Origin of the sequence: Serratia sp. CY27727 (assembly GCF_052169275.1) — a bacterium.
GTDB classification, from domain to species: domain Bacteria; phylum Pseudomonadota; class Gammaproteobacteria; order Enterobacterales; family Enterobacteriaceae; genus Serratia; species Serratia sarumanii.
Genome location: NZ_JBJNLB010000013.1, coordinates 1 through 54,517, shown reverse-complemented (window position 1 = coordinate 54,517; position 54,517 = coordinate 1). Strand labels below are relative to the sequence as shown.

At 58.8% G+C, this 54,517-nt stretch carries 59 protein-coding genes and 1 pseudogene (1 of these 60 cut by a window edge); 26 read left to right on the top strand and 34 right to left on the bottom strand.

Features of this window, described 5'->3' with window-relative positions:
* From ACJ8HB_RS22310 to ACJ8HB_RS22300, 3 genes are all read right to left on the bottom strand, one after another.
* Positions 1–10: the start of an RNA polymerase sigma factor gene (locus ACJ8HB_RS22310; RefSeq protein ID WP_033653296.1), read on the bottom strand. The gene continues 491 nt to the left of window position 1, outside the view; only the first 10 of its 501 coding nucleotides appear in the window; it begins with the start codon at positions 8–10; the stop codon falls past the left edge of the window.
* A gap of 144 nt (positions 11–154) precedes the next feature.
* Positions 155–355 (bottom strand): YaiA family protein, encoded by a 201-nt coding sequence (locus ACJ8HB_RS22305; protein WP_004940491.1) that lies wholly within the window; start codon positions 353–355, stop codon positions 155–157.
* A gap of 47 nt (positions 356–402) precedes the next feature.
* Positions 403–807: a nuclear transport factor 2 family protein gene (locus ACJ8HB_RS22300; RefSeq protein WP_033637262.1), complete on the bottom strand. Its 405-nt coding sequence runs from the start codon at positions 805–807 to the stop codon at positions 403–405.
* 96 nt (positions 808–903) lie between these two features.
* Here ACJ8HB_RS22300 and ACJ8HB_RS22295 point away from each other — a divergent pair, with 96 nt between their 5' ends.
* Positions 904–1,647, top strand: coding sequence for a helix-turn-helix domain-containing protein (locus tag ACJ8HB_RS22295; RefSeq protein WP_033637261.1), 744 nt, complete (start codon positions 904–906; stop codon positions 1,645–1,647).
* 36 nt (positions 1,648–1,683) lie between these two features.
* Here ACJ8HB_RS22295 and aroL read toward each other — a convergent pair whose 3' ends face one another.
* The 4 genes from aroL to ACJ8HB_RS22275 form a co-directional block, all read right to left on the bottom strand.
* Positions 1,684–2,208 (bottom strand): shikimate kinase AroL, encoded by a 525-nt coding sequence (gene aroL / locus ACJ8HB_RS22290; protein WP_033637260.1) that lies wholly within the window; start codon positions 2,206–2,208, stop codon positions 1,684–1,686.
* Positions 2,209–2,317: 109 nt separating this feature from the next.
* Positions 2,318–2,836: a GNAT family N-acetyltransferase gene (locus ACJ8HB_RS22285; protein WP_047569079.1), complete on the bottom strand. Its 519-nt coding sequence runs from the start codon at positions 2,834–2,836 to the stop codon at positions 2,318–2,320.
* A gap of 53 nt (positions 2,837–2,889) precedes the next feature.
* Positions 2,890–5,013: a TonB-dependent siderophore receptor gene (locus tag ACJ8HB_RS22280; RefSeq protein WP_047569082.1), complete on the bottom strand. Its 2,124-nt coding sequence runs from the start codon at positions 5,011–5,013 to the stop codon at positions 2,890–2,892.
* Positions 5,006–6,121 (bottom strand): ABC transporter substrate-binding protein, encoded by a 1,116-nt coding sequence (locus ACJ8HB_RS22275; protein ID WP_047569084.1) that lies wholly within the window; start codon positions 6,119–6,121, stop codon positions 5,006–5,008. Before ACJ8HB_RS22275 ends, ACJ8HB_RS22280 begins: the two co-directional genes overlap by 8 nt.
* Before the next feature lie 216 nt (positions 6,122–6,337).
* On the opposite strand from ACJ8HB_RS22275, the gene ACJ8HB_RS22270 reads away from it, so the two are divergent.
* Entirely contained in the window at positions 6,338–6,799 is a 462-nt protein-coding gene (locus tag ACJ8HB_RS22270) for a GNAT family N-acetyltransferase (RefSeq protein ID WP_033637256.1), read from the top strand.
* On the opposite strand, the gene ACJ8HB_RS22265 is transcribed toward ACJ8HB_RS22270, so the two are convergent.
* From ACJ8HB_RS22265 to ACJ8HB_RS22255, 3 genes are all read right to left on the bottom strand, one after another.
* Positions 6,800–7,357, bottom strand: a complete 558-nt coding sequence (locus tag ACJ8HB_RS22265; RefSeq protein WP_047569086.1) for a class I SAM-dependent methyltransferase — start codon at positions 7,355–7,357, stop codon at positions 6,800–6,802. It abuts the gene before it with no gap.
* Between the two features lie 243 nt (positions 7,358–7,600).
* Positions 7,601–7,885, bottom strand: a complete 285-nt coding sequence (locus ACJ8HB_RS22260; protein ID WP_033647361.1) for a YdgH/BhsA/McbA-like domain containing protein — start codon at positions 7,883–7,885, stop codon at positions 7,601–7,603.
* Positions 7,886–8,256: 371 nt separating this feature from the next.
* Positions 8,257–9,618 carry an esterase-like activity of phytase family protein gene (locus ACJ8HB_RS22255; protein WP_043146679.1) on the bottom strand — a complete coding sequence of 454 codons (1,362 nt, stop codon included), beginning with the start codon at positions 9,616–9,618 and terminating at the stop codon, positions 8,257–8,259.
* Positions 9,619–10,044: 426 nt separating this feature from the next.
* Here ACJ8HB_RS22255 and aqpZ point away from each other — a divergent pair, with 426 nt between their 5' ends.
* Positions 10,045–10,740, top strand: coding sequence for an aquaporin Z (gene aqpZ / locus ACJ8HB_RS22250; protein WP_025301712.1), 696 nt, complete (start codon positions 10,045–10,047; stop codon positions 10,738–10,740).
* A 57-nt stretch (positions 10,741–10,797) separates the two neighbouring features.
* Here the strand turns inward: aqpZ and ACJ8HB_RS22245 are convergent, their stop codons facing one another.
* Positions 10,798–11,568, bottom strand: a complete 771-nt coding sequence (locus ACJ8HB_RS22245) for a class I SAM-dependent methyltransferase (protein ID WP_033647366.1) — start codon at positions 11,566–11,568, stop codon at positions 10,798–10,800.
* Between the two features lie 117 nt (positions 11,569–11,685).
* Here ACJ8HB_RS22245 and ACJ8HB_RS22240 point away from each other — a divergent pair, with 117 nt between their 5' ends.
* The 3 genes from ACJ8HB_RS22240 (at position 11,686) to ACJ8HB_RS22230 (ending at position 13,987) form a co-directional block, all read left to right on the top strand.
* Positions 11,686–12,471 carry a helix-turn-helix transcriptional regulator gene (locus tag ACJ8HB_RS22240; RefSeq protein WP_047569090.1) on the top strand — a complete coding sequence of 262 codons (786 nt, stop codon included), beginning with the start codon at positions 11,686–11,688 and terminating at the stop codon, positions 12,469–12,471.
* 124 nt (positions 12,472–12,595) lie between these two features.
* Positions 12,596–13,342, top strand: a complete 747-nt coding sequence (locus tag ACJ8HB_RS22235; RefSeq protein WP_033637249.1) for a DUF2076 domain-containing protein — start codon at positions 12,596–12,598, stop codon at positions 13,340–13,342.
* A 96-nt stretch (positions 13,343–13,438) separates the two neighbouring features.
* Positions 13,439–13,987, top strand: a complete 549-nt coding sequence (locus tag ACJ8HB_RS22230) for a GNAT family N-acetyltransferase (RefSeq protein ID WP_047569093.1) — start codon at positions 13,439–13,441, stop codon at positions 13,985–13,987.
* Here the strand turns inward: ACJ8HB_RS22230 and ACJ8HB_RS22225 are convergent.
* The 6 genes from ACJ8HB_RS22225 to ACJ8HB_RS22200 form a co-directional block, all read right to left on the bottom strand.
* Positions 13,978–14,229: a hypothetical protein gene (locus ACJ8HB_RS22225; protein WP_033637247.1), complete on the bottom strand. Its 252-nt coding sequence runs from the start codon at positions 14,227–14,229 to the stop codon at positions 13,978–13,980. The genes ACJ8HB_RS22230 and ACJ8HB_RS22225 overlap by 10 nt on opposite strands.
* Positions 14,230–14,315: 86 nt before the next feature.
* A complete protein-coding gene (locus ACJ8HB_RS22220) occupies positions 14,316–14,768 on the bottom strand; it encodes a thiol-disulfide oxidoreductase DCC family protein (RefSeq protein WP_041033568.1) in 453 nt (150 codons plus the stop codon).
* A 73-nt stretch (positions 14,769–14,841) separates the two neighbouring features.
* On the bottom strand, positions 14,842–15,171 hold the full coding sequence (locus ACJ8HB_RS22215) for a hypothetical protein (RefSeq protein WP_033647375.1): 330 nt from the start codon (positions 15,169–15,171) through the stop codon (positions 14,842–14,844).
* A 231-nt stretch (positions 15,172–15,402) separates the two neighbouring features.
* Positions 15,403–16,578, bottom strand: a complete 1,176-nt coding sequence (locus ACJ8HB_RS22210; RefSeq protein ID WP_033653307.1) for a type I restriction endonuclease — start codon at positions 16,576–16,578, stop codon at positions 15,403–15,405.
* A gap of 306 nt (positions 16,579–16,884) precedes the next feature.
* Positions 16,885–17,511, bottom strand: coding sequence for an isochorismate family cysteine hydrolase YcaC (gene ycaC, locus ACJ8HB_RS22205; RefSeq protein WP_033653308.1), 627 nt, complete (start codon positions 17,509–17,511; stop codon positions 16,885–16,887).
* A 118-nt stretch (positions 17,512–17,629) separates the two neighbouring features.
* A complete protein-coding gene (locus ACJ8HB_RS22200; protein WP_047569096.1) occupies positions 17,630–18,511 on the bottom strand; it encodes a pirin family protein in 882 nt (293 codons plus the stop codon).
* Between the two features lie 125 nt (positions 18,512–18,636).
* Between ACJ8HB_RS22200 and ACJ8HB_RS22195 the strand changes: the two genes are divergently transcribed.
* Entirely contained in the window at positions 18,637–19,545 is a 909-nt protein-coding gene (locus ACJ8HB_RS22195; protein ID WP_033637243.1) for a LysR family transcriptional regulator, read from the top strand.
* Here the strand turns inward: ACJ8HB_RS22195 and ACJ8HB_RS22190 are convergent, their stop codons facing one another.
* The gene (locus ACJ8HB_RS22190; protein WP_033647378.1) at positions 19,546–19,929 is read right to left on the bottom strand and encodes a VOC family protein; all 384 of its coding nucleotides are present in this window, start codon (positions 19,927–19,929) and stop codon (positions 19,546–19,548) included.
* Positions 19,930–19,931: 2 nt separating this feature from the next.
* Positions 19,932–20,714: a DeoR/GlpR family DNA-binding transcription regulator gene (locus tag ACJ8HB_RS22185; RefSeq protein WP_047569099.1), complete on the bottom strand. Its 783-nt coding sequence runs from the start codon at positions 20,712–20,714 to the stop codon at positions 19,932–19,934.
* Positions 20,715–20,747: 33 nt separating this feature from the next.
* On the opposite strand from ACJ8HB_RS22185, the gene ACJ8HB_RS22180 reads away from it, so the two are divergent.
* Positions 20,748–21,038: a hypothetical protein gene (locus ACJ8HB_RS22180; protein ID WP_223307171.1), complete on the top strand. Its 291-nt coding sequence runs from the start codon at positions 20,748–20,750 to the stop codon at positions 21,036–21,038.
* The gene (locus ACJ8HB_RS22175) at positions 20,980–21,504 is read left to right on the top strand and encodes a hypothetical protein (RefSeq protein ID WP_223307172.1); all 525 of its coding nucleotides are present in this window, start codon (positions 20,980–20,982) and stop codon (positions 21,502–21,504) included. The genes ACJ8HB_RS22180 and ACJ8HB_RS22175 overlap by 59 nt, the downstream gene beginning before the upstream one ends.
* Positions 21,505–21,539: 35 nt before the next feature.
* Here ACJ8HB_RS22175 and ACJ8HB_RS22170 read toward each other — a convergent pair whose 3' ends face one another.
* From ACJ8HB_RS22170 to ACJ8HB_RS22155, 4 genes are all read right to left on the bottom strand, one after another.
* Positions 21,540–21,803 (bottom strand): putative hemolysin, encoded by a 264-nt coding sequence (locus ACJ8HB_RS22170; protein ID WP_004940597.1) that lies wholly within the window; start codon positions 21,801–21,803, stop codon positions 21,540–21,542.
* 50 nt (positions 21,804–21,853) lie between these two features.
* Positions 21,854–22,342: a DUF2501 domain-containing protein gene (locus ACJ8HB_RS22165; protein ID WP_015376789.1), complete on the bottom strand. Its 489-nt coding sequence runs from the start codon at positions 22,340–22,342 to the stop codon at positions 21,854–21,856.
* Between the two features lie 126 nt (positions 22,343–22,468).
* Positions 22,469–23,059 carry a lipid IV(A) palmitoyltransferase PagP gene (pagP, locus tag ACJ8HB_RS22160; RefSeq protein WP_047569101.1) on the bottom strand — a complete coding sequence of 197 codons (591 nt, stop codon included), beginning with the start codon at positions 23,057–23,059 and terminating at the stop codon, positions 22,469–22,471.
* A gap of 207 nt (positions 23,060–23,266) precedes the next feature.
* Entirely contained in the window at positions 23,267–23,695 is a 429-nt protein-coding gene (locus ACJ8HB_RS22155; protein WP_047569104.1) for a universal stress protein, read from the bottom strand.
* A gap of 675 nt (positions 23,696–24,370) precedes the next feature.
* On the opposite strand from ACJ8HB_RS22155, the gene ACJ8HB_RS22150 reads away from it, so the two are divergent.
* Complete coding sequence (locus ACJ8HB_RS22150; protein WP_047569106.1) at positions 24,371–26,050, top strand: alpha-keto acid decarboxylase family protein; 1,680 nt, start codon at positions 24,371–24,373, stop codon at positions 26,048–26,050.
* Positions 26,051–26,103: 53 nt separating this feature from the next.
* Here ACJ8HB_RS22150 and ACJ8HB_RS22145 read toward each other — a convergent pair whose 3' ends face one another.
* A complete protein-coding gene (locus tag ACJ8HB_RS22145; RefSeq protein WP_049235153.1) occupies positions 26,104–27,207 on the bottom strand; it encodes a DUF1615 domain-containing protein in 1,104 nt (367 codons plus the stop codon).
* Positions 27,208–27,384: 177 nt separating this feature from the next.
* Between ACJ8HB_RS22145 and tehB the strand changes: the two genes are divergently transcribed.
* Positions 27,385–28,248, top strand: coding sequence for an SAM-dependent methyltransferase TehB (tehB, locus tag ACJ8HB_RS22140; protein ID WP_047569108.1), 864 nt, complete (start codon positions 27,385–27,387; stop codon positions 28,246–28,248).
* Here tehB and ACJ8HB_RS22135 read toward each other — a convergent pair.
* Positions 28,243–28,965: a 2OG-Fe(II) oxygenase gene (locus ACJ8HB_RS22135; protein ID WP_047569111.1), complete on the bottom strand. Its 723-nt coding sequence runs from the start codon at positions 28,963–28,965 to the stop codon at positions 28,243–28,245. The two genes, tehB and ACJ8HB_RS22135, sit on opposite strands and share 6 nt — an antisense overlap.
* Positions 28,962–30,017 carry a bifunctional DNA-binding transcriptional regulator/O6-methylguanine-DNA methyltransferase Ada gene (ada, locus tag ACJ8HB_RS22130; protein ID WP_047569114.1) on the bottom strand — a complete coding sequence of 352 codons (1,056 nt, stop codon included), beginning with the start codon at positions 30,015–30,017 and terminating at the stop codon, positions 28,962–28,964. The genes ACJ8HB_RS22135 and ada overlap by 4 nt, the downstream gene beginning before the upstream one ends.
* Positions 30,018–30,254: 237 nt before the next feature.
* Between ada and leuE the strand changes: the two genes are divergently transcribed.
* Together leuE and ACJ8HB_RS22120 are read left to right on the top strand one after the other, a co-directional pair.
* Positions 30,255–30,893: a leucine efflux protein LeuE gene (gene leuE / locus ACJ8HB_RS22125; protein ID WP_016928933.1), complete on the top strand. Its 639-nt coding sequence runs from the start codon at positions 30,255–30,257 to the stop codon at positions 30,891–30,893.
* 159 nt (positions 30,894–31,052) lie between these two features.
* Positions 31,053–32,552, top strand: coding sequence for an aldehyde dehydrogenase family protein (locus tag ACJ8HB_RS22120; RefSeq protein ID WP_094860169.1), 1,500 nt, complete (start codon positions 31,053–31,055; stop codon positions 32,550–32,552).
* Between the two features lie 33 nt (positions 32,553–32,585).
* Here the strand turns inward: ACJ8HB_RS22120 and feaR are convergent, their stop codons facing one another.
* From feaR to ACJ8HB_RS22105, 3 genes are all read right to left on the bottom strand, one after another.
* A complete protein-coding gene (gene feaR, locus ACJ8HB_RS22115) occupies positions 32,586–33,485 on the bottom strand; it encodes a transcriptional regulator FeaR (protein WP_094860170.1) in 900 nt (299 codons plus the stop codon).
* A gap of 139 nt (positions 33,486–33,624) precedes the next feature.
* Positions 33,625–34,266 carry a DsbA family protein gene (locus ACJ8HB_RS22110; RefSeq protein ID WP_041033539.1) on the bottom strand — a complete coding sequence of 214 codons (642 nt, stop codon included), beginning with the start codon at positions 34,264–34,266 and terminating at the stop codon, positions 33,625–33,627.
* Positions 34,267–34,373: 107 nt separating this feature from the next.
* Positions 34,374–34,778 (bottom strand): Exc2 family lipoprotein, encoded by a 405-nt coding sequence (locus ACJ8HB_RS22105; protein WP_041033536.1) that lies wholly within the window; start codon positions 34,776–34,778, stop codon positions 34,374–34,376.
* Positions 34,779–34,971: 193 nt separating this feature from the next.
* Here ACJ8HB_RS22105 and ACJ8HB_RS22100 point away from each other — a divergent pair, with 193 nt between their 5' ends.
* Positions 34,972–35,220 carry a hypothetical protein gene (locus ACJ8HB_RS22100; RefSeq protein ID WP_019454278.1) on the top strand — a complete coding sequence of 83 codons (249 nt, stop codon included), beginning with the start codon at positions 34,972–34,974 and terminating at the stop codon, positions 35,218–35,220.
* Here ACJ8HB_RS22100 and ACJ8HB_RS22095 read toward each other — a convergent pair.
* On the bottom strand, positions 35,217–35,984 hold the full coding sequence (locus ACJ8HB_RS22095; RefSeq protein ID WP_047569123.1) for an NAD(P)H-dependent oxidoreductase: 768 nt from the start codon (positions 35,982–35,984) through the stop codon (positions 35,217–35,219). The genes ACJ8HB_RS22100 and ACJ8HB_RS22095 overlap by 4 nt on opposite strands.
* A gap of 84 nt (positions 35,985–36,068) precedes the next feature.
* Between ACJ8HB_RS22095 and ACJ8HB_RS22090 the strand changes: the two genes are divergently transcribed.
* From ACJ8HB_RS22090 to ACJ8HB_RS22065, 6 genes are all read left to right on the top strand, one after another.
* Complete coding sequence (locus ACJ8HB_RS22090; protein ID WP_047569126.1) at positions 36,069–36,449, top strand: winged helix-turn-helix transcriptional regulator; 381 nt, start codon at positions 36,069–36,071, stop codon at positions 36,447–36,449.
* 126 nt (positions 36,450–36,575) lie between these two features.
* On the top strand, positions 36,576–38,177 hold the full coding sequence (locus ACJ8HB_RS22085; RefSeq protein WP_047569129.1) for an ABC transporter substrate-binding protein: 1,602 nt from the start codon (positions 36,576–36,578) through the stop codon (positions 38,175–38,177).
* 278 nt (positions 38,178–38,455) lie between these two features.
* Complete coding sequence (gene cybB, locus ACJ8HB_RS22080) at positions 38,456–38,980, top strand: cytochrome b561 (protein ID WP_080298874.1); 525 nt, start codon at positions 38,456–38,458, stop codon at positions 38,978–38,980.
* Positions 38,981–39,033: 53 nt separating this feature from the next.
* Entirely contained in the window at positions 39,034–40,320 is a 1,287-nt protein-coding gene (locus ACJ8HB_RS22075; protein WP_047569133.1) for a hypothetical protein, read from the top strand.
* Positions 40,317–41,492 carry a hypothetical protein gene (locus ACJ8HB_RS22070; RefSeq protein WP_047569135.1) on the top strand — a complete coding sequence of 392 codons (1,176 nt, stop codon included), beginning with the start codon at positions 40,317–40,319 and terminating at the stop codon, positions 41,490–41,492. Before ACJ8HB_RS22075 ends, ACJ8HB_RS22070 begins: the two co-directional genes overlap by 4 nt.
* A 16-nt stretch (positions 41,493–41,508) precedes the next feature.
* Positions 41,509–42,213: a hypothetical protein gene (locus tag ACJ8HB_RS22065; protein WP_047569137.1), complete on the top strand. Its 705-nt coding sequence runs from the start codon at positions 41,509–41,511 to the stop codon at positions 42,211–42,213.
* A 3-nt stretch (positions 42,214–42,216) separates the two neighbouring features.
* On the opposite strand, the gene ACJ8HB_RS22060 is transcribed toward ACJ8HB_RS22065, so the two are convergent.
* Complete coding sequence (locus ACJ8HB_RS22060) at positions 42,217–43,332, bottom strand: hypothetical protein (protein WP_223307173.1); 1,116 nt, start codon at positions 43,330–43,332, stop codon at positions 42,217–42,219.
* A gap of 486 nt (positions 43,333–43,818) precedes the next feature.
* Between ACJ8HB_RS22060 and ACJ8HB_RS22055 the strand changes: the two genes are divergently transcribed.
* Positions 43,819–44,349, top strand: coding sequence for a hypothetical protein (locus tag ACJ8HB_RS22055; RefSeq protein ID WP_047569139.1), 531 nt, complete (start codon positions 43,819–43,821; stop codon positions 44,347–44,349).
* A 50-nt stretch (positions 44,350–44,399) separates the two neighbouring features.
* On the opposite strand, the gene ACJ8HB_RS22050 is transcribed toward ACJ8HB_RS22055, so the two are convergent.
* Both ACJ8HB_RS22050 and ACJ8HB_RS22045 read right to left on the bottom strand, forming a co-directional pair.
* Entirely contained in the window at positions 44,400–44,618 is a 219-nt protein-coding gene (locus tag ACJ8HB_RS22050) for a TM2 domain-containing protein (RefSeq protein ID WP_015376761.1), read from the bottom strand.
* A 615-nt stretch (positions 44,619–45,233) separates the two neighbouring features.
* A complete protein-coding gene (locus tag ACJ8HB_RS22045) occupies positions 45,234–46,118 on the bottom strand; it encodes a LysR family transcriptional regulator (RefSeq protein ID WP_033647407.1) in 885 nt (294 codons plus the stop codon).
* A gap of 187 nt (positions 46,119–46,305) precedes the next feature.
* Between ACJ8HB_RS22045 and ACJ8HB_RS22040 the strand changes: the two genes are divergently transcribed.
* Positions 46,306–47,442, top strand: coding sequence for an alpha/beta hydrolase (locus ACJ8HB_RS22040; protein WP_033647518.1), 1,137 nt, complete (start codon positions 46,306–46,308; stop codon positions 47,440–47,442).
* Positions 47,443–47,582: 140 nt separating this feature from the next.
* The gene (locus ACJ8HB_RS22035) at positions 47,583–48,710 is read left to right on the top strand and encodes an MFS transporter (protein WP_047569141.1); all 1,128 of its coding nucleotides are present in this window, start codon (positions 47,583–47,585) and stop codon (positions 48,708–48,710) included.
* Positions 48,711–49,384: 674 nt separating this feature from the next.
* Here the strand turns inward: ACJ8HB_RS22035 and ACJ8HB_RS22030 are convergent.
* Positions 49,385–49,591 (bottom strand): annotated as a pseudogene (locus ACJ8HB_RS22030) (winged helix-turn-helix domain-containing protein); the annotation flags it as partial.
* A gap of 988 nt (positions 49,592–50,579) precedes the next feature.
* On the opposite strand from ACJ8HB_RS22030, the gene ACJ8HB_RS22025 reads away from it, so the two are divergent.
* From ACJ8HB_RS22025 to pqiB, 3 genes are all read left to right on the top strand, one after another.
* Positions 50,580–51,509, top strand: coding sequence for a VirK/YbjX family protein (locus ACJ8HB_RS22025; protein WP_047569144.1), 930 nt, complete (start codon positions 50,580–50,582; stop codon positions 51,507–51,509).
* A gap of 80 nt (positions 51,510–51,589) precedes the next feature.
* Positions 51,590–52,894 (top strand): membrane integrity-associated transporter subunit PqiA, encoded by a 1,305-nt coding sequence (gene pqiA / locus ACJ8HB_RS22020; RefSeq protein WP_223307174.1) that lies wholly within the window; start codon positions 51,590–51,592, stop codon positions 52,892–52,894.
* A partial coding sequence (gene pqiB / locus ACJ8HB_RS22015; protein ID WP_442521924.1) for an intermembrane transport protein PqiB occupies positions 52,881–54,517 on the top strand: 1,637 nt, incomplete at its 3' end. The genes pqiA and pqiB, both read left to right, overlap by 14 nt.

The window sequence follows — 54,517 nt, the reverse complement described above, 5'->3', positions numbered from 1 at the left end:
AATTGGACATCTCTTTTCCCAGAAGTGAAACACCCAATAGGGGCGATAAAAATCACATAAATGATTATCATTATCAATATTGTTCTGGGAAATATGTGCTAAGGCGGGGATAAACGGGAAACCGGCCTAGCGCCGGTTTCCGCTGGGCTGCAGGTCAGAGCTCTAACGCCTCGTCCTCATAGCGATGCTTGGCGTCGAGCGCTTCCTGCTCGGTTTCATGTTCACTGAGCAGCGTATTCGGCTCAATGTCGTCGGTGCGCACTTCAAAACGGCGCAGATGCAGGTTCGGGTCGCCCCGAAACACCTCTACGACGCGGGCGCTCCGTGGATAAGCAGGTTGATCATTTTCGCGCATGCCGTTCTCCCGTGTGTTTCACACAGTAGCAAGTATAGCAGCCGCCCTCATTCCGACACGCGCGAGCCAAGATCGCGATCGCCGGGCACGCCCGCCAGCAGCTCGGTCAGTTCATCGCAGGCGCAAATGCGGCCCTCACGCACGGTGAAGTGCGCCAGCACCCGCACGCGGCTGCAGGAGCCGTCGCGCTTTTCCACCTCGACCAGATGATGGGTCAGCACCGCCTCGCCCCGCTCCGCCGCCGCGATCACGCTCAGCGTCATGCGGCGAGTTTGCCGCTTCAGCAGCGCCATGTGTTGCTCAAACTGCTCGAAGTTCAGCACCTTGCCATCCACCTGCTGGCGGTAGTCTGCGCTGAAACGGGCGGCGAGCTGCGTTGGCCGGTGCTCCGGGCTGGCGACGACCTGCTGCAGCGTATCGAGCACCAGGTTCAGTGGGGTAAGTTGAGTCATCAGGTTTCTCCGAAATAGGGTGAACGGCGATCCTATCCCGACCAGGCGATGGCATAATAACCACATCAAGACTTTAAATAACGTTAAACGGCCAATATGACGCAGATCCGCAGCCAACGCCTTCAGCATGAAAAAAAGCACCTGACGCCCTGGCACCGGCACGAAGGCGGCCAGATCTATCTCTTGACGCGCGGCATGCTGGCAATGGAGCTCCCGGGCCGGCAATGGGCGATCACCGGCGGTACGCTGGGCTGGCTGCCGCCGGGATGCGCCCATCAGGCGCTGGCCTGCGGCGACGTGGCGGGCTGGAGTCTGTATCTGCCGGTGGAAAGCGTGCCGGAGATGCCGCCGCTGCCGCAGCTGTTTACGGCCTCTGCGCTGTTGCAGGCCCTGGTGGAGCGCATCGCGCAGTTCCCCGCCGGCCCGCTGAGTGCGCCGCAACGGCGGCTGCTGCAGGTGCTGCTGGACGAAATGCACGCGGCAAGCCGCGCGCCGTTACAATTGCCGCTGCCGCAGGACGCCCGGTTGCTGAACATCGCCCGGGCGCTGCTGAACGATCCCGCCAGCCCGCGCAGCCAGCGCGACTGGGCCATTTGGGCCGGGCTCAGCCCGCGCACCCTGAGCCGCCGCTTTCTGCAGGAAACCGGCATCAGCTTCGCGCTGTGGCGCCAGCAGGCGCGGGTATTGCGTTCACTGGAGGGATTATCACGCGGCAAAGCGGTCGGCGAGGTGGCCGACGCCTGTGGCTATGACAACGTCAGCGCCTATATCGCCGCCTTTCGTCGCCGCTTCGGCGTTACGCCCGGGGCGTACTTTGCGCCGGCTCGGCAAACGGAATAGGAAAACGGGCGCCCGGCGCCCGAAGAGAAGAAAGGGTTACTTCACCGTCTCACGCGGCAACACCGCGAGGATTTGTTCCACCACCCGCTGCGGATCGGCGGCGCCGTCTATCACGTAATGCGCGGCGTCCTGATACAGCGCTTCGCGCGCCGCCAGCACCTCGAGCATCTCCTCGGCGATCGGTCTGCCGGTGAGCGTCGGGCGCTGCGCATCTTCCGGGTACTCTTCCAACCGCTGCGCCAACACGCTGGCCGGCGCGCGCAGGTAGATAACGGTGCCATGCTGGCGCATAAACTGGCGGTTCTCCTCCGCCAGGATCGCCCCGCCGCCGGTGGCAACTATAGTTGACGGCTTGGTCACGGTTTGCAACGCGATGGTCTCGCGGCGGCGGAACCCCAGCCAGCCCTCGCGCTCGACCATTTCCGCCACGCTCATCTGCGCCGCCTGCTGCATAAACAGATCGGTATCGACGAACTGATAGCCCAACGCCAACGCCAATGCGCTGCCTACCGTGGTCTTGCCGGCTCCGCGAGCGCCTATCATGAACAGGGTTTGTGTCATTACGGGTTGTCCCTTATGCGGTGACTTGAGTGCATTGCATACCAAAATACCGAGCGGGTGCGATGGCGTGGTGGCAGCATCATACCCTGCCCGCTCTGTATTTCAATATTTACGATAGTGTAAATTCCATGGCACAGCGACTGCCTGCGGCAAAGCCGTGCGCCAGATCCTCATCCAGGTGCCGCCGCAGAGCGGCCGTGAGCCGCGCGTCGTCGAGCGGCCGGAATCCCAGCCGCCGGTAGTAAGGCGCATTCCACGGCACCTCAATGAAGGTGGTGAGCGTCAGGCGGCCCGCGCCCTGCCGTTTGGCCTCTTGCGCCACCGCGCCGATCAGGCGACGGCCGATGCCCTGCCGCTGCCAGGTGCCGGCGACCGACAATTCGGCGATGTGCCAATCTTCCCCCTGAGCCTGCACGGCGATAAAACCGGCGCACTCGCCGTTGTCGCTTTCCGCCAGCCATTCACGGCGCTCGGCGATAAATGCGGCATGCTGCTGCGGGGCCATCACCTCGCCTTCGGCGATAAAGCGCCATTCCGGCTGCTGGCGAAACAGCTGCGCCGCCGAACGTTCAACCGCCATCAAGTGCACAATATCCCGCTGCTGCGCCAAACGAATCTGCAGGCTCATGGGTTCTCCTTAACGTTGGGGCGGTTATTTAAGCAAATTTCACCGCCCGTGGCTTAGAAATCGACACTGCCGCGCAGCACCACCTCACGCGGTTCCCCCACCGCCACGCGCAGGTTGCCGCCGCTGGACGGGTAGTAGGTTTTATCGAACAGGTTCTTCACGTTCAGCTGCCATTTCACCCGATAGCCGTTGATCGGCATGGTATAAGCGGCGAACGCATCGGCAACGGTGTAATTATCCAGGTAGAAGCTGTTGGCGGCGTCACCCGGGCGGCGGCCCACGTAACGCGCGCCGGCGCCGATGCGCACCTCATCGCCGCTGTACAGGCCCGGGCTGCCCAGATTCTGGGTCAGGAACAGCGAGGCGGTGTGGCGCGCCACGTTGGTCATCTCTTTCCCCTTGTTGTCCGGATCGTCCACCACCCGCGCGTCGGTATACGCATAGGAACCGATCAGGCTCAGCGAGTCGGTGAGATTGCCGGCCACGTCCAGCTCCACGCCCTGCGAACGCACGCGCCCGGCGGTGCGCGTCACGGTTTCGCCCTCCACCAGCTCATTGACCATCACGTTGCGCTTGGTGATGTCAAACAGCGCCAGCGTGCCGGTAACGCCGTTCGGCAGCGCCAGCTTGCCGCCGACTTCCCACGACTTGCCCTGCTCCGGCGGCAGCGAACCAATTTGGGTGGCGATGGAGGAGTTCGGCTTGAACGACTCGGTATAGCTGCTGTACAGCGACACATAAGGCGTCAGCTTGTAGACCACCCCGGCGCGCGGCACCAGCTTGCTGTCCGAGCTGTCGGTATTGGTCTGGAACGGCCGCCCCTTGCCGGCATAAACGTCGAAAGCGTCGTAACGCAGCCCGCCCATCACCAGCCATTTATCGGTCAGCTGGATGGAATCCTGCATAAACCAGCCGTAGCTGGTGAGGTTTTCCCGCTGGTCGCTGTCTTTGGCGCTGACCGCGGTTGACGGCGGCATCAGGCCGTATACCGGATGATAGATATTGAAATCGCTGTTCTTTTTACCGCGGATCATGTCGCCGCGGTAGGTACGGTTATCTTCAAAATCGAAGCCGAACAGCATCTGGTGGTTGATGCTGCCCCAGTCCACGTCGCCATTGAGCGTCAGCTGCACCGCGTTGGCGTGGCTGACGGCGTTGGCGGTCGCGTCGGCCTGGCGGCTCAATACGCCGCTCTCCGGGTTCAGCGCCGTGGCGCGCGCCTGGTTGTCGCTGTAGCTGTTGCGGCTGTAGGCGTAGGTCAGTGAGCTTTTCCAACGCTCGTTGAGCGTTTGATCAATCTGCAGGGTAACGCTGTCCTGATCGCCGCGGGTGGCGTTATAGGCTTCGTCGAAACGGCGATCGCGCGGCGTATTCACCGGTTTGCCGGTGCGCGAATCGATAATGGTGCCGCGATCGAACGGCACCAGATATTCCATATGTTCATAGGCCAAGCGCACGGTGGTGTTCTCGCCGTACCACATCAACGACGGCGCGATCACCGTCTGGCGATTGCGGCCAAAGTTGCGCCAGTAATCGGTTTCATCGTGATCGACGATCATGCGATAGGCGAACCCCGACGTGCCGAGCGGCCCGGTAACGTCAAGCTGGCCGCCGCCGCCGTTGAAGCTGCTGCCCCAGCCTTCCACGTGGGTATGCTGCTGCAGCTGGGGCTTTTTGGTGATCATGTTGATCATCCCGCCCGGCTCGCCCATGCCGTACAGCATCGAGGCCGGCCCCTTGAGCACCTCCACCCGCTCGGTGGTCGGCGTGAAATTGCGCGCCTGCACCGAGCGCACGCCGTCGCGCAGAATGGAGCCGTCGCGGTTGTCGCCGAAGCCGCGTTTCATGACCGCGTCCTGGGTGCCGCCCAGCGTGTTGGCCTGGGTAATGCCGCTGACGTTGTACAGCGCTTCGTCCAGGCTGCTGACCGCCTGATCGGTAATCACCTGCTGCGGCACCACGTCGATCGCCTGCGGCACGTTCAGCAGGCTGGTTTCGCTGCGGGTGCCGGTGACGCTGGTCAACGGCTGATAGCTCTGCACGCCGTCGGCGTCTTTGCGGCCAATCACCACCAGGCTTTCTTCTTTCGATGCGGCTTTTTCCGCCGCCCACGTCGGCGATGTCGCGCAGGCCGCCAAAGGCAACGCGCACCACCAGCCGCGCTTGTTGTTATTCATTATCTAACTGACTCCAATAGGTCCCTGAAAAAGGTAACGGCAAAAACTGCTGATACAGCTGTTGGAAGGTCTGCTGCGGGTTAATGTCGGCGAACAGATCCGGGTAAAACGCTTTGGCGAACATCTCGACCAGCACCACGTGGTACGGGCTGAGGTAAAAATTGTGCCAGACGCTCCAGGCGCGATGGTTTTTCACCGCCTGCAGGCTGGCCAGCATTGGCTGTTTGGCGATCAGCCGGCGGAAGCTATCGGCGGCGTCCTGTTGGCTGACCTGCGGCCCGAGGCGCAGATCGGACAGCCGCTTGCCCTGCGGGCCGGCCATGCCGGTCGCGAGGTAAACCTCGGGATTGGCGCTCAGAATGGTTTCCGGGTTCAGTTCGCCATACACCCCTTTGACGCTGGCGTTGGCGATGTTGTCGCCGCCGGCGAAGGTCAGCAGATCGCCGAGGTTGCCGTGCGCGGCGGTAGTGCAGCAGGTGTCGCGCCGCCCCAGATGCAGGTGCAGCATCACTTTGGGCTTCGGTCCCTGATAGCCCGCCAGCCGTTGCCGGATCACCGCCATATGCTGCTGATAAAACGCGATGAACTGCTCGGCGCGCTGCCGGCGATTGAGCACTTCGCCCAGCAGCCGCACGCTCGGCACGGTGTTGTTCAGCAAATCGATGCGCAGATCGACGTAGATCACCGCCACGCCGGCCTTGTTCAGCGCGGAAACCAGCAGATCGTTGTCGCCGTCTTCACGCGCGTAGCGCGCCAGGATCACCAGATCCGGCTTCAGCTGCAGCAGGCTTTCGATGTTAACCTGGCGGAAATTATTGCCGCTGATAATGGGGATCGCGGCGATCTGCGGGAATTTCTGCGTATAGAGCTGCCAGCTTTGCGCGTCGAACCGCGCCAGATCCGCCGGCCAGCCGACGATGCGCTGCGCCGGGTTGCCCGGCTCCAGCAGCGCCAGCGTATACAGCATGCGGCTCTCCCCCACCACGATGCGCTGCGGGTTGTCCGGCACCACGACCTGGCGGCCGGTGATATCGGTCACCGTCTTCGCCTGAGCGGAAAACACGCCAAAGCACAGGGAAAGCAGCAGTAAAATGAGGGAATTGCGCATGATTGAACCGACACGGGGAATAGTGTGCGCATGATAATCACTCTCATTAGCACTTGCAATCCTGCGCCGCAATTGCCAAAAGAAATCCGGGAAACGGCGCCGGGGGCGCGCCGAAACACCGCGAAACCGCTGAAAGAGCGGCTTTAAAAAGTTAAAAAAATGGCGGAAAAGTCGGTTAAATAGAACGGAGAAACAGCAAAAAATCGGGAGATCACCATGACTCAACGCATCATTCCGCTGTCGGAGTGCCCGCAGTTTGCCGATGTGTGCGCCGCCTGGGCCTTCGGCCAGTGGGGCTCACAGCGCGGCGGAACGCTGGAGCGCACCCAGCTGCGCTTCGCCCAATGCAGCCGGCCGAGCGACGATCACCTGACGTTGATGATGATCGATGGCGATCGCCCGGTGGGCATGGCCAGCCTGTGGCCCAGCGACGATCATCAGCGCCAGGATCTCACCCCGTGGCTGGCCGGCGTTTTCGTGCATCCCGATCACCGCCGCAAGGGCATCGCCCACCGTCTGGAAATGGCCATCGTCGAGGCGGCGCGGCAGCGCCATCACTCGGTCTTGCATCTCATCACCGATAAATCGGAAGCGCTGTACGCCGGCTGGGGTTGGCATCCCCTTGAGCGCCGCCGGCAGCATGACGAAGACGTGGTGGTGATGGAGAAAACGCTGTAGCTAACGCGGCGTACAGACATACACCAGCGCCGGCGGGAAGTTGCGCACCACCCGCAGGCGCTTCCAGTGAAAATAGCGCGACAGCAATTTTTCCGACAGGGGACTGTATTGGAACAGCACCAGCGTGCCGTTGCGCGCCAGCAGCCGTTGCCGGGCCTGCTGAAGAATGCGCACGCTGATCCTGACCGGGATCGACAGCAGCGGCAGGCAGGAAAACACCACGTCGTAATCCGTGGCCATCCGGGTTGCCGAATGGGCCATCACCTGCAGCCGCCGATCGTCAATTCCGCGCAGCCGATGCACAAAATGGGGTTGGATCTCGAAAGCCTCCAGCGCCGCATCGGCGCGCATCCGCCCCAGAATGCGTTTGGTCAGTACGCCGTCCGCCGCGCCCAGCTCCGCGATCGACAACGCCCGGGTCCATTCAATCTGGTTCAACATCGCCTGGCACAGCCACGGAGAAGAAGGCGCCAGCGTGCCGACGGTGCGCGGCGAAGCCATAAATTGCTGCAGGTAAGCGAAGTGATTCATCAGTTGCAGCCGGGTCGCATTTAACATTGAGGCCTCCTTGGGTTAAGCCCTCAATGTGAGCCGAATTTCTTAAGTAATCATTAACATGATTCCGAAAGCGGCGGACACAGTTGTAAAAAAATGCAACCTCAGCCGCGGTGGAAAAAGAAAAACGGTCGTAATAATGATCTGAAAATAAGCCGCTATGCCCCCGGCTATTCAGATAATTATTACGACCGTTTATTTTATTGACCGCACTGCCGCGGCCAGAGGGTGAAAAAAAACCAACGCTTAGCGATAAATTTCCGCATTGCCGCGCCAGTTGCTGGAATCCCCGGGGGTATCCAGACCGATAATACGGTAATGGCTGGCGCCGTCCGCCGCGGCTTTTTCTTTCAGGGCGGTGATGGCGTCATGCGGTGAGCCGCTAATGCCGGAAACCGACACTACGCCGACGCTTTGCAGATTGGCGGCCTGCTCGCTGTTGACCTGTTTCACCGACGACAGCGGCGCGGCGAAAGTGGAGAAGGAAGCGGCGGCGATCAATACGGCTGCGATGCTTGGGATAAGTTTCATGATTGACTCCAGGTGTTCTTGTTTATTAGCTCGTTGTCAGTGATGTTAATTATCCGCTAGCCAATGAAAACGGACGTCACGCAACGTAAAGAACATCAATCATTGTGAGGAGAATAAGGAGGAAGTGAGAACGAGTATGTATTTTCAGGCAGGAATGACTTTACAGGCTTCACCTTACCCCTATTTGGTGAACAATTAAAGACAGGACGAAAGAAAGAACGCGCGCCGCCGCTATTTAAGATTTTTTACCCGCCGAGGCGCGCTGAGCTACGCTGATTTTGGCGATGTGGGAGAGCATCTCGCGCGGCAGAACGCCGCAGCGGCACGCGGAAGCCTGAAGCAAAAGGGGGCGCTATCGCCCCCGATATCGGTCACTTCAAGGGGTGCGGCAAGGTGAGCACCCAGAGCTCGCTCAGCGACTCCGGCTGCTCCAGCGGGCGCAATTCGATGCGGGCGTCGGTCTTGTCGCCGTCGAGGCTCAACCGCCCTTCTTTCTCCAGCTGGTAGTCGCCGATTTTCTTGCTCTTTGGCGACGCATCCACCAGCTTGGCCTGCAAGCCGAAATCGTTGTCGTTGATCACCGCCAGCGTGCGATCGTCGATCAGCGCCAACCCTTCGGCTTTCTCCTGGCGCCAGCCCAACTGGCGCAGATCCGCCACTTCCCGTTTCTGCGCCAGCTTCACGCCGCGTTTGGCGAGCTCTTTCGCATCGTCGAACTCCAGCGCTTTCCCCTGGTCGTCAAACGCGCTCAGATCGCTGGCCTGCGCGAGATCCACCAAATAGATCTTGTTGATCATTGTTTTATCTTTATCGCTTCCCTGTTCAATCAACAGGACGCGCTGGTTGTCCAACGCCACCACATCGCCAATCTTGGCGTCTTTGGCTTTTTTATAGCTGTCGATATCGATGGGATAGCCGTACATGGCGGTTTTGCCACTGCGCGGATCGAAGCTCACCAGCCGGATAAACTGCGCCTTGTTTTTACTTTTGCCCTCGACATCCAGCGTGCTCTGCACCGCCGCCAGAATGCGCCCATCCGGCATTCGGGTCAGCCCCTCAAAACCGCGGTTGGGCTGGCGCCACTTCAGGATGTTCGGTAAACCGCTCGCCACCGCCTGCTCGCCGGCCTGCGGCGTTGGGCCGTATTTGGCGAGAATTTTGCCTTTGCCGTCGACATGGATCAGAAACGGGCCGTACTCGTCACACAGCCAATAGCCGCCGTTGCCGTCACCGATGATGCCTTCGGTATCCAACCCGCGGCGATCGCCGGACAGCGGTTGCAGCGCGTCATTCAACGCCACTTCGTTCGTGGAACCAATCAGCTCGCCCGGCAGCGGCAGCCCGCTGATCGGCCCTTTTTCGTCATGCAAGGGCCGCGCATTCTCGGCCACGGCCTTGCCGCCGCCAATACGAATGTCCATCAACAGGGGCACGAATTGCGGATTGGCGAAAATCTTGGCTTCTTGCTTGCCCACCGCAGGGGCATCGGCATTCGGGCCGCGATCGGTCAGCGTCGTCAGCACCAGATCGTCGCCCTGCTTGCTGTTGAACGTCAGCCCTGAGCCGATCCCCACCGGTAGCCCCTGCGGGAAATTCTTGGCGAACGCCCCCTGATACGCGACGCGTTCCCCGCCGGGAAAGCCGACCACATAACGCGCCACCTCAATGTCGGCAGCGTAGGTGAATACAGGAAACAGTGAAGCCAACAGCAGGGAGAGCGATTTTATTTTCATGATTTTTACCCGAGGTTGAATGAAGCGTTATCAGGCAGAAGAAGATATTAATTTAGCATGACACTTAGATGACAACAGGCCATTCGTCAAATGCACAATCGGTAATAAAGTTGGCTGGCAAATAGAAATTAGCAATTAACCTGAGCGTATTGAATGGGGAAAACCGCTGGAAAAAATCGCCCGAAAATAGCGTGCCATTTCGCTTAGGGTAAATTCTTATGGCAAAGATAAAAAAATCGGCAAACGCGCGCCGGCACGGGAAAAAACGGCGTTTTTCTCATAGACAAAATAAAATGCCGAGGATTTAATACCGCCGTTATTCAAGGTGCATTAAGAAAATTCTATAGAATATCTGCATGAACTGAAAAAGCTGTTCTATAGTTTTTAGTGCTAACGCCCGTTAGTCAATTCCGCAGGATGGAATCTATGTCAAAGCGACTTTTTGCCGAATTTTTTGGCACATTTTGGTTGGTGTTTGGTGGTTGTGGTAGCGCAGTATTAGCAGCGGCATTCCCACAGCTGGGTATTGGTTTCCTCGGCGTTGCGCTCGCTTTCGGTCTGACCGTGGTGACGATGGCCTATGCCGTCGGCCATATTTCCGGCGGGCACTTTAACCCGGCGATCACCGTCGGCTTATTCGCCGGCGGCCGTTTCGCGGCGAAAGACGTGATCCCTTACGTGATCGCTCAGGTGATCGGCGGTATCGCCGCAGCGGCGGTGCTGTATTTGATCGCCAGCGGCAAAGCCGGTTTCGACGCCACCGCAGGCGGTTTCGCCTCCAACGGTTACGGCGAACACTCTCCGGGCGGTTACTCTCTGCAATCAGCAATCGTGATTGAGCTGGTGCTGACCGCCTTCTTCCTGATCGTTATTCATGGCGTGACCGACAAACGCGCGCCGGCAGGCTTCGCCCCGCTGGCGATCGGCCTGACGCTGACTCTGATCCACCTGATCAGCATCCCGGTGACCAACACCTCCGTCAACCCGGCGCGCAGCACCGGCGTAGCGATCTTCCAGGGCACCTGGGCGCTGCAGCAGCTGTGGGTCTTCTGGCTGGTGCCGCTGGTCGGCGGCATTATCGGCGGCCTTATCTACCGCTGCCTGCTGGAAGATAAAAAATAAGCGCATCGCAGCCGATAGCGTTTCGCGGGGCAGCCTTCATCGGCTGCCCCGTTGCTTTCAGCCCTTCGTCACTTCAAACATCATGATATCGCTGGTAAAGGTGCCGTCCGGCTGAATGGCGAAATGCGCCGCCACCTCCTGCGACACGCTTTGCTGCAGCGCGCGGATCGCGGTAACGAAATGCGCCGGCGTGCGCATACGCGCCACCCAACTGCCAAACTCCAGCATCAACCGATCCGACGTCACCTCGCGCACCACCAGCCCGGCTTCGGTCAGCAACGTCAGCCACTCGCCCGGCGCATAGTTGCGCACGTGTGAGGTGTCGCGCAGCACTTCCACGGTTTGCAGATAGATATCCAACAGCGGATGCCCCGGCGAGACCACGTCCATAAAGATCGCTCTGCCGCCCGGCTTGAGTACCCGCCTGACCTCACGCAGCGCCTGGCCGACGTCGTGCCAGTGGTGCGCCGAATAGCGGCTGATGACCAGATCGAAGCCGGCGTCCTCAAACGGCAAAGACTCCGCCACGCCCTGCTGCAGCTGAATGTTGTTCAGGCCTTTTTCCGCCGCCGCCTGCTCCACCACCGCCAGCATCTGCGCCGACAGATCGTAGGCCACCACCTGCGCTACCCTGGCCGCCGCCGTGAAGCTGGCATGCCCGGCGCCGCAGCCCAGATCGAGCAGACGCGCGCCGGCATGCGGTTCCAGTAACTGTGCAAGGCGCTGCAAATCCTTGCCCTGCGCGTGTACCGCGCTGGTTAAGTAGGCGTTGGCCTGCTCGCCGAACTGCCGGTCTACCGCGTTTTTATGGCTGTTGCTGATGCTCATGTTTGCTCCCGTTATTATCCGGCTTGCGCCTGTGCCTGAAGACTTTCGGCTACTATAATCAGGCTACTATACGGGTACAATATGAGCAGTTATCCTGGTATAAATAGGTACCACGCTATGTCATCAGAAGCCTTATCCGGGCCAAAGGCCCTCGGCGCATTTCTGCGCGCACACCGCGAACGCATCACGCCGGAAATGCTCGGCCTGCCCAGTTCCTCACGCCGCCGCACCAGCGGCCTGCGGCGCGAAGAGCTGGCGCAAATCAGCGGCATCAGCGCCACCTGGTATACCTGGATCGAACAGGGGCGCGAGGTGTCCATTTCCCCCTTCACGCTGGCGCGCATCGCCAAGGCGCTGCGGCTCGGCCCCGCCGAACGCCACTACCTGTTTACCCTGGCGCGCGTCGCCGACCCCGATCAGGAAACGCACCGCGAAACCGCCAATGACGCGGTGCTGCAAAGCGTGCACCAGATGACGGTGCCCTGTTACCTGCTGGACGTGACCTGGAACGTCGTCGCCTGGAACCCGCAGGCAGCGGCGCTGTTCAGCGGCTGGCTGGATGTGGCCAACAGCCCCAACCTACTGCACTTCATGTTCTTCCACCCGCTGGCGAAAACGCTGGTCAGCGATTGGGAAGAGCGCGCTCGCCGCGTGGTGGCCGAATTCCGCGCCGAAACCAGCCACCATCAAAACACCGAAGAGATGCGCGCCTTCGTGCGCAACATGACGCACAACAGCGCGGACTTTAATCACTGGTGGAAACAGCATGACGTGATGGCGCGCGAAGGCGGCGAGCGCGCGTTCGAGCACCCTCAGCAAGGCGCGCTGCGCTATCGCCAGCTCACCTTCCACCCGGCGGAGCACGGCGGCCTGAAGCTGGTGATGCTGATCCCGCTGCCGTAATTGGTAACAAATTCATAGACAGGTTTACCCGTCATTATTTATTGGTTCATGTAAACGCGCTAGGGTGATTGTTACCGATGACAACGATCATCCAGCACCGTTATTTATCTCCCGAGGTACGCCTATGCAATCCGAAGAACAACGCCTTATCGATGGTCTGTTTGGCCGCCTGAAAGAAGCCGAGACCAAGACGGGCCCACGGGATCTCCAGGCAGAACAGCAAATCAATCAGCATATTCGCGAGCAGCCTTCCGCCCCTTATTACATGGCGCAGGCGATGATCATTCAGGAAGCGGCGCTCAAGCAGATGGACCAGCGGGTCAAAGAGCTGGAAGCCCAGGTTGCGCAGCTGCAGCAAACCGCCAACGGCCAACAGAGCAGCGGCGGTTTCCTGGCCGGCCTGTTCGGCGGCGGCAGCCGCAATACGCCAAGCCCGCGTGAACAGTATCAGGCGCAGCAGCAAAATACGGCGGCCTGGAACAACGCGCAGCAGGGGGGCTACGCGCAGCCGCAGCAGCCAGCCTACGCCCAACCGCAGCAGGCGGCGCCTTCACGCGCCGGCGGCTTCCTGGGAGGCGCCTTGCAAACGGCGGCGGGCGTCGCCGGCGGCGTGGTATTGGCCGACATGCTGACCGGCATGTTCCGCCATTCGCAGCCGCAGGAAATCGTGAACATTATCGAAGAAACCCCGGCGCCGCTGGACGACAGCGCGATGCGCAATTTCGACGCCTCCAACAACCTTGATACCTTCAACAACGGCGACGGCGGCAGCTTCCTGAATCAGGACAACGGCTTCCAGAACGCCAACTACCAGGACGACCAGGACTACGCCGACGACGATTACAACGACGACGACGATTCCTTCCTGTAATGCCTCTCTCCCCCTCTCACCCGCAGAGGGGGGATTTCCCGTTTCGCCGATCTGGACTACAGTGAACGCTGTTCATTTATCCGGCCGGGAGAAACGATGCCGAGCTTTAATCCTTCAGCCCCGTACTTCAGCGAACGCCTGCAGATGCGGCCGCCGGTGATGGCGGACCTCGAACGTTTCTACGCCATCTTTGGCGATCCGCAAACCCAGCTCTTCAACCCCGCCGGCCCGCTCACCAGCGAGGCGCAGGCCGCTTCGGCGCTGCAGGAGCGGCTCGCCGGCTGGCGGCAACACGGCTACGGCTCCTGGGCGCTCGCCCTGCGCGAACGGCCGGATTGGGTTATCGGGTTTGGCGGGTTGTCCTGGAAACCGCTCGGCGCGCAGCGCACCGTGAACCTCGGCTATCGCTTCGACACCCGCGTCTGGGGCATGGGGCTGGCCACCGAGATGGCGTGGGCTTCACTGCAATACGGGTTTGTCGGGCTGGGGATGGGTGAGATTTCCGCCATTGTGCGCGCGGAGAATCAGGCTTCGTGGCGGGTGCTGGAAAAGATCGGCATGCAGCGTGTGGATACGCTGGATGACGTGCCCGGCGCGGCGCCGAGCCTGGTGTATACGCTAAAGCGCGGCGACTATCAGGGCTGATCGTCGCTGATTTTAGCCAACGCCATGCGGTAAGATTTGACCTTCTGACGCTTTTTCAGCCAGGTGGTGGTAGAGACGATGAACACCGCGCCCGACATCGCCAACACGCCGATCGGGTGGCCGTAAAACACCATCAAGGCAAAGTATACGGCGGAAACGATCGCCACCCACTTCGCCGTATTGCCCATGTCGTTCTTCTCCTGGGTCAAACGGCGGATGTGCTCTTCTTCACTGATTCCCATACGCGCTCCTTGTTGGCTGAACGTTCCATTATATGGGGCTGGAATGTTGATATTTCAAGCAGTTGGATGGTAAAGAAGCGTAAAGCTCAGGCCGGCGGTTCCCGCCGCCGAGGCAGATAGCGCCCGGGCTGATCGGCGCCCGGCAGGCCGGTGCCGTCGTTGCGGCCAAACAGCCGGTAGCGATTGCCGGCGACCGCGTCGTAGACCTTGTCCGCCAGCCGCGGCGGCAGGTAACGCGCCAGCGCCAGCACGCGGTACGGCCACCCCAATTGGCGCAGCGCCTGGAACAACGCAGCCGAACGCAGCCAATAGCGCCCCTGCTCAACATAGACCACGGAATCGAAACGATCGGTCGGCAGCCCCAACGCCTGCAGGATCGCCTGCCCTTCGACGGATTGCACCGTCGCCAACAGAATGCACCGCTGCCGATCGGCGCGAATAAGATACCTCACCAGCCCGTGACACAGATTGCATTCGCCGTCGAACAACAGCGCGCGATCGCCGGGCTGGAGATAGGGCAATGGTGATAAAGGGGTCATTCCGCCTCCCGTTAAACGCACGCCTTAGCCTAACGCGCCTTGAGCGTGCGAACCAGAGCGGGATGACGGCCCGTTAACGCGCAGGCGGGGCGTCCGGCACGGCGACCACCGCGACGCGCACCTCGTAATGCTTGGCGCTGCCCGCCGGGATCACCGCCGTCAGTTTATTGATGGTTTCCACCGGATTGTCGCTGACCGAGGTGGCGCAGAACAGTTCGCCGCCGTGGCAGAACCCCGGCTTGGGCGGGTGGCCGCCCGGGAAAGGCGGCATGCGCATCGGCTCATCCGCCGCGGGCGGCACCGCTTTGGCCGCAGGCGCCTCGGGGGCAGATATCGCGCTCGCGCTGAACAACAGCGCCATGCCCATGCAGGGCAGCGCCAGGATCTTGATTGCTTGTTTCATTGAATTAGCCTCATTTGCCGGGTTCGGGATTACGCTACCCCGCTCCCGGCTAATGAGAAAGCCGCTTTTCGCTACCTTTTCGCCCCGCTACGTTTTGCTTACATCCCGCGTCTAACTTAATGAAAACAGAAGATTTGGAAGCACTCCGATTTTTCCATCCTTCCACACGGCGCATACAACCCTGTGTGGAAGGCTTTAATTTTCCAATCAACCACTTAATGGGGATACAGGCTAGCTTTCCTGCTTATCTTTTCTCTTCTGCCTAAAGTTTTCGTCATTAATACAATATTGGTAAGAATCAACGATCAACCCCGTTAGCCGCAAAATATTTTCCGGGCGGTCGATAATGATATGCCCCCCTGCTGCCAACTCCAGGCCGGCGCGAGTTATCTCAGCCTGCCTGGCATCGTCTATCTCAAGCGGAAGCAAAATGGTTGGGCGTTGCTTATTGTCGAAATAACGCAGAATCCAACGCGTCGTCTTCCCTTGAAAGAGGATGCTGTAATAGCTTTCGGTATCTTTCGCAACCAGCTCTGCCTCAGTGCCCAAGATCATCGCCACATTGTCAAACAGGCACCTTTCTGCAAATGTAGTCACTATTTTACTATTCTCGGGGTCAACGATCGGGGCAAGCGGGTCGGGTCTGTTTTGCGTTTCACCTTCATCTGAGGATTCAGACGCTACAACATTTTCCGACGTCACTGACAGGCCAGAAACGACCATCGCACTCACTGCTTTTTCAACAGCCAAACGAACCAATGGCGTTATTGTGTCCAAAAAACGTTGGTTTAGCTGACGCTGAACGTTAGAGCGACTTGCCACATAACGAACAAAATCTGAATCAACGTCTCGAAGGCTGGCGCTGATAGTTTTTGTAAATGAAGTCAGATAGATACTTTCTTCAGCTAACGTTCGCAGCGCTTCAGGCTGAAATTGGTCGTGTCTAAATCTATAAAGCTGATCAATATCAGAATCGTTTAGATTATTAAAATCTATTTTCAGGAATGGCGAATCATCCATGATGTTCTTATCTTTCAGATCGGTGAAAAATCGCCATTCTTTTCCATTAGTTATTGCAGAAACCGTGACCTCTGGTGTCGCATTAAAATAGCGAGATAGCTGGGGACTATGGTTTGACAGATTTTGATTGAAAGACTTCGCCTCGATGAACATGACGGGAACCGCATGGCAAAAAAGGGCGTAATCAACGCGCTCACCCACCTTAACACCTGGAAAATCAGCACCATACTCTGCCTTCACCTTAGTGGGGTCATACGGATGAAAGCCTAAGGTTTCTAATAACGGCAAAATTAATGCCTGCTTAGTCGTTTCCTCAGTATTGCAATGCTGGCCAACAGAGGCCACATGAAGAACATGGGCCTTAAGCTTATCTCTGAATGCATTCATCAACCATCCCTCTGCTGTGTTAAATCGCTGTAGTCTTAAATCACACGTTTAAAAGTGCTTTTCTTGCAACAAAGCGGTGTTCTTAAATAGAACTCCGTCAATATTTAATAGAATTAGCATTAATTATTAGTTATATAGCAGAACAAATAGCCTTAATCAAAATAGGAACACGAAGACCTACAGCCGATCACAATAAAAAAGAGATAAGTATTAACAGATGGGAATTTATAGCGAGTGAACCATTATTGGTACTTATACAGAATCCAGCGACAAATGATGGGCAGGGAATACTGCCCATCTATCGCGTTACTTACCGTTTGTCAGCGTGTTATAGCTGGTCATCAGATTGCGGTAGTCCGGGATATGGTTGGAGAACAGCGTGCCCAGACCTTCGATGTCGTTGCGCCAGTCGCGGTGCAGCTCGCAGGCGACGCCGAACCAGGTCATCAGCTGCGCGCCGGCGGCTTCCATACGGCTCCAGGCCGACTGACGCGTCAGCTCATTGAAGGTGCCGGAGGCGTCGGTCACCACAAAGACCTCAAAGCCTTCATTGAGCGCCGACAGCGCCGGGAATGCCACGCACACTTCGGTCACCACGCCGGCGATGATCAGCTGCTTGCGGCCGGTGGCTTTCACTGCGTTGACGAAGTCGTCGTTGTCCCAGGCGTTGATTTGGCCGGGGCGGGGAATGAACGGGGCATCGGGGAATTGGGCCTTCAGTTCCGGCACCAGCGGGCCGTTGGGGCCGTTTTCGAAACTGGTGGTCAGAATGGTCGGCAGATTGAAGTACTTCGCTAAATCACCCAGCGCCAGCACGTTGTTTTTAAACCGATCGGGATCGATATCGCGCACCAGCGAAAGCAGCCCTGCCTGATGATCCACCAGCAATACGGCGGCCTGGTCCTTGTCGAGGCGTTTGTAGTTTGCAGTCATGGTTTTACTCCTGTGGGGGTTGATGTTGCGGATGAAGCGCCCCGCCGCAGGGACGGGGCGCTGAGGTCTAAGTGTAGCGCCTGAGCCGGGGAACGCTTCCCGGCTCGGGCGCCTGCGGTCAGCCGGCGCTCGCTTCGGCGTTCATGCTGCCGAACTTGCCGCTGTTGAAGTCGCGGAACGCCTGCTGGATTTCCGCGTCGCTGTTCATGACGAACGGGCCGTAGCCGACGATAGGCTCATCGATCGGTTCGCCGCTCAGCACCAGCAGCGCGACGTCGTTGTTGGCTTCGATAGTGATCGCATCCCCCGCCCGGTCGAAACGCACCATTTGGGTTTCGCGCACCACCTCTTCGCCGTTGACCAGGATCGCGCCGTGCAGCATCACCAACGCCAGCGTATGGCCTTCTTTCACCGTCAGCGTGGTGGTGTGGCCGGCATTCAGCTTCATATCCCACACGTTGAGCGGGCTAAAGGTGCGTGCCGGGCCGGCGTGGCCGCCGAAGTCCCCGGCGATCACCCGCACCTGCCCGGCGCCGTCCGCCAGCGGAACCACCGGAATATCGGCGTTCAGCAGCGTCTGGTAACCCGGCTCGGCCATTTTGTCCTTGGCCGGCAGATTGACCCACAGCTGCACCATTTCCATGGTGCCGCCCTTGCGCGAAAAGTCCCGCGAATGGAACTCTTCATGCAGAATGCCAGAGGCGGCGGTCATCCACTGGACGTCGCCGGGGCCAATCACCCCGCCGCTGCCGGTCGAGTCGCGGTGTTCCACTTCGCCCTGATAGACGATGGTCACCGTTTCAAACCCGCGATGCGGATGCTGACCCACGCCGCGGGTGCCGGAGGCAGAGCGGAATTTGGTTGGCGCCGCGTGATCCAGCAGCAGGAACGGGCTCATTTCCGCCCCCAAATCGTTATAAGAGAACAGCGAATTCACCAGGAAACCGTTACCGACCCAATGTGCTTCCGGGCTGTTGTGAATACCGAGGATTTTTTTCATCTTGAACTCCCGTTTCAGGCCTCACGGCCTTAAGTTGATGGCAGAAGTTTAATCCGTCGGGGTTTGCTGCAGTAGTAGGCAAGATGTACACTCAGCGTTCTACTGGTAGAACGATAAGGGATAGGATGCTGACCGATCTGAACGATCTGTTTTTCTTCGCCAGCGTGGTCGATCACCAGGGATTCGCCCCCGCCGGCCGGGCGCTGGGCATTCCCAAATCCAAGCTCAGCCGCCGCGTGGCGCTGCTGGAAGAGCGCCTGGGCGTGCGCCTGATCCAGCGCTCGACGCGGCGTTTCTCGGTGACCGAGGTCGGCCAAAACTATTACGCGCACTGCAAGGCGATGCTGGTGGAAGCGGAAGCGGCGCAGCAGGCGATCGAACAGACGCGCGCCGAGCCCTGCGGCACGGTGCGCATGTCCTGCCCGGTGGCGATCCTGCACACCCGCGTCGGCAGCATGGTGGCGGCCTTTATGGCCGACTATCCGAAGGTGACGGTGCATCTGGAAGCGACCAACCGCCGGGTGGACGTGGTGGGGGAAGGGTTGGATCTGGCGATCCGCGTGCGGCCGCCGCCGCTGGAAGACAGCGATCTGGTGCTGAAGATCCTGGCGCAGCGCACCTGGTGCGTCGCCGCCAGCCCGGCGCTGGTGCGCACCCTCGGGCCGGCGCACGCGCCGGAAGACCTGCGTAAATACCCGACGCTCGATCTCGGCCCCGCGCGCGCTCAGCACCAATGGCGGCTGACCGGCCCGCAGGGTGAACGGGTGGAGTGGGAACACACGCCGCGGCTGGTCACCGACGACATGCTGATGCTGCGCACCGCCGCCATCGCCGGCGCCGGCATCGTTCAGCTGCCGGCGATGATGATGCGCGACGACATGCTGCGCGGCGAACTGGTCCAGCTGCTGCCCGGCTGGCAGCCGCAGGGCGGCGTGGTGCATGCGGTTTACCCGTCGCGCCGCGGGCTGCTGCCGGCGGTAAGGCTGCTGCTCGATTATCTGGGCGAGCAGTTCACCAGCATCGAAGAGGAGTGATCAGGCGGTGATTTCAATCGCGTTGCCGTCCGGATCGCGGATGACGGCCTCGTAGAAGCCGTCGCCGGTCCAGCGCGGCGCGGACTGCAGGATGCCCTCCTGCTGCGCGCGCTGCGCCAACCGATCGACCTGCCGCTCATCCCCCAGCGACAGCGCGATGTGCGCCCAGCCCACCCGCTCTTCCTGGGCCTGCGCCGGCAACAGCGTCGGCACGCGCATGATCTCCAGCGTCGGCCCGGCCGCCAGGCTGACGAAGCGGGAAACAAACCCCGGCCGGTTGCGGCTGACATACTCCTCGCCCGCCTCAGCGTTGAAATAGCGCTGCCAGAACGCCAGCTGCGCGTCGATGTCGCGGGTCCACAGGGCTACATGGGCTATTTTCATCATCATTCTCCGGTCGGTAAATCGCTGTGCCAAACCTGGCCGCCGCCCTGCGCCACCTGCAGCTCGAGCTGCGGGTGCGCGCCGCGCGTCGTCACCAGATGATCCACCCGCCCGGCGGGCAGGAAGGGGTAAGGGGCGTAGGTATTGAGCTTATCGCAGGTACACAGCACCGCCACGCTGCCGGCACGCGTCAGCAGCCGCTTTTTGAACGTGGCATCCTGGTAGCTCAGCGCGGAAAAGCCGCCGTCCGGGTCGTAGGCGCAGATGCCGGTGAATACCAGATCGAAATGGAAACCGTCTATCTCTTCCGCCGCTTTGGCGTCCACGCAGCCGCCAACCTGCGCATCCAGTTCGCCGCCGATCAGAATGGTGCGGAGCCCCGGCCGTCCCAGCATTTTGCCGGCGATGCTCAACGCATTGGTCACCACCGTCAAACGCCGATCGCGCGGCAACAGATCCGCCAGATACAGATGGGTGCTGCCGGCATCGAGGAAGATCAGTTGTTCTTCACCGATCAACCCCAGCGCGGTCTGCGCCAGCGCCAGCTTCTCATCGCCGCTGAGCGCCATGCGCGCCGCAACGGGGCCTTCGGCCGGCGTCGGCGCCAGCGCGCCGCCATAGATGCGTTTGCACAGATTCTGCGCCGCCAGCTGGCGCAGATCGCGGCGGATGGTGGCTTCGGTGGTATTCAGCCGCTGCGCCATCTCCAGCGCCAGCACCCGCCCCTGTTGGCGAAGCGTGTCGAGAATGGCCTGGTGGCGCTCATTCGGTAGCAGTTTGGACATCGTGTTAATCCGGTGACGCTAAAGTGATCACAAATGTACACAAACAAACATAAACGTACAACCGTGAGCGAAAGAAAAATCGCCGGGCAGGATTTTCGCCTGCGGGATGTTGGCTATACTGAGGCAAGCGAAGTTACCGCAGACGTAACGGCTTGGACGCTAAGGGAAAACGATGTTATTGACGATCGCAAGGTGGCTGTTTCAACTCCCCGGGAAGCTGTTCGGGCTGATTTTCAAAAATCGCCTGAGGATATTTTTGTTCTTCATGCTGGTCGCCGTTGGGGTGCTCGGCGCCAAGCGCTATCTGCGCGCCCACCAATATGACGACGAGTTCAGCCTCGCCGCCCCCGCCGATTACAACCGCGCAATAAAGCGCGAAATGCCGCTGCGCGAGGCGCGTGAACAGTGCGGCGGGCCGCTGCATGACAATGCCGGGCAGCCGTGGCCCGCCTCAGCGGGTTATCTGCATCAGCCGACGCGGCTGCCCACGGCCGGTCTGCATCGGCTGACGCTGGATAATCAGGGCAACGATTTTGCGGTGCTGGTCAAGCTGGAAACGCCGACGGCGCCGCAGCAGCTGGCGGAAGTCTTTATTCCGCCCGCCGGCAGCTTCGAGGTGAAAATCAATGCGGACGCGGAACACGTGATGAAAATCAAGAACATCAAGACCGGCTGCATGTTCCGCTCCCGGCCGTTCAACCTGGATAAACAGCGCGATTGGCGCATGCCGCTGACGCTACAAAAGGACGGCAGCCTGCAGCTGCAGTCGATAGGGGATCGCCAATTCTGATCGGGCGCCGGGCGGAAAAGCCGGCGCCGCGAGGGTTACTTTTTCACCGGATGATCGCGGCGGAACAGCTCCCAGCTTTCAATTTCCTGCCCACTCGGCAAGGTACAGGTGGAATACTGGCCCGCCGCGTTCTCTTTGGCGTTCAGCTTGCCGCCGATTTGGGTGCAGTACACGTCGGCCGGGTTCGCCATGCCGATCGGTTTCACCTGCGGCGGCGGTGGCGCATCGTTGGATTTCACGGAACACCCCTGCAACATCGTCATCCCTGCCAGCAGGGAAAGCATCAACGTTTTTTTCATTTTTCCAGCTTATGCAAAAAAGAACGGCGGAGCGCTCCGCCGTTCGCTTATCATGAAATAAAGGATTTGCCCTGTTTCAGCACCAGATCGCAGGCTTTTTGCTTCACCTTCTCGGTGATCTGCGAGGTGCCCAGGCTGTTCAGATCCAGGCTCTTGCCTTCGCCGGTCTGCAGCAAGCCGCCCAGGCCCTGCTGATAATCCTGGCTCTTGGCGTTTTCGGTGCTGGTGATGCCCAGCTTGCTGAGCAGCTGATCTTTCACCCCTTCGGCGCCGTTAGCCGACAGCACGTTGTTTTTCACGCAGTACTGCAGGATGCCGGCGGCATTGGTCATGCTGCTGGAGCTCAACGCCTTGTCGCCACCGTTCAGCAGGCCGGTCAACGAGGAGAGCGACATGCCGCCGCTGCTGTCGCCGCCCGACTTGCTCAGTTCGCCCGCCGCGCTGCTGAGGGAATCCATCAGCCCGGCGGCCTGGGTGGCGCCGCTGGCCAGGGTAGCGGACAGCGCCAAAGCCAGCAGTAAACGATGTTTGGTGATCATAGTGGTGAAACTCCTGTAATAACGGCATGCAATCGGCGCAGCGCGCCGGGATACCCTTCCGACGCCGCCGGCGGCGACAAGTTCCTTTAATCTCGCCGCCGCGCCGTTTTTCGGAATTCAGGAAGTTTAGAACTGCCAGCGCAGCCAGGCAAAGAACACGTTGCCGTTGTTATAGGTGCCGGGAATGTAGGTCGCCTGGAACGTCAGCCGCTGATAGCCGATAGAGGCCAGCGGCAGCGGCGCCGGGATGGGAATGTATTTCCAGTTGTCGCGCGCGGTGACGCTGGCGGTGAAACCCAGCCCCAGGCGGAAATCCTTGTCATCCAGCGGGCGCCAGATCTTCTCGTAGGCGTAGCCGCCGATCGGCTCCCACTTGTTGAAGGAGTCCTTGAACGCCATGATGTAGATGCCGTGCCAGTCGCCGTCGCTGTCGTAGCGGGAGATGCCGTAACCGGCGCCCCACGGGCGTTCGTTGTACTTATCGATATGTTCATCATCGTAAGTCCAACGGTTGTGCCAGGTAATGGCCGGGATATAGAGATCGTGGTTAGGCGAGTTGTTCCAGGTCTCCGCCACGTTATCGGTAAAACGCTGCCATACACCCGGTTTTTCAGCCTGCGCGGTATTGCCACTTTCTGTACCAACCTCAGCGTAAGAAGGCAGTGCAGGAAATATCAACGCCAGAGAACATGCCAAAAGAGTCCGTTTGAGAAACATCGTAAAGCTCCTGTAAAAATACGGCCGCAGATTTTTACCGATAGCCCAGGCAAGATCAAGCTGTATCTAATTTATCCAACGCCCGTTGTGCTTTGGTTAAGTTTAGCGCCGGAAAATGCCCAATAATTCATAACAAATTGTACCGATATCCGCATGCTATCGCCTTTAAGGCGGCAAAGCCGTGGGAAAAGTCCGCTTTGTCGCACGCTACTCGCGGGCAAGATGCTTGACCAACACATCGACATTGAGACGGTTCACAAATTCCAGAGAATATGAGGAATAGAGGCCGAACAGGCGGTTTTGGTGCCCGACCACCACCAGATCGATGCCGGCCTGATGAATGAAATCGTTGACGTCCTTAAAGCGCCGGATGGTGACGATTTCCTTGACCGCAACCGGCGCATCGACGGCGCTCACCAACCGGCTCAGCATCGCCTTGGCGGCGATCACCTCCTGCGCCTGGCGATCTTTGACCAGCGCGTCGCTGCCGTACTCCAGCTCCGCATAGTCGGCGTTAAGGTGGCCGACGGTGATGGCGATCGGCAACCCGCGCACCATCGCCACCGTTTGACGCAGCAACGGCAGCCCATCGCGCTCATCGTGAATCAGTACCAGAATATGTCGATAGCTTTTCATCGCGTAACCCCCTCACAGACCAGCACTGCAGGGACATCATCCCCTCTGGTAGATATACGCCATCTGCGCGCACGTGGAGAAAAGTTTACGTATCACTTCCCACGGAATGTGATGGCCACCACGTTATCTTAGCGCCCGCAACGGCGTATTTTAACGCCGGCCCGACGTGGCGCGCACCGCCGCCCCCGTAAAGCAAAGCTGACGGAAACCGACGAATAAAAAACGATCGTTGTTAATTTTTTGCTTTTAATTGGTTGCGTGATGGTTTCTTAAAATAAGCGTGCGGCGGATCACCAAAATCCCCCTTCACGTCAGCTTCGGTTTTTCTTTCCCAGGCAAAAAGCGTTGTGTCGCTCAATGGGATTTAACGCGGCATCAAAAGTACCGGTAAACTCCCCCTGCGTCATGATAAATGCCAATGCGCCGCCGCTTTGCTGTCGATATACCGCCAATGAAAAATACCGCCACCTCCCAATACACGATAACCCTACTTTTTATGTATTTCCCAATCGCGTAAAGCGCCGAATACAAACCGCCTGTTTACCGCCTGCCCACGTTCTCTTGAACAAGCCGACGCTTTAAATAACTGTTAATGCTAACGACACAACATCGCCAGCAATTTATTTTTGCTGATTTTCGCCTGACAAAATAAAGATAAATAATCCGGAGCAATCAATGAAAATAACTATCGGGTCATTCATTCTGCAACAGCTTCACGCCCTGAACGTCGATCGTATTTACGGCGTGCCCGGCGACTATAACCTCAGCCTGCTGGAGCTGCTGGAAAGCGATGACCGGCTGGCGTTTATCGGCAACTGCAATGAATTGAACGCCGCCTACGCCGCCGACGGCTATGCCCGAATGAAGGGCGCCGGCGCGCTGATCGTCACCTACGGCGTCGGCGATCTGGCCGCGCTGTCCGGCATCGCCGGAGCCTATGCCGAATCCTCGCCGGTGGTCTGCATCGCCGGCACGCCGCCGCTGCACGCGATGAAGAATCATCAGCTATTGCACCATACTCTGGGCGACGGCAATTTCGACAACGTCATGAACTGTTTTAAACAATTCACCGTTGCTCAAACCTTGATTACGCCGGAAAATGCCGCGCAGGAAATTCCGCGCGTTATTTCCCGCGCCTGGATAGAGAAGAAACCGGTGTATTTACAGCTGCCTTCCGATATTTGCGACGTCGAAATTGAAATCGCCGCAGCCGCAGCGGCGCCGCAGTTGCCGGCCAGCGATAAATACAATGTGCAATTAGCGGCGATGGCGCTGTTAACCAAAATAAAACGCGCACAGCGCCCGATCATGTTGGTCGACCAAATGGTGGATCGCTATCAGCTGCAGCGGTTGGTGATCGAGGTCGCTCATCGCTTTGCCATTCCGCTGACCAATATGCCGACCGCCAAATGCATTATTCCGGAAGATACCGCCGGTTGGATGGGCGGCTACAGCGGCAACCTGTCGCGCCCCGAACTGTATGAACGCATGGCCCACTCGGACTGCGTGCTGAGCTTCGGCGTGCGTCTGGTGGACTCCACCACCGGCTATTTCTCGCAGCAAATTCCCGCCGCCGCTCAGGTAGATATCCAGCCGTTCTCGCTGAAGCTGGACAACACCTCCTATCCGGCGGTGGCGACGGCGGATCTGCTGCAGGCGCTGCTGGATCTGAGCGAAGACGCGCCGGTACAGCCCCTGGCGCCGCTGCCCGATCCGCGTGAAAAGCTGGCGACGCCGAGCGACGCCCCCATCGACCAGGCCTATCTGTGGCAACGGATCCAGCGATTTATCCGGGCGGATGACGTGGTGGTGGTGGAAAACGGCACCTCGGGCGCCGCCATTGGCGGCATGCGCATGCCGGGCGGCGTCAAGGTGGTCAACCAACCGATCTGGGGCTCGATCGGCTACACCCTGCCGGCGCTGCTCGGCACCCTGATGGCGGCCCCTGAGCGCCGTCACCTGCTGTTCATCGGCGACGGCTCCTTCCAGCTCACCGCGCAGGAAGTGTCTACCCTGCTGCGCTGCGAGCAAAAGCCGATCATCTTCCTGATCAACAACGACGGTTACACCATCGAGCGTTATATCCTCGGCGAAAACTCGTCCTACAACGACATCGGCCCGTGGGACTACGCCAAACTACCGGCGGTATTGAATACCCAGGCGCAGCCGTTCAGCGTGGCGGTGGAAACCACACAACAGCTGGAAATGGCCCTGGAACACGCCTCGCGGCAGGATCGGCTGGCGTTTATCGAGGTGAAAGTGCCGATGATGGACACGCCGCCGGTGATGAAAGAGTTCTGCAACCGCTGCAACAGCTTTAACTTCGGCCTGACCAACCCGCGCCGCAGCGCCTGATGCGCGATCGCGCCGCCGGTGGTTTCAGGCCACCGGCGGCGTTTTCTTTTGGGTTACCCGCCGGCGCGCGCCATGCAGCGCTGGCGGCGTTCATCCACCCGCTTGGCGAACCAAGCGGTGGTCAGCTTGCGGGTGATTTTCGGGCTTTCCAGCTGGATGCCCGGCAGCATCTCGCGCGGCAGCTTGCCGCCCGCCAGCGCAAAGACCTTCTTATACAGATCGGTGTCGGCAAAGTCGGCCGTCTCGCCTTTCTCGAGCGCCCGGCGAATGGCGCTGTCGCTCATGTTCAAGCGCTTGCCGAGCGTGCGCACCGCCAGCTCGGTCGAGCCGGGCTTGTCGCTGCCGAAGTCGATAAGATCACCGTCCAGCGCCAGCGGAATGGCGCTCGCCCGGCTGACCGCATTTTGGAACGCCGCGTTGCGGCTGGCGTACCAGCCGGCGTTGAAGTCGGCAAAGCGATAAATCGGCCTGCTGTAATCGGCCGGGTATCCCAGCAAATGCATAATACCGAAGTACATACCGCCGCGCCGGCTGAAAACTTCGCGGCGAATCGAGCCGTCGACCGGATAAGGGTACCCTTTGGCGTGCGCCTCGGCGAAGGCGATGCTCACCTGCATCGGGCCGCCGGTATGTACCGGGTTTAAATGGCCGAACAGCTTCTGCCCCATCGGCACGCGGTCGATCATGTCATCGAAGATATCGCTCAGATCCTTCTCGGTGCGCACCTTATCGAGCCGCTCGCTGTAGCTCTGGCCGTTCGACGACGAGATCTTCAACGCGGTGTGTACCAAAAAGTTCGGGATGTGCATCTGATCGGCGCGGCGGTCGATCTCCTTCCAGGCGATCTTCGGCAGCCCCGGCACCTGCGGGTTAGCCCGGAACGTCGACTCCTGTTCGGTCACCGCCAGCACCGAACACAGGTTCTCATCGCTCGGCTCGATGCCCTGCGCGGCGAAGGCGGCGGTAATATCGGTGGCCCAGCCCTGACGATCGCCGGCGTTGGCCGGGATCAGCGTCAGCAGCCGGGCTTTGACATCGGCGGGGCGCGCCGTCGGCGCCGTGGTGGTGGTTTTGCTGGTACAGCCCGCCAGCGCCAGCAGCGCGGCCAGGCTCAGCAAACGGAAGGATATCGGGTGGAATAAACGAGGTATCGGCATCTTTTCCCTGAACGTGATGACATGAACAGCACTGAAATTAGCCCAGCCGCCGCGCACAATCCAGTATAAAGATATGCCACGCCTTTCCGTCAGGCCGCTATGTTCAAACGCTCGATAAAGATGTATTTTATATACATCATATAAATCACTTTGCTTGCCCAGCCAGAGGAGCCCCTTATGGAGCAGCAGCTGCTTTGCTATAAAACCCTGCCGGAATGGAACAGCGACACGCTGCCGGAGGCCTTCCGCCAGCGCCACAACACCCAGAGCGGCACCTGGGCGAAGCTCACCGTACTGAGCGGCAGCCTGACGTTCGCCATGATGACCGAGGACGGCGCCACCACCGAGACCTGGCAGTTCAGCCCCGAAAGCCAGCCGCCGTTTATCGCTCCGCAGCAGTGGCACCGCATCGTTTCCTTCTCGGACGATATGACCTGCCGGCTGGCGTTTTACTGCACGCCGGAAGATTACTACCACAAGAAATACGAACTGACGCGCACCCACTCCGAAGTGATCGAGGCGGCGGCGCGCATCGCGCCGGGTAAGGCGCTGGATCTGGGCTGCGGCGGCGGCCGCAATTCGCTCTATCTCAATCTGAAGGGTTTCGACGTCACCGCCTGGGACAAGCACGCGCCGTCGATAGACCGCCTCAATCAGATCATCGACGCCGAACAGCTGACCCGCCTGAGCGCCGGAGTGCAGGATCTCAATACCCACCGCTTCAGCGGCGAATACGACTTCATCCTGTCCACCGTGGTGATGATGTTCCTCGAGCGCCAGCAAATTCCGCCTATCGTGCAAAACATGCAGGACAGCACCGTTCGCGGCGGCCATAACCTGATCGTGGCGGCGATGGATACCGAGGATTATCCCTGCCCGCTGCCGTTTCCGTTTACCTTCAGCCCGGGTGAGCTGCAGCATTATTATCGCGACTGGGAGATCCTCAAATACAACGAGGACGTCGGCCAGTTGCATAAGACCGACGCCGCCGGCAACCGCATCTCGCTGCGCTTCGCCACCCTGCTGGCGCGCAAGCTATAGCGCGTCGTGAAAGATCACCCCCAGCGTGTGGCGTTGGCCGGAACGTACCCGGCTGACGCCGTGGCGCAGATTGACCCGATAATAGCCTTTAGCCCCCGCCATCGGGCGATGATGCACGGCGAACACCACCGCGTCGCCCTGCTGTAGCGGCACCACCTCCGGCCGGCTCTGCATCCGCGGCCGCTGTTCGGTCAACACGAATTCGCCGCCGGTGAAGTCCCGTTCGGGTGCGGAGAGCAAAAACGCCACTTGCAGCGGAAACACCCGCTCGCCGTACAGATCCTGATGCAGGCAGTTGTAATCCCCCGCTTCGTAACGCAACAGCAGCGGCGTCGGCCGCCGTTGGCCGGCCCGGTGGCATTCGGCCAGGTAGGCTTCGTGTTCGGCGGGATAGCGCGCCGCCAGGCCCAATAAGGTATTCCAGCGGTTGGCCACCGGCGCCAGCCGCGCATACATCAGGCTGCGCGCCTCGGCCACCGGAAGCGGCAGCGGATAGGCGAAATAGCGGTACTCGCCGCGGCCAAAACCGTGCTGCGCCATCACGATGCGGCTGCGGAAGTGCGCATCGTGCGCATCGTGCGGGTAGAGCGCCGCCAGCTCGCGGCACAGGTCTTGGCTGAGCACGCCAGGCAACCGCGCACAGCCCTGCGCATCGAGTTCGCGTTCAATCGCCGCCCAGTCCAATTCGGCCAGCCGCGCCGCCAGCGAGCGGCTCATCGCTGCGCCTCTTTTTCCAGCAAGGCTTTCTTGCGCTCGACGCCCCAGCGATAGCCGGACAAAGCGCCGTCGTTGCGCACCACCCGGTGACAGGGGATCGCCACCGCCAGCACGTTGGCGGCGCAGGCGCCGGCCACCGCGCGCACCGCTTTGGGCGCGCCGATGCGCCGGGCGATGTCGGCATAGCTGACAGTTTCGCCGACCGGTATCGTCTGCAGCGCTTGCCAGACCCGCTGTTGAAACGCGGTGCCGCGAATATCCAGCGGCAGCGCCAACCCGTTCTCCGGCGCTTCAATCAACCCCACCACCTGCGCCATCAGCGCTTCATACTGCGCATCGCCGCCGATCAGCTCGGCATTAGGGAACTTGTCCTGCAGATCCTGCACCAACCGCTGCGCATCGTCCCCCAGCAGAATGGCGCAGATGCCCACCTCGCTCTGCGCCGCCAGGATCTCACCCAGCGAACAGCGCCCGACGGCGAAATGGATGCGCATGCCTTTGCCGCCCGCCCGGTAGGCCTTCGGCGTCATGCCGAGCGCGGCGTTGGCTTGCCGGTAGAAGCGGCCGTTGGCGCCATAGCCGGCGTCGAAAATCGCGTCGGTCACCGTCTCCTGCTGCGTAAGACCGGTGCGCAAGCGCTGGCTGCGCTGCGCGTCGGCATAGCCTTTCGGCGTCAGGCCGGTGATCGCTTTGAACAGCCGGTGGAAATGGTATTGGCTCAACCCGACGTGACGCGCCAGCGCCTGCAGCGACGGCGCTTTCTCCGCCCGTTCGATATAGCGGCAGGCCTCGGCTATCTGCCGCGCATGCTGCTCTGTCAACGGCGTCAGCCCCTGGCGGCAGCGTTTGCAGGGCCGATAACCCGCCGCCTCCGCCTGCTCGGCATCGTCGAACAGTTCCACGTTTTGCCGGTTCGGCTGGCGTGACGGGCAAGAAGGCGAGCAATACACGCCGGTGGTTTTCACCGCATAGATAAAGCGGCCGTCGGCGTGTTTATCGCGGCTGACGATCGCCAGCCAGCGCGGGTCGGCGCTGTCGATTACGTTTTTCATCATCCGTTCCTCACTGCGGTTTCGATGTTAACCAGCATAGTGACGGGCCGTTGGCGAAACACGTCGGCTCTTGCTTTTTAATTCGGCGCCGACGTTTTCAACAATGTTTCGACAATTTTTAACCAACAACATGAAGTTTATTACGTTGCCAACCCGGTTGCACAGCGTTAGGATCGCGGCCGGTCACGGGCGTGGCCAGTGTTTTTGCCTGTTAGTTGCGCGCATGGAGAGGTTATTGTGTTAGAGAGTTTTGGCGTCCTGAATTTATGGACCTATTTGGCCGGGGTGGTCTTCATTATCATTCTGCCGGGGCCGAATACGCTGTACGTACTGAAAACCGGCGTATCGCGCGGCGTGCGCGCCGGCTACACCGCGGCGCTCGGCGTGTTCATCGGCGATGCGATCCTGATCTTCTGCGCCTATATCGGCGTGGCTTCGCTGATCCGCACCACGCCGTTCCTGTTTACCCTGGTGCGTTTTCTCGGCGCGATTTACCTGCTGTTCCTCGGCGCAAAAATCCTCTACGCCACCTTCGTGCAGAAGGCGCAGGCGCAACAGCAGCAGATTGAAGGCGGCCACAGCATTCTGCGCAAATCGCTGACGCTGAGCCTGACCAACCCGAAAGCTATCTTGTTTTACGTGTCGTTCTTCGTGCAGTTCATCGACTTCAACTACGCGCACACCGGACTGTCGTTCACCATTTTGGCGCTGATCCTCGAAGCCGTCAGCTTTATCTACATGAGCACGCTGATCTTCTCCGGCGCGATGCTGGCGCATTTCTTCAATCACAAGAAAGGCCTGGCGAAGCTCGGCAACGGCCTGATCGGCCTGCTGTTCCTCGGCTTCGCCACCCGTCTGGCAACCCTAAGCTCGTGATCCCTCCCGGCCGGCGCCCGCCGGCCGCGGTTTATCCTTCCGTCACGGCAAAATGACACGCAGGGCAAACCGAATGTCAGGCAGACCAAAGCCGCCGCTTTTCCGCTGATCTAGACTTGCAGGGTTAACGATAACCTGATGAGCCTGATCGGAGGATGTATGTCTGACAATACCGTAGCCGTGCTGGATAGCGTGTCGCGTTTTCTCGATCGTCAGCATGGGCTGTATATCGACGGCCAGTGGCGCGCGTCCGCCGCGGAAGGCCGCCTGGCGGTGTATAACCCCGCCAATGGGCAGCAGATCGCCACCACCGCCGACGCCAATGAACACGACGTCGCGCTGGCGGTGCAGTCCGCCCACAAAGCCTTCAGCGAAGGCGTCTGGGCGCAGCGTCTGCCGGTAGAGCGCGAGCGCATCCTGCTGCGCTACGCCGATCTGGTGGAGCAGCACGCCGAGGAGCTGGCGCAGCTGGAAACCCTGGAACAGGGCAAGTCCATCAACATCGCCCGCGCCTTCGAAGTCGGCAGCACCCTGAACTGGATGCGCTACACCGCCGGGCTGGCGACCAAAATCACCGGCCAGACGCTGGACGTCTCCATTCCGATGCCGCCGGGCGCCAAATATCAGGTTTATACCCGTAAAGAGCCGATCGGCGTGGTCGCCGGCATCGTGCCCTGGAACTTCCCGCTGATGATCGGCATGTGGAAAGTGATGCCGGCGCTGGCGGCGGGCTGCTCCATCGTCATCAAGCCGTCGGAAACCACCCCGCTCACCCTGCTGCGCATGGCCGAACTGGCGAGCGAAGCCGGCGTGCCGCCGGGCGTGTTCAACGTGGTCACCGGCCGCGGCACCGTGTGCGGCAAGGCGCTGACCGAACATCCGCTGATCGCCAAAGTCAGCTTTACCGGCTCCACGCCGGTGGGCAAAAGCATCGCGCGCGCCGCGGCGGATCGCCTGACCCGCGTGACACTGGAACTGGGCGGTAAAAACCCGGCCATCGTGCTGAAAGACGCCGATCCGCAGCAGGTGATCGAAGGCCTGATGCTCGGCAGCTTCCTCAATCAGGGGCAGGTGTGCGCCGCCAGCTCGCGAATTTATATCGAAGCGCCGATTTATGATCGGTTGGTGGCGGGATTCGAACAGGCGGTGAAATCGCTGTCGGTCGGGCCGGGGATGGATACCGGCGCGCAAATCAACCCGCTGGTGTCGCTCGCGCACCGCGACAAGGTGGCGGCCTACCTGGACGACGCCAGGGCGAAAAACGCCGAGCTTATCGGCGGCGCGGCCGGGCCGGATGCCAACGGCTTCTACATTCCGCCAACGCTGGTGATCAACCCGGACGATCGGCTGAACCTGACGCGTGAAGAAGTGTTCGGTCCGGTGGTCAACCTGATTCGGGTGGCGAGCGCCGAAGAAGCGCTGAGCAAGGCCAACGACACCGACTTCGGGCTGACTGCCAGCCTGTGGACCACCAGCCTGCAGCAGGCGATGGCGCTGACGCCGCGCATTCAGGCCGGCACCGTGTGGGTCAACACCCATACGCTGATCGACCCTAACATGCCGTTCGGCGGGTTCAAACAGTCGGGCAGCGGCCGTGATTTCGGCCCGGATTGGCTGGACGCTTACACCGAGTCGAAATCGGTCTGCATCCGCTATTGAGTGAAGCGGCGCGGGCCTGGCCCGCGCCCTGGCTTACTGATACTGCCGACGGTACTCGCTCGGCGACATGCCGAAACGCTGCTTGAAAGCGGTCGAGAAATGGCTGTGATCGGCAAAACCCCAGTCGAGGCCGACTCCGGCCAGCTTCTCCTGCCCGGCGGCGCTGCGCAGCGCCTGCGCGCACAGATCCAGCCGACGGTTCCTGATGTACTGCGCCACCACCAGCCCCTGACGGGCGAACACCCGATACAGGCTGCGCAGCGACACCCCCAACTCGGCCGCCACCCATTCCGGGCGCAGCTGCGCCGACTGAATATGCCTGTCGATCAACGCCAGCGCCTTGTCGAAAACCGGCTGTTGCCCCTCCGGGCGCGCCTGTTCGAGCGCCAGGGCCGGGCGCAGCAGCGCCGCCAGCGCATTCAGCACCGCCTCGCTTTCCGCCGCGGCGAGCTGAGGATCCTGCATGCTGCTCAGCACCAGCCGGCGGCTGAGGCGCACCGCGCTGAGCTCTGCCCCGAGACGCTGGGCGCAAGGCGGCGGCACCGGCAGGCAGCCGCGCGGCAACAACAGGGAGATTTGGCGTGAATCGCGCTGGAAGGTGAAGCTGCTGGGCCGTGAGGCGTCGATCAGCGTGATGTCGCCGGGAGAGAGCACCGTCTGGCTCTCGCCCTGCTCCATCAACGCGCTGCCGCGCAGCTGGAAGACGGTAAAAAAGTGCGCGCCGTCGCTGCGGGCGATCTCGCGCGGCGTGCGGTACAGCCGGGCCTGAGACACGTCGACCACGCTCAGGCGCAGCGCATGGGCGCGAAACTCCTGCATCGCCCCGCTGAAGCCCGGCCCCAGCGTTTTTGCGCAGAATCTGCCGCAGGCGGTGTTGATTTTCCCCAGCCACTCTTCGAAGCCGACGTCCCGGAGCGTTGCCAATGCCGTCATGATCTCTCCCTTCAAACAGCAGCGGTGCTGCGCCGTTGAACAGAAAACCACCATAACAATCCGTTAACACACAATCAATGGCGAGCCGGGGATTTGGCGCCGCGATCACAGATCATCGGGCGCCGGAGGAGGAATCGCCTTAAGGCTGCGTATCCAACAGATGCCGCACCACCGCCGCGTACTCTTTGGCGTAGCCTTCAACGCTGGTGCTGGCCATGCCGGCATTGTCTATCTTGTATTTGCCGGCTACGTAGAACGACGGGGTGCCGCGCACCTCGAACGCCTTCACCGCTTCGTTCTGCTTGGCGATCAACCCTTTGACCAGCAGGCTGTGGCGCGCGTTTTCATAGGTGGCGGCATCGATGCCGGCCGCCGTGAACACCCGCTGAATATCTTCGGCGCTATTGACGGCGCGCTGTTTCTGCACCGCGTCGAACATCGCCCCTTCAATCTTGTCTTCCACGCCCAGCACCGTCGCCACCGCCCAGGCTTCGGTCAGCTCATTGCCCAATTTGCCCATCAGGCTGACGTGATACTTGGTGACTTTCTCACCGGCGGGCAGCGCCTGCGCCACGGTGCTGCCTACCCGGTAGGTTTCGGCGAACTGATAGCAAGGGCCGCAGTAGAAGGAGAAGAACTCCACCACCGCAGGCGCGGCGGCTACCGGCTTATCCAGCCGGGTGTATTGCTCGCCCGCACGGTAATCCGCGGCCTGAACCGCGGGCAGCGCCAACATCAATACGACGGCGGCAGCGAACGAACGCTTAACGTTTGCCAACATAAACACTCCTGGTTTCGATTATGAACATCGTCCTTAGCGGCGGTTTTTATAATCAAATAACCGGCAGAAGGCCAGTTTTTATTACCTTCTGTTTATGTGGGATTCAGTCAGCGGCCTTCGTAACCGTCCCAGTAGGCGCCCACCGCTTCCTGCGACAGCACCTGACGGCGTTTAGGATTGTCGGAGCCGCTGTAGGCGCGATTGATGAAAATGGTTTTGTGTTCCATGTTCTGCTGGAATTCCGGGCTGGCCAGATAATCGGCCTTTTGCTGCGCCTCGCTGCGCGCCACGCCCGCCGCGCGATCCTTTTTCCCCTGCTGGTAGAACTGTTCGAACATCGGCACGGCGTTTTTAATGCTGCCGTTCACATCGGTGCGGAATTGCGGGTCGAAGTCGTCGCGCGTTTGATAAACGTAGTGCTTGGCATGCCGCTCCGCGCTGCTGAGGTGGTGGGTGCAGGCGCTGAGCGCCAACAGCGGCAACAACAGCGCCGCGCTTTTCAGCCTTTTCATGTCGTCTGTCCCTGTCAGTGAGGAAGGTTCCTTTAGCGCCAAGAGCATAGCGCCGGCCCCCGGTAAACGTCAAACAAAAAAATACGCATCACATTGTTTTATATTAATATTATATACATTGATTGGTATTCATTGCCTGAAACACTATGCTTTAACCGAACAGGGTAAACACTCACCGACAGCGAGGCGGCCAATGAAACCGATCGACAAAAACGTGGGGGAGTACGACCTCACGGCGGAAAAAAAAGCGGGCATGATCACCGGCACTATCCGCGGCGAGCTGCCGGACAGCGACGCCAATCTGCCGCTGCTGCCCTTCTCCGGCACCTTCGCCGGCCCGAGCGTGGCCGAAGCCATCGCCGATATTCAGCAGCAGTTCCCCGACATCGAACCGGCGATTATCGACGACCTGCGCGAGGAACTGCTGAAGGCCGGTTTCTAAACCGGATCGCGGTGGCGCACGAACGGGCTATAGACCGGCGCACCGGGCTTCAGCGCCAGATCGGCGTCAAAATCTTCATTGCGGTTGAACCGCACCGCCGGCCAGGCAGCAAGATCGCCTAAGCCAGCCCGATACGCCTGCGTCACCTGCGCCAAAGCGGCGTTCTGCGCCTGCAGCGCCTCGCCCGTCAACCCGCCGCGCACGCCATAAACCAGGAACGGCTCCAGCACGCTAAAGCCGATATAGTGCAGCGCATGCATGATCGGCCACAGCATCAGCCGCATATCGCCGTCGCGCCCGTCCGGCGCGCAGGCCTGAGCGGAAGCGCCGGCGGTAACGGTCAGCAGCGCCCGTTTGCCGCGCATCACGCCGTTCTCATGGCGGTGGCGGCTGTCGTACACCCCGCCGTAAACGAACACCCGATCCATCCAGCCTTTGAGGATGGCCGGTGCGCCGAACCACCAGAAAGGGAACTGCAGCACCAGCGTATCCGCCCAGCGCAGCAGCTCGATATGCCGCCGGATCTCCGCCGGCAGCGCCTGAGTCGTCCAGTGATGGCGCTGCTCCTGCATCGCATCGAACCTGTCCGCCTGCTTTCTGCTGGGGTAATGGCCGGCGCCTTCGCGCGGATCAAACCCCTCCTGATACAGATCAACCGTCTTCACTTGGTGCCCCTGCGCCAGCCAGGCCTGCCGCGCCTGTTCGGCCAAATGGGCGTTGAAAGAATGCGGCTCGGGGTGAGCCAGCACAATCAGCACGTTCATCCTGTGTCTCCCGCTGTAAGGTGGTACTGCTATGCTGTGGCTTTATCGCACCCTTGGCAATTACGCACCTGAAGGTAACCCCCCATGGCCTATCCCGGCGACGTCTATTCGAGTAAATGCTCCGCGCGCGATGCGCTGGCGCTGATTTCCGGCAAGTGGGTGATGCTGATCCTGCCCGCGCTGGCGCAGCGGCCGATGCGCAACGGCGAACTGCTGCGCCGCATCGACGGCATTTCGCAGAAGGTGCTGACGCAAACGCTGCGCCAGTTGGAACGCAACGGGCTGCTCGAACGCTTGGATTTAAGTGAAAGGAATCAGGCGCATGTGGAATACCGGCTCAGCGCCGTCGCCTGCTCGCTGGTCGAGACGCTGACGGCGCTCGACCGATGGGCGGAATACCATTTCCCCGAGTTGGACGCCGCCCGCGAGCGCTATGATGCAGACCGCAAGCGCGCGGCCGATTAAAGCGGTTTGCCTGGCAACGCGGGGCGCACAGAATGCGCAGCTGAGACGCTTGTTCCCCGTCGCGCCATCCGTTATCTATAGTTAAATCAATTCGCCGCTAACGGCCCCCCACCTGAGGATCTTGCCTTGACGTTTTTAAAACACCCTATCGCCGGATTGGCGCTGGCAAGCGCCGGCCTGCTGTCGGCGGGCGGCGCGCTGGCCGCTTCCGATGCGCTGGTGTACTGCACCGTCGCCTCGCCGGAATCGTTCAACCCGCAGCTCGCCAGCTCCGGGCCGACCTTTATCGCCACCTCGCAGGTGCTGTACAACCGGCTGGTGACGCTGCGCGAAAGCGATAAAACCCCCGCTCCTTCGCTGGCCACCGAGTGGAGCGTCAGCCCGGACGGCAAGATCTACACCTTTACCCTGCGCCAGGGCGTGAAATTCAACAGCAACAAATACTTCACCCCAACGCGCGACTTCAACGCCGAAGACGTGGTGTTCACCGTGATGAGGCAGAAGGATCCGACTAACCCGTATCACAAGGTCTCCGGCGGCAACTATGAATACTTCACCGACATGGGCCTGGACAAGCTGATCGCCAAGGTGGAGGCGGTGGACGAGCATCACGTGCGCTTCACGCTGAGCCAGCCCAACGCCGCCTTCGTCGCCGACTGGGCGATGGATTTCGCCTCGATCCTGTCCGCCGAGTACGCCGACGCAATGCTGAAAAAGGGCACGCCGGAATACGTCGACAACTGGCCGATCGGCACCGGGCCGTTCGCGCTGCAGCAGTACAAACAGGATTCGCTGATCCGCTACATCGCCAACCCGCACTACTGGCAGGGCGAAGTGGCCAGCAAGCACCTGATCTTCTCGATTACGCCTGATCCGCAAACCCGGCTGGCCAAACTGAAAACCAATGAATGCCAGATTATCCCCGCGCCGCTGCCGGAACAGTTCGCCGCCATCAAGGCCGACGGCAACCTGCAGCTGCACGACATCACCGGGCTGAACGTCGGCTATCTGGCGTTCAACACCCAGAAAAAGCCGTTCGACAACCTGCTGGTGCGCCAGGCGCTGAGCTATGCGGTGGACAAGAAAGCGATCATCGCCGCGGTGTTCAAAGACAGCGGCACGCCGGCCAACTCGCTGCTGCCGCCGGGCATGCTGGGCTACAACGATCAACTGCCGGAATACGCCTACGATCCGCAGAAGGCGCGCGAGCTGCTGAAGCAGGCCGGGCTGGAGCAGGGCTTTGAGACCGATATCTGGTCGATGCCAGTGCAGCGCCCCTACAACCCGAACTCGAAGCGCATCGCCGAGATGATCCAGAGCGACTGGGCGAAGGTGGGCGTGAAGGCCAAGATCGTCACCTGGGAGTGGGGTCAGTATCTGGCAGGGCTGCGCAAAGGCGAACAGCAGAGCGCGCTGTACGGCTGGGTGTCGGACAACGGCGATCCGGACAACTTCGCCACCCTGCTCGGCTGCGCCGGGGTGCAGAGCGGCGCCAACGTGGCGCGCTGGTGCGATAAGGATTATGACCGGCTGATCCAGCAGGCGATTCTGGAGAACCAGCCACAGGCGCGCGCCAAGCTGTATCAACAGGCACAGGTGATCTTCGCCAAACAGGCGCCGTGGCTGCCGCTGGCCACCGGCAAAGTGTTCTACGCCACCCGCAGCAACCTGAGCGGCTATGTGGTGGACGTGAACGGCAGCGATTTCGCCAAGGCCAAATTGAACTGATCTCAGACGCCGCAGCGAAGGCTGCGGCGCTATTTGCTTCGCTACTTATTAAGCTGCCAGCCTCTGAATCTATCGTCCATTAGCTTCACAACTTACGATGCCAGCTGCCTCCCCTGCCGCCAAACACTTAGCCCACTAAATTCATAGCTTAATAAGCGGTTTAACCCCTGGCATTTTGCTTAAACTGCACACGGGCGCTTTCCTCACCTGTAACATTTCGTTACCATCGGCGCACAGACCCTTTAACATCAAAAGGCAACCCGGTGCAGAACACCTACATGCCGTGGCAAATTCGCCTGCACTGGCTGGTGGCGATCCTGCTGGTCATCACCTGCGTCACTATCGAGCTGCGCGGCTTTGCCGAACCGGGCAGCGCCCCCTGGTACGTGCTGGTTGTCACCCACTTCAGCTGCGGCGTAACGGTGTTTGCGCTGATGATCGCCCGCCTGTTCCTGCGCTGGCGCCACCCCTCGCCCGCCATCGCGCCCAAACCGCCGAAGTGGCAAACCGGCCTGGCGCACCTGACGCACACCCTGATTTACCTGCTGCTGCTGACGCTGCCGGTACTGGGGGTGTACTCGCGCTATCTGGGCGGCAAGGAGTGGTATCTGTTCGGCCTGCCGATGCCGTTCGCCGACGTGGCGGATCGGCCGCAGGCGCGGACGATTATCGGCTGGCACAAAACGCTGGCATCATTCGGTTACTGGCTGATCGGCCTGCATGCCGCCGCCGCGCTGTTCCACCACTACATCGTCAAGGACAATGCCCTGGTGCGCATGCTGCCGTTGATGAAAAAGCGCTGACTACCCGGCGCCAGGGATGAATTTTCGGGCCACGCCCGCTGACAGGGAATGACATGCAAACCCAATTTTTTCATGTGACCGTCGAGCAATGCGCTTGCCAACAGACGGCGCCCGACAACCTGGTGAGGATCATCGCTTCCGGCCAGACGTTCTTTTTTTACCGTGACGACTTCAGCGACAGCGAAAATCTGCTGGCCACGCTCGCCACCGGCGATCGGGTGAAGATTGGCGCCCATCGCCTGCAGGACGGCAGCTACTGGCTGCACTGGCTGCTGCACGAGACAAAAGGCCGGCTAGAGCCCGACAGAACGCTGAAATACAAGCTGAAATACTTCGCCCTGCTGGTGCTGGGCGCGGCGCTGGCCGGCGGTTTTCCGGCAGCCTTTTTCATCATGGACGGGGAAGATTCCTGGCTGACCATCGTTCTGTTCTTTATCGCCGTAATCGCCGGCCTTGTCGGCATCGGCATGGTGCTGTTCGTCGGTTCGGAGCTGCTGCTGATCGGGCACCGCGGCCGCAGGCGCCTGCTCAAGGCGCTGGATCGCGTGCTGCAGGGGCAAGACGTCACGCCGCCCGGATCGCTCAGCCTGAAAATCCCCGGCATCAAATACCGGGCCGTCCGTGCAGACGCAACGCCAGTGCCCACAACGCAACAAACCGAGTTTCCCCTCCCTGACGGCGTCGAGGCCTCCGGCATCGAGACGGTCAACGCCCTGAGCTACGAACTCCTCCACTATGAGATTCCGCGGCAGGTGCAATATTTGGACACTTATGCGTGGCGCCAGAAGGAGACTCACTTCGCGTTGACGACCCGCGCGCTCAACGTCCCCAATACCAAACTGCATCCGGTATTTCGTCGGCAGCATCCGCTTTTCATCGCCAAAGGCGATCCGCTGCAGGTGTTGTATTGCGAGAATGACACCGTCCCCGAGCTGCCTACGGTGCGTGGGATCATCAACCACCGCGATCGCCAGACCTACCTCATCGGCGGCCGCCGCTACTTCACCGAATCCGGCCTTAACCTGTGCGCGCGCGTTGTCTTCATTCTCGGCGCGATCGTGACGTGCTTTGTGCTCGGCCTGATCGTGTGGGATAACGCCGATACCCCGGCGGGCTTTTACCTGGATGCCTGGACCCTGCAGCGTCTCGGCAGCGAATTGCCACCGATTCTTCTCTTAATGATGCTGATGGTCAGCGGCCTCGCGCTGTTGATCGAGGGCTTCGCCCAGATCTGCCGCCTTTACTCTTTTGACCAGCACCGCACGTTTAAAACGTTTAAATACCTGCGCAATCTGCGCCGCAGGCTATGGCGGCAGGAACAGGTGACGGAGCTGAAATGATGACGTTAGCGCTTTATAAAAGACCCCTTATTATCCTGACGCTGTTTTTGGCCAGCGCGTTGGGCGTCTATTTCCTCGCCCCTGAACAACGCTATGCGCAGTGGCAATGGACCCAGAGCGACGAAACATTGCCGACGATAGCCCATTACGATCTCATCCACAGCTACCCGGCGCAGGGCGGCGCCCTGCTGCTCATCAGCAAAAGGAGTGAGCGCGGGGCCTACAATAGCTTTTACGGTTGGGCGGCCAACTATCTCAGCCAGGTGTTGTTCAGCGGCCCGCAGGGATTGCAGATGCTGGGGGAACTCGACGAGTCTATCCACGATGCGGTTTGCGGCGGGCAGGAGTGCGTGCTTTTTCTGTCCAAGGGGCGCCGGCTGGTCGATGTGAAACAGGGCACCATCGGGGCGCTGATCCCCTGGCCTGAGGGCGACGACAACCGGCCTTCCTTTATCGGCGGCAAACTGGTGGCGCTGCCGGGTAAACGCGCGCTGTATCTCATCAGCACCGAAGGCGTATTCTACAGCCCGGACTTTGGCGCCCATTGGCGGCAAACGCTGGATCTGCCGGCGCTGTTGGAAGCGCGTCAGCTGCTGGGTTTTGAGCGCGGCGAGGAGGACTCACCGACGGCTTACGCCTCCGGCAAGCGCAAATCCATACCCGAGATCTTTACCGCCGTTGACGGCGATCGCGTGCTGTTCTGGATGAATCCGGTGCTCGGCTCCGGCGCCTTGCACATCGCCGTTAACGGCAAAACCGGCGAGGTGGCCGAACCGCATTGGCTCACGGTGCGCGTGACGGAAAGCGCGCAGGCCCCGGATGGCGGCATCTACCTGATCGCACAGACGCTGGAAAGAGGGCTGTATCAGCTCCTGCGTTATCAATCCGACGGGCAGCTGACGGTGCTGTTGGAGACCGGCGATAAATCGCTGTATCAGCTGTGGGCAGGCAACGACAAGCTGGTCACCCAAACGGATAACGGCGATGCGCGCCTTTCGCTGATTTTCGATCTGCGCTCATCCAACGTGCGCTACCGCCAGCCGTTGGAGTATCGCTACAACGGGCGCGACGACGCACGCCAAACCGTGATCGAACCGGAAAGCCACTATGGCGATGACGGGGAGCCCCCGGCGCTGCCCTACTTCGTTCGCTACCGTTCCACCACGCCGTGAACATGAGGAACTTGCCATGCTGTTAGGTTATGGCGCCGGCGTTGCAGGGCTGGTGGCGCTATTGTTGGCGCTGCTGCTCGCCGGCATCCTGCTCGCCTGGTGGGGCTGGCGCTACGCCGCCGCCCGCTGCGGCCGCCCACGCCCGCCGCTTTCCTGGGGCGGCTATCTGCTGGCCTCGGCGCTGGCGATCTACCCGGTGGCGTTCGTGCTGATGCTGATCGACATCGCCATCCAGGATCTCAAGAGCCAGCGGGCGGAAGAACGCTGGAATCGGCGCAGCTACCTGACGCTCGACGAAGCCAAACCGTTCGGTGAAATCACGCTGACGAAAGGCAGCTGGGTAAACCGGCAGGAACCGCGCCTGCCCGGCACCGAAGACAGCCCCATCACGATGGACGGCGTGACCGCCGTGCGTTTTCCTCGGCCGCAGAGCGTGGCCGGCGTGCCGATCATTGCCTTCGAGGTTTTACCGCCGGTAATGGAGCTGGCAGGTGCGCATACCTTTACCCGCCCTAGCGGCCAAAGGGTGCGCTGCGAAGCGGGTTGGCTGGTCTCTTTCTCTTTACCGCCGGATAAGCCGGCCCCGCAGTGGGAAGAGTGGCAGGCCGGGCTGCCTGCGGCGGCGTTTCGGCCCAGCGACTGGATCTTTAGGGAGTGCTTTCCCGGCAGCCCGATCGCCGTGCTGACCTTGCACAACGGCGAAGTCAGGGTGCTGCCTTAAGCCTTACGCCGTGGCGTTGGGCAAGCGCACGGTCACGCGGTTATTGGCCGTGGGCAGCTGCAGCGGCGCGTCCTGCCAGCTTACCGCGATAACCAATACCGGTGGCGCCGCTACGCGCGGCGCAGGCCCGTCGGGCCCCACGCTGTAGGCATCCCATTCAATCACGAAGACGCCGCCGTCTTGCGGCTCGACCCGCTCGACAAAAAAGGTGGTGTCCGAACCGCGCCCGCCCGCCGGTTTGTGCGCGTAGGAAAGCAGGCTGAACCACTCGCCGGCGAAGTACAGATGGTACAGACCGTCGACGATATGCTCGCCGCGGAACTGGCAGCCACCGACGCTCAAGCCGTCGCCCGTCGGCGATTCCGCCACGCGTTCGAGATCGCACACCAAGCGATCGGTCGGCCGGTTATCCAGCAACAGCTCATAAGGCGGCGCGTGCAGCAGCGCGGCAGGATCGTCCGCATGGCGCAAATCCGCCGGTAACGTCGAGCGCGCCGCCAGCGCGCGGCCACTGGGCAAGGCGATCTCCAGACGATCCGCCGGATCCTCTGCCCACTGCGGCACCCACAGACCGCGCACCTGACGCAGCGGCGTGGCCGCCGCCTGCCGACAGCTCGCCCGCAGCCGCGCCAGCGCCTCGGCGGAACCGCCGGCCACTGCTTCCAGCTCGCGATCGGTCAGCGCAGGCAGCGCGTACATCGCCCGGGCGGCAGGTTCGTACACCGTCAGCCCCTCACCCTCGCGGCTGCGGGTCGGGATCAGGCGCAACCTGCCGCCGTCCACGTCCTGCGGCGCCGCACAGGCGCCATGCACAATCGCTCCGTCGCGCAGCAGCAGCGTCCAAAAACTGGGGCCGCCCATGCCCAGCTCCCCCACGCCGCCAATCTGCCGGTCGCTGTCGCCGGCGTGCGCCATTTCAATCGGCTGCGAACGCCAGTCGGTCTTGCGCCACTCTGCGGCCTCTTCGGGGTCTTGCTCGCCTTTTGCGGCGTATTTCGCCCATTGCAGCACGGCGAACAGCGCGATGCACAACGCGCCGAAAATCGGGTAATCCCGCCAAATCAACAGCCAACCGACGATCAAAAAGGCCCAGGCGGCCATGGCGATATCCTTTTTCAAGAGCAAACCGCCTGATTCTAGCGCAGGCGGTTAGCGGGGTTGAAGCCTATGTCATGAATAATTAGCCGTTAAATAGAAAGGCAATAATTGCAGCGTTATTTCTGTGACCATGAAGATCACATAAATAACGTTTCACTGAGTGATTTTAACGTAGAAAAGATAACTCTCTGTATCTCAATACAATATTTAAATCCGTATTAAAAACCGAAGAATTAAAGCGGGAAAAAAGCGCAATAATTTGTGCATATTCTAAACATTGACTATGTTTAGACATACTCTTTATATGCAGGTAAACATACTGAAAGACAAAAGAGCAAGGCCCTCAAGATAATTAAACCAACCTCACGCACCGCGTGGGTGAAACACTATTTACTATAAAAATTCCGAGGATATTTGATCTCCACGGAACGAATAACTTTGCGTTTTATCAGGCCAATAGGCTACACACCGCAATTAATATCATTATTAGCATTCCGGAGAGCGACAATGAAAATCGTTACAGGCATTATCCTTACCTCTGTGGCCGCCTTCAGCGGCGCGGCTTACGCGGCCGATGCGCAGCCTACCACCGGCAACGCGGAAGTGACGCTGGAACACGTGCACGCCGTGATGGAAAACGGCAGCCCGGCGCCGCAGCACGACGCCGCCTGCAAAAAAGAACTTTCCATGCTGGAATCGAAATATATGGGCATGAAGGTCAAAACCGATTACACCATCAACAGCAGCACCATGATGATGTCGGCCAAATCGATGTTCCCATCGCCAAACGACAAACAGCCGATGGAACTGACGGTCGATCTCTCCGCGCTGGGCCTGGCGGATGTGTATGCCTTCGGCGCCTTTAAACCGGCCGCGCTGCCGCAGGCCTATATTTATTTCACTATCGACAAGGATTTTAAAAATCCGGTCAGCACCTTTATGGTCATTAACCAAGGCAAGCAATATAACTGCGTAATTTCCAGCTCGAATAAAATGATGAGTGAAGAAATGCGCGGCAAGATGATGAAGAAACAGTAACGGAACGAAAAACGGCGCTTCCCTTAACAGGAAGCGCCGTCAGCAAAGCATTAAATCAGACCAGGATTGTATTTCTGGTTGAATTTCTCTTCCGATTGGAACAGATAAATAATGCCTTCGATAAAGCCGACAATCGCCGGGATCCCCGTCCAGCAGAACAGCAGGTAGAACAGCCCCCACCACTTCATCCCTAAGTAAAACTTGTGAATGCCCAGCCCACCCAGGAAGATGGCCAGCAGGGCCGCCGCGAGCTTGTCTTTTCTGCTCATAGTACACTTCTCCTTACTTCTCACCGAACCACCGGCATGTCCAAAAAACGGATGCCGCTCCAGAGAGCGCCGCATCGCAATGCTTACGGAGAAAAACATTCACTCCTGCAAGGCTCAACGGGGGTAATTATAACAGTAATTAATTAAACGGTTGTTTAACCGGCGAAACGGTAGACAAATGGGAGATCGCATTGATTTGACTATGCGCTATCCCTCCGTACTATCCCTGAGGCATAAGTTATTAACAACGCCATATTTAATCCTCTACAAAAAAGAGTGACAGGAAAATTGCACTCTCTGTTGGTAATCGGAATTTAGTATTTAATTCAATTAATTATCCGATTAACAGCCATCACCCTACCGTACACCAGGGTTCGCCTATTTGAACCAATGGCGTCAAAGGCGGTGTGACAAGTGAGCATCTAATGGGCCAGGCCGCTCAGCCATTACATATTGATCGCCCCTATCGCCCGACGCATCGTCCTTCATACGGCGTTGTATTTCGCCAATCGGTTTACCTCATTTCCATCATTCATTTTGATGTCAACTAAGTCTGCTTTATACAAGCGGCTTTGCCGTCCATCCTGCACAGTGCAGGAGCGGCCATCGCAACTCTCAAATTTTCAATGTCTCAATGACCATTCTTAGGGCGGGGGATACATTGCGATGGGGATAATAAAGAAATAACCCTTCCATTCGCAGGCTGTAACGCTGTAATACCCTGATTAGCACCCCACGCTCTAAATCATCGGCAACCAACTCGACAGGAACATAGGCCAGCCCCAGGCCCAGCCGCGCGGCTTCTGCCTCCATATAGCTGTCAGATAAGGCCCATTGCCCTTCCGGCCGATGAGTGATTTTTTTATCATCCTGATGGAGTTCCCACTGGTATAGGCTGCCGTCGGCAAGCTGATAGGCGATACAGGGATGTGTCTTTAAATCCGCAGGATTTTGTGGAAAACCGTAACGACGAAAATGTTCAGGAGTCCCCACAATCGCCATCTCCATATCGGGCGTAATACGCACCGCGACCATGCCCTGGCCTACTTCAGGCCCAAGACGGACGCCTGCATCGAATCTTTCCTCGATAATATCGACGAACCGGCTCTCGTTCATGAGTTCGAGCCTGATATCAGGATAGCGCTGTTTAAATACCGCAAGCTTTGGCAGCAGGCATTTATCAATCGCGTGCTGGCTGGCATTGATGCGGACCGTGCCGGAAGGGGTCTCACGATAATGCGCCAGTGTCGCAAGCCCAAGATCTAAGGTATCAAATCCGGACTCCGTTTTCTGATAGAGCTGCTCACCCGCTTGCGTCAGCGATAGCTTACGCGTGGTGCGCACCAGTAGCTGGACACCTAACCTTTCTTCAAGCTCGCGAACAGAACGGCTTATCCCCGATTGAGCCAGGCCAAGCCTGTGAGCCGCAGCGGTAAAACTGCCTTCCCGTACCACCTGCATAAACAGGTAAAGCTCGTTGTAGTTCTCCCTTTTTGCCATTGATTTACTCCCCCAAGAATGACGCCAGTCTCAGCATTAATTTATAACAATATGGTATTAATCTTAGCAATTATCTCCCTCTAATCAGCATTAATTCTGCTCACTATAATGAGCCCATCAAAACAAAGCACAGCAGCGTTGTCCGTAGGAAACCTGTCTCTCTATCTTGTTTTTCATGGGGATTTTTATGAAAGCTTTCACCCGAACGCTAAAAACCGCAATGCCTGCCATGCTGTTATTCGCATCATTAAGTGGAGTCACGACAATGAGTTATGCTGATTCAGTCAATCCGAATGCTCCTGTTTCGATGATCGATAAATGGGACAAGACGTTTGCCGAGAGCCAGAAAGTCGATCATCGTAAGGTCTCGTTTCAGAATCGATATGGGATCACCTTAGTGGGCGACCTTTATCTCCCCAAAGATCGTGGCGATCGCAAGCTGGCGGCGATTGCCGTCAGCGGGCCTTTTGGCGCGGTGAAGGAGCAATCCAGCGGCCTGTATGCGCAAACGCTGGCGGAACAGGGATTTGTTACCCTGGCGTTCGACCCTTCTTATACGGGGGAAAGCGGCGGCTATCCGCGTAACGTCGCCTCGCCGGATATCAACACGGAAGATTTCAGCGCGGCGGTAGATTTCTTGGGGCTGCAAAAAGAGGTGGATCGCAACCGTATTGGGCTGCTCGGCATTTGCGGCTGGGGCGGCATGGCGTTAAACGACGCCGCGATGGATACCCGCGTCAAAGCGGTGGCCACCAGCGTGATGTACGACATGAGCCGGGCGATGGGCCATGGCGTAGGTGATGGCAAAGACCGTTATTCGACCGCCGACCGTCGTGCCGTTCTGCAGTATCTGAATGAACAACGCTGGAAGGATGCGGAAAGCGGAACGTTCGCACGAGGTGGCCATGATATTAACGTCGACAGCAATGGCAAGGTCAGCGCGGGTGAGCGCATTCTGCCAGAAACCCTGCCGGCCGATCCGCATCCGGTGCTGAAGGAGTTCTTTGATTACTACCGCATGCCGCGCGGTTTCCACGAACGCTCCGTTAACTCGACCGGGGCGTGGACGGCAACGATGCCGCTGTCGTTTATGAATATGCCGCTGCTGAGCTACGCCAGCGAAATTACTATCCCGACGCTTATCGTGACCGGTGAAAAAGCCCATTCACGCTATTTTGCCGAAGATGCTTATAAGGCGGTCGGCAGTAAAGAAAAAGAGCTGGTGATTGTCCCCGGTGCAAATCATGTGGACCTGTACGACAATGCGGCCGGTAAAATACCTTTCGCTAAGTTCGAACAATTTTTCAAAGCCAATCTGAAATAGCCCCTCTACTGACAACATTAAAAGCCGCCTGTCTACGCGGGTGGCTTTTATTCTGACTTCCGTGAAATCTGACTATGTCTGCACTTAGCCAAACACCATCACCGAATAATCAGCCCGCTTACTGGAGCGGCATTTTTGCCATGACCCTGTGCGTCTTTGTGCTGATTGCATCGGAATTTATGCCCGTCAGCCTGCTTACGCCGATTGCCCGTGATTTAGACGTGACGGAGGGGCTGGCGGGACAGGGAATTGCCATCTCCGGCGCGCTGGCCGTTCTGACCAGCCTGACGCTTTCGACGTTGGCTGGAAATGTGAATCGCAAGTACTTACTGCTGGGGATGACGATTCTGATGGCCGTGTCGGGGCTCGTTATCGCACTGGCTTCCAACTATCTGATGTATATGGCAGGCCGCGCGATGATAGGTATTGCGATCGGTGGATTCTGGTCGATGTCTGCGGCAACGGCAATTCGTCTGGTGCCACAGCATCAGGTTACGCGTGCGCTGGCTATTTTCAACGCCGGCAATGCGCTGGCGACGGTAGTGGCAGCGCCGCTGGGTAGCTATCTTGGAGCGACCATCGGATGGCGAGGCGCTTTCTTGTGCCTGGTCCCCGTCGCGGCCGCGGCCTTTATCTGGCAGTGCGTGAGTCTGCCGGGTATGAACGGCAATAATAACCCTGCGTCACGCGGATCCGTATTGCGCCTGCTCAGTCGCCCTGTTGTCTCCATTGGCATGCTGGCTTGTGGCCTGTTCTTTATGGGGCAGTTTGCGTTATTTACCTATGTGCGTCCGTTTCTGGAGTTGGTGACGCGGGTTGATTTCTCTGGCTTGTCGTTAATTTTACTGGTTATCGGTGTGGCCGGTTTTATTGGCACGCTGGTTGTCCCGGCATTCCTCAATAGGAAATTCTATCTAACGCTGATGGCCATTCCTGGGCTGATGGCTGTCATTGCCATCGCCCTGATTCTTGCCGGGCATCACGTTTGGGCTGTCTCGTTGCTGTTAGGCCTCTGGGGCATGCTGGCAACCGCCGCGCCAACGGGATGGTGGACATGGATTACACGCACGCTGCCCGAGGATGCGGAAGCCGGAGGCGGCCTGATGGTCGCGGTGATTCAGCTCTCGATTGCCCTTGGTTCAACGGCAGGTGGCATGATGTTTGACAGCCTGGGATGGCGAAGTACTTTTGGCTTGAGTGGCTTATTACTTCTTGGTGCGGTAGCGATGGCGTTTCTTACGTCCCGTCAAAATAGCAATACGTACTAGCGTAATCAGTTTGTTCAAACGAACTCTCAGCCATGGCAGTGAAAGCTAGCCGAAAATTCAAGACCGAACAGAAGTACGCGCGCGCCGGTTTTTACCGGACAACAAACCAATCGATTCATTGTAATTCAAAGCGTTTAGGGATAATTAAGGATGTGGTAGGAAGAGAGGATGGTGCCGATAATAGGAGCGAAACAAAGAAAGTAATCAACTGTTTTAAAACGATTTTTATAATCACAAAACAGAAGTCTATACATATACCTATACACAATAAAATGGTGCACAATACATAGAATAAATTATAAGCAATTAGCACTAGCCCAGCGCTCATAATATTAAAAAAAGATTTATAGGAAAACTGTTCACTCTATACACCTTTTGATTTTATCCTTTTATTTCAATGCATTGATGGGTGTATAGCTACCTTCTCGGTGTACACCTCTGTTCACCTACAGGGTGAACAGCCTGAATCACAGGCACAAAAAAACCGGCCTGAGCCGGTTTGGGGAGGACTTGTCGTTATGATATTGGCCGTTCAGCAGCCGATAGGATGCCCTGGTGTTGCTGCATGTATTCGGGTCACTGCCACTATAGGCGGCGCGGCGATTGAGCGTCCAATGGGTTCGGCAGATCAATAACGGCCTATTGATCGGCCCGGCCGATCGACTTGCTCATTGTCACACTGCACCACACTTCGGCAGCCAGTCCGCCTCACATTCCTCACTCAATATCAGGTTGGTTTGTATTCCGTGCTTGGTGCGGCGTTTCAGCAACGTGTGTTCGTACTCTTTCAGCGTCTACGGCACCGCCTAGCCGAACGCCGTCAGGTTCATCACTTGCTGATACCCCCTTGCAGCCGTAAACGACAGGTAGGCGTGGTACAGGTTGCAATGCGATATACTACCGGTCACTGAATTACATCAGGTTTTTATTAACCGCCAGTATCACCGACGGGATATGGATCCACGTAGGCGGCCCGATATTTCAGCTCTATGATGAGCACATTTTCGTCAGTTAAGGCATCAATGCTCGCCCTTTATAATTCGCCCCCTAGACAGCATGAAAATAAGCAATTGAATTTTAAAAAATTACGCCAACTCATATTCTGCGTAAAAAACCAAGAAGACACTGAATAAAAATAGATGCCCCTCTTGTTTTACAAACATCTCTAGCGTACGAAAACATTTGCATAGAAACAGCGCACTCTACACACATTAGAATAAAAAAGGTTTAATTTAACAATCACAATACATATCATTTCACCCCAGTTTCAGAACTGCCCCTCATATAAAACAGTGACCTATCCAAGATAAATTCCATATCGCCACACTTACTTATAAAATCATCTTGCCAATCTCTTTATTTTCACTTAATAATTAAAGTTCAATTCCATTATTAACAACCCGGGATATTACTAGCACCCTTCACTATAATAATCAGTCAACGGCACCGATTTCCGCAATCGAACCTCGTTAATTCATTAGGCAGCTTAACGATAAAATCGTTACCCCCCTGAAAAAACATATCCCAACAGCCTCTACTTCACTCTAAAACGCATTATTATATTCTGATTTTAATAATATTCTGAGTGAGGAAATTACCCCCGGGGTTAATTATGTCAACAATGTTCAGAGCACTGTATTTCAAAGAGCAAACATCAATAGCCATACTTATGACGCCACATGAAGAAAAAAACATCAACACATTATAAAATGCACAACAATTACATGCCGTTAGCGTTAAAAACACCTTCTCCATCAAACCTTGATAAATAGCAGACAATAAATTAACAATCATCTATTAGAATGGCATAAAAACCGCCAATCAATAAACATGCAAAAGTCAAAGAATAGTGCTTGCAGGATATGAATCTTGAAAAAAAACATTATCTACGAATTACTCTCGGGACAGATCGTCCCAGGCCCTGTCTGGAGGAAGAAGAGCTTCCGTGCAAAGTTCTTACTTCGACTTATTTTATACTATTCACCGACTAAAAAGGCACTATCCATTTTAACTCAACAGAGTGATTTAAAATCGATATTATATCATCAAAACACATTCCCTTGTAAAACGCACAGGCAATACCTGATGCGCAACCTTAATGCCAAACAACGCGCATCGGCTATTGTCAGCCATTACCGATATGTGTCTTCCCTCAACAACAAAATGCTGTCCAATGCGCTGATATCACAAGAAGAAACGATTTTGGCGGAATTCACCGGCAGAGAAGAGGCGCGTTTTACCATTTCTGCCTCTTGTGCGCACAAGGCAGAACGAGAAGGTGAGTCAACGCTATGGCTGCGTGGTGACAATAATGTGTTACTCGCCAGCGTGACCTTTTCGGCCGTGTCCGAAGGGGCTGAATGGCATTTCATCATTGGTGGTCTGCAAGGCCCTGGACGGCACGTACCGCACGAGACCATCAAAGAAGCTACGCGTGCTCTGTCGGGTATTTTCCCCAAACGTGTTTTGATGGAGTTTATCAGCCGCTTCGCTGAACTCACTGCGGTGCGCGCCATTTATGGCGTCAGTGATAATGGACACGTTTTTCGCTCATTGCGCTATCGACTGAGCAAAGGCCGGCATTTACATGCAAGTTACGACGATTTCTGGTCATTGATAGGCGGGATAAAACAAAATACCTGGCGCTGGCAACTGCCCTTGACGTTTGAAAGAAAATCTTTGGAGCATATTCCCAGCAAAAAACGCGCGGAGTATCGCCGACGTTTTCAAATCATAGATGATATTGCAGAGCAAGTTCGCACGCTTAATACGCCCCGCCTCTGCGCGAAAAACGCTTAATGAAACTATCATGATCATTCTTGGGAACGTTTTTTTAAGTCAAGGTACCCGTGCGTTGCCCCCCTACTCCAGAGAAAACCATGTTGCCATCCGTCAATCGGCCAGCGCCACCGCACATCGACGCGTCGTCACAGAATAAGACGCTCTGCCCGCAGTGTGACATGCTGGTGGCGCTGCCGCCGCTGGCCTATGGCAGCAAAGCGGTCTGCCCGCGCTGCAAAACCACGCTCACTACCCGCTGGGACGAGCCGCGCAAGCGGCCGATCGGTTACGCGCTCAGCGCCTTGTTCATGCTGGTGCTGGCCAACATTTTCCCGTTTATCAACATGCGCGTCGCCGGCCTCGGCAACGAAATCCGGCTGATCCAAATCCCGGAAGTCATGGTGGCGGAAGACTACGCCAGCATGGCCACCTTGTTTATGGTGTTCGTGCAGCTGATCCCGGCGTTTTGCATGGTGGCGATCATCCTGCTGTGCGCCAGGTTGCGCTTGCCGCTGGGCCTCAAAGAGTGGATGGCCCGGGTGCTGTTCCAGTTCAAGACCTGGTGCATGGTGGAGATTTTTCTCGCCGGGGTGCTGGTCAGCTTCGTCAAGCTGATGGCCTACGGCGATATCGGCATCGGCAGCAGCTTCGTGCCTTATTGCCTGTTCTGCCTGCTGCAGGTGCGCGCTTTCCAGTGCGTGGACAGGCGTTGGCTGTGGCAGGACATCGAACCGGCGCCACGCCTCGACCGCCCGCTGACGGCGGGGCGTACCGGCATGCGCCAGGGCGTGCGCTCTTGCGCTTGCTGCACGGCGATCCTGCCGGCCAACCAGGTGCGCTGCCCGCGCTGTCACACCCCCGGCTATGTGCGCCGCCGCCACAGCCTGCAGTGGACGCTGGCGCTGCTGGTGACCTCCGTCATGCTGTATATCCCGGCCAACCTGATGCCGATCATGGTGACCGAGGCACTGGGCAACAAGATGAATTCCACCATCATGGCAGGGGTGATCCTGCTGTGGGGAAGTGGCTCTTACCCGGTGGCGATGGTGATTTTCATCGCCAGCATCATGGTGCCGTCGCTGAAAATGCTGGCGATCGGTTGGCTGTGCTGGGACGCCAACGGCAGGAAGAAACCGCGTGCCGACAGCGAGTGCATGCATCTGATTTATGAAGGGGTCGAATTCGTTGGCCGTTGGTCAATGATCGACGTGTTCGTGATCGCCGTATTGTCGGCGCTGGTGCGAATGGGGCAGTTGATGAGCATTTATCCCGCGACGGGCGCCGTGCTGTTCGCGCTGGTGGTGATCCTCACCATGTTCGCCGCCATGACATTTGATCCCCGGCTGACCTGGGATCGCGCAAGTGAAACAATCAACAAGGAGCCGCAAGGTGACGGAAAATAATCATAGCGTCGCGGACGTCGAGAAGATCAAACGCTGGTCGCCGGTGTGGATCATTCCCATCGTGACCGCGCTGATCGGCGCCTGGATCCTGTTTTACCACTTCAGCCATCAGGGGCCGGTGGTGACGCTGGTCACCACGACGGCGGAAGGGCTGGAAGCGGGTAAAACCAAAATCAAAAGCCGCAGCGTTGACGTCGGCGTGGTGGAAACCGTCACGCTGAGCGAGGACCTCAGCAAGGTGGTGGTGCAGGCGCGCCTCAACGCCAGCATGGAGAAATTGCTGCGTCAGGACTCCGCCTTCTGGGTGGTGAAACCGCAGATCGGCCGCGAAGGCGTCTCCGGGCTGGGCACGCTGCTCTCCGGCGTCTATATCGAACTGCAGCCGGGCAGCAAGGGCAAAGACGGCAAAGACCACTATCAGCTGCTCGATGCGCCGCCGCTGGCCTCCCCGGACGCCAAAGGGCTGCGCATCGTGCTGGACAGTGAAAAATCGGGCCAGCTCAACGCAGGCGATCCGGTGCTGTTCCGCGGCTACCGCGTCGGGTCGGTGGAAACCAGCTACTTCGATCCGAAAGCGCGCGCCATGCGCTATCAGCTGTTCATCACCGCGCCTTACGATCAGTTGGTCACTACCAACGTGCGCTTCTGGAAAGACAGCGGCGTGGCGTTTGACATGTCGGCGCAGGGCATGCGGGTGGAGATGGGCTCGTTGACAACGCTGTTCAGCGGCGGCGTCAGTTTCGACGTACCGGACGGTTGGGATCGTGGCGAACAGGCGAAAGAGAAGGCGGAGTACCAGCTGTTCGACAACCAGCGCAGCACGCAGGATTCGCTGTATACCGTGCATAAGGACTACCTGCTGTTCTTCTCCGATTCGGTACGCGGCCTGCAGCCGGGCGCGCCGGTCGAGTTCCGCGGCATCCGTCTGGGTACGGTGGCGCAGGTGCCGTTCTATAAAGAGGGCATGGCGCAGCGTCTGGATAACGATTACCGCATTCCGGTGCTGATCCGCATTGAGCCGGATCGGCTTCATAAACAGCTGGGGGACAATGTCGATATTGAAGGGCACCTGAAAGACGCGGAGTCTCGTGGCTTACGCGCCTCGATGAAGTCCGCCAACCTGCTGACCGGTTCGCTGTATATCGATCTCGACTTCTATCCGCAGGAGAAACCGTGGAAAGGGCCGCGCGAGCTGTTCGGTTATCCGCTGATGCCGACCACCAGCGGCGGTCTGGCGCAGATCCAGCAGAAACTGATGCAGACGTTGGATAAGATTAATTCGATGCCGATCAATCCGATGATCAACGAAGCGACCAAGACGCTGGCGGAAAGTCAGAAAACCATGAAGTCGACGCAGCAGACCATGAAGTCGCTGAACGACATCATCGCCAGTAAAGAGATGCAGGCGCTGCCGCAGGACATGCAGAAAACGCTGCTGGAGCTGAACCGCAGCATGAAAGGGTTCCAGCCTGGTTCACCGGCTTACAACAAGATGGTGGGCGACATGCAGCGCCTCGACCAGGTGTTGCGTGAGCTGCAACCGGTGCTGCGCACCCTGAATGAGAAGAGCAACGCGCTGGTGTTTGAAGCCGCCGGCAGCACTGACCCTCAGCCGAAGAAGGC

What these genes read in the sequence shown, in the direction of transcription:
- ACJ8HB_RS22295 (WP_033637261.1), top strand. Translation starts at nt 904, where the DNA reads ATGACGCAGATCCGCAGCCAACGCCTTCAGCATGAAAAAAAGCACCTG.
- cybB (WP_080298874.1), top strand. Translation starts at nt 38,456, where the DNA reads ATGCCGTGGCAAATTCGCCTGCACTGGCTGGTGGCGATCCTGCTGGTC.
- ACJ8HB_RS22255 (WP_043146679.1), bottom strand. Translation starts at nt 9,618, where the DNA reads ATGAAAATAAAATCGCTCTCCCTGCTGTTGGCTTCACTGTTTCCTGTA.
- ACJ8HB_RS22055 (WP_047569139.1), top strand. Translation starts at nt 43,819, where the DNA reads ATGAAAATCGTTACAGGCATTATCCTTACCTCTGTGGCCGCCTTCAGC.
- ACJ8HB_RS22280 (WP_047569082.1), bottom strand. Translation starts at nt 5,013, where the DNA reads ATGAATAACAACAAGCGCGGCTGGTGGTGCGCGTTGCCTTTGGCGGCC.
- ACJ8HB_RS22075 (WP_047569133.1), top strand. Translation starts at nt 39,034, where the DNA reads ATGCAAACCCAATTTTTTCATGTGACCGTCGAGCAATGCGCTTGCCAA.
- pqiA (WP_223307174.1), top strand. Translation starts at nt 51,590, where the DNA reads ATGTTGCCATCCGTCAATCGGCCAGCGCCACCGCACATCGACGCGTCG.
- ACJ8HB_RS22170 (WP_004940597.1), bottom strand. Translation starts at nt 21,803, where the DNA reads ATGAAAAAAACGTTGATGCTTTCCCTGCTGGCAGGGATGACGATGTTG.
- feaR (WP_094860170.1), bottom strand. Translation starts at nt 33,485, where the DNA reads ATGACGGCATTGGCAACGCTCCGGGACGTCGGCTTCGAAGAGTGGCTG.
- ACJ8HB_RS22045 (WP_033647407.1), bottom strand. Translation starts at nt 46,118, where the DNA reads ATGGCAAAAAGGGAGAACTACAACGAGCTTTACCTGTTTATGCAGGTG.
- ACJ8HB_RS22145 (WP_049235153.1), bottom strand. Translation starts at nt 27,207, where the DNA reads ATGCCGATACCTCGTTTATTCCACCCGATATCCTTCCGTTTGCTGAGC.
- ACJ8HB_RS22210 (WP_033653307.1), bottom strand. Translation starts at nt 16,578, where the DNA reads ATGAATGCATTCAGAGATAAGCTTAAGGCCCATGTTCTTCATGTGGCC.
- ACJ8HB_RS22195 (WP_033637243.1), top strand. Translation starts at nt 18,637, where the DNA reads ATGCTGACCGATCTGAACGATCTGTTTTTCTTCGCCAGCGTGGTCGAT.
- ada (WP_047569114.1), bottom strand. Translation starts at nt 30,017, where the DNA reads ATGAAAAACGTAATCGACAGCGCCGACCCGCGCTGGCTGGCGATCGTC.
- ACJ8HB_RS22185 (WP_047569099.1), bottom strand. Translation starts at nt 20,714, where the DNA reads ATGTCCAAACTGCTACCGAATGAGCGCCACCAGGCCATTCTCGACACG.
- ACJ8HB_RS22180 (WP_223307171.1), top strand. Translation starts at nt 20,748, where the DNA reads ATGTACACAAACAAACATAAACGTACAACCGTGAGCGAAAGAAAAATC.
- ACJ8HB_RS22235 (WP_033637249.1), top strand. Translation starts at nt 12,596, where the DNA reads ATGCAATCCGAAGAACAACGCCTTATCGATGGTCTGTTTGGCCGCCTG.
- ACJ8HB_RS22065 (WP_047569137.1), top strand. Translation starts at nt 41,509, where the DNA reads ATGCTGTTAGGTTATGGCGCCGGCGTTGCAGGGCTGGTGGCGCTATTG.
- ACJ8HB_RS22165 (WP_015376789.1), bottom strand. Translation starts at nt 22,342, where the DNA reads ATGATCACCAAACATCGTTTACTGCTGGCTTTGGCGCTGTCCGCTACC.
- ACJ8HB_RS22220 (WP_041033568.1), bottom strand. Translation starts at nt 14,768, where the DNA reads ATGACCCCTTTATCACCATTGCCCTATCTCCAGCCCGGCGATCGCGCG.
- ACJ8HB_RS22245 (WP_033647366.1), bottom strand. Translation starts at nt 11,568, where the DNA reads ATGAGCATCAGCAACAGCCATAAAAACGCGGTAGACCGGCAGTTCGGC.
- aroL (WP_033637260.1), bottom strand. Translation starts at nt 2,208, where the DNA reads ATGACACAAACCCTGTTCATGATAGGCGCTCGCGGAGCCGGCAAGACC.
- ACJ8HB_RS22275 (WP_047569084.1), bottom strand. Translation starts at nt 6,121, where the DNA reads ATGCGCAATTCCCTCATTTTACTGCTGCTTTCCCTGTGCTTTGGCGTG.
- ACJ8HB_RS22300 (WP_033637262.1), bottom strand. Translation starts at nt 807, where the DNA reads ATGACTCAACTTACCCCACTGAACCTGGTGCTCGATACGCTGCAGCAG.
- ACJ8HB_RS22225 (WP_033637247.1), bottom strand. Translation starts at nt 14,229, where the DNA reads ATGGGAATCAGTGAAGAAGAGCACATCCGCCGTTTGACCCAGGAGAAG.
- ACJ8HB_RS22260 (WP_033647361.1), bottom strand. Translation starts at nt 7,885, where the DNA reads ATGAAACTTATCCCAAGCATCGCAGCCGTATTGATCGCCGCCGCTTCC.
- ACJ8HB_RS22230 (WP_047569093.1), top strand. Translation starts at nt 13,439, where the DNA reads ATGCCGAGCTTTAATCCTTCAGCCCCGTACTTCAGCGAACGCCTGCAG.
- ACJ8HB_RS22090 (WP_047569126.1), top strand. Translation starts at nt 36,069, where the DNA reads ATGGCCTATCCCGGCGACGTCTATTCGAGTAAATGCTCCGCGCGCGAT.
- ACJ8HB_RS22120 (WP_094860169.1), top strand. Translation starts at nt 31,053, where the DNA reads ATGTCTGACAATACCGTAGCCGTGCTGGATAGCGTGTCGCGTTTTCTC.
- ACJ8HB_RS22070 (WP_047569135.1), top strand. Translation starts at nt 40,317, where the DNA reads ATGATGACGTTAGCGCTTTATAAAAGACCCCTTATTATCCTGACGCTG.
- ACJ8HB_RS22100 (WP_019454278.1), top strand. Translation starts at nt 34,972, where the DNA reads ATGAAACCGATCGACAAAAACGTGGGGGAGTACGACCTCACGGCGGAA.
- ACJ8HB_RS22155 (WP_047569104.1), bottom strand. Translation starts at nt 23,695, where the DNA reads ATGAAAAGCTATCGACATATTCTGGTACTGATTCACGATGAGCGCGAT.
- aqpZ (WP_025301712.1), top strand. Translation starts at nt 10,045, where the DNA reads ATGTCAAAGCGACTTTTTGCCGAATTTTTTGGCACATTTTGGTTGGTG.
- pagP (WP_047569101.1), bottom strand. Translation starts at nt 23,059, where the DNA reads ATGTTTCTCAAACGGACTCTTTTGGCATGTTCTCTGGCGTTGATATTT.
- ACJ8HB_RS22110 (WP_041033539.1), bottom strand. Translation starts at nt 34,266, where the DNA reads ATGTTGGCAAACGTTAAGCGTTCGTTCGCTGCCGCCGTCGTATTGATG.
- ACJ8HB_RS22040 (WP_033647518.1), top strand. Translation starts at nt 46,306, where the DNA reads ATGAAAGCTTTCACCCGAACGCTAAAAACCGCAATGCCTGCCATGCTG.
- ACJ8HB_RS22285 (WP_047569079.1), bottom strand. Translation starts at nt 2,836, where the DNA reads ATGAGCCTGCAGATTCGTTTGGCGCAGCAGCGGGATATTGTGCACTTG.
- ACJ8HB_RS22270 (WP_033637256.1), top strand. Translation starts at nt 6,338, where the DNA reads ATGACTCAACGCATCATTCCGCTGTCGGAGTGCCCGCAGTTTGCCGAT.
- ACJ8HB_RS22305 (WP_004940491.1), bottom strand. Translation starts at nt 355, where the DNA reads ATGCGCGAAAATGATCAACCTGCTTATCCACGGAGCGCCCGCGTCGTA.
- ACJ8HB_RS22240 (WP_047569090.1), top strand. Translation starts at nt 11,686, where the DNA reads ATGTCATCAGAAGCCTTATCCGGGCCAAAGGCCCTCGGCGCATTTCTG.
- tehB (WP_047569108.1), top strand. Translation starts at nt 27,385, where the DNA reads ATGGAGCAGCAGCTGCTTTGCTATAAAACCCTGCCGGAATGGAACAGC.
- ACJ8HB_RS22035 (WP_047569141.1), top strand. Translation starts at nt 47,583, where the DNA reads ATGACCCTGTGCGTCTTTGTGCTGATTGCATCGGAATTTATGCCCGTC.
- ACJ8HB_RS22150 (WP_047569106.1), top strand. Translation starts at nt 24,371, where the DNA reads ATGAAAATAACTATCGGGTCATTCATTCTGCAACAGCTTCACGCCCTG.
- ACJ8HB_RS22190 (WP_033647378.1), bottom strand. Translation starts at nt 19,929, where the DNA reads ATGAAAATAGCCCATGTAGCCCTGTGGACCCGCGACATCGACGCGCAG.
- ACJ8HB_RS22105 (WP_041033536.1), bottom strand. Translation starts at nt 34,778, where the DNA reads ATGAAAAGGCTGAAAAGCGCGGCGCTGTTGTTGCCGCTGTTGGCGCTC.
- ACJ8HB_RS22200 (WP_047569096.1), bottom strand. Translation starts at nt 18,511, where the DNA reads ATGAAAAAAATCCTCGGTATTCACAACAGCCCGGAAGCACATTGGGTC.
- ACJ8HB_RS22215 (WP_033647375.1), bottom strand. Translation starts at nt 15,171, where the DNA reads ATGAAACAAGCAATCAAGATCCTGGCGCTGCCCTGCATGGGCATGGCG.
- ACJ8HB_RS22175 (WP_223307172.1), top strand. Translation starts at nt 20,980, where the DNA reads ATGCTGGTCGCCGTTGGGGTGCTCGGCGCCAAGCGCTATCTGCGCGCC.
- ycaC (WP_033653308.1), bottom strand. Translation starts at nt 17,511, where the DNA reads ATGACTGCAAACTACAAACGCCTCGACAAGGACCAGGCCGCCGTATTG.
- ACJ8HB_RS22095 (WP_047569123.1), bottom strand. Translation starts at nt 35,984, where the DNA reads ATGAACGTGCTGATTGTGCTGGCTCACCCCGAGCCGCATTCTTTCAAC.
- ACJ8HB_RS22050 (WP_015376761.1), bottom strand. Translation starts at nt 44,618, where the DNA reads ATGAGCAGAAAAGACAAGCTCGCGGCGGCCCTGCTGGCCATCTTCCTG.
- ACJ8HB_RS22265 (WP_047569086.1), bottom strand. Translation starts at nt 7,357, where the DNA reads ATGTTAAATGCGACCCGGCTGCAACTGATGAATCACTTCGCTTACCTG.
- ACJ8HB_RS22135 (WP_047569111.1), bottom strand. Translation starts at nt 28,965, where the DNA reads ATGAGCCGCTCGCTGGCGGCGCGGCTGGCCGAATTGGACTGGGCGGCG.